The sequence below is a fragment of the Loktanella salsilacus genome (assembly GCF_900114485.1).
Classification (GTDB): Bacteria; Pseudomonadota; Alphaproteobacteria; order Rhodobacterales; family Rhodobacteraceae; genus Loktanella; species Loktanella salsilacus.
The window spans coordinates 226,972-280,372 of the sequence record NZ_FOTF01000002.1 but is presented as its reverse complement, the minus strand read 5'-3'; the positions used below and the strand labels follow the sequence as shown (position 1 = coordinate 280,372).

The following is a 53,401-nucleotide window of genomic DNA, read 5'->3' as shown; positions in this document are numbered from 1 at the left end:
AACGGCTTCACATAGATTGGCGGGATTAGGCGCACGTCGTGGCCCAACTTCTCAAATTCCCGACCCCAGCCATGCGCCGTTGCACAAGCCTCCATGGCGATCAGGCATTTAGGCTGCTGCGCCACGAACGCGAGAAACTGACCTCGTGAAAGCTTCTTACGAAACGCGACCGAACCGTCTTGGTGTGCACCGTGCAGCTGGAAAACGCGCTTTGCCAGATCGACACCGATAATAGTAACTTCGGACATGGATACTCCTTCCTTCTGTGATGGTTTCAACACTCATCATAGTGGCACATTGCGATGCCGTCGGGAGGGGGCATCCAAGCCATCAACAAAGCCCCTGCGGACACTCAATTTATTTTCGTGCTTGACGGCATGGATCTCGAATTTTGGTACTCAAACTGGTCTTGGTTCATATAAAATGCGATGAGCGCCAGCAGACTCACGACAGGAGAACTTATGCGAAGCAGTCTTGCCTACGCAAACGCCTTAATGACAGCATCAAAATTCACTTTAACAGACCTGTCATGGTGCGAAACTTCTGGAATCTCACGGTCGATCTCTAGCAATTCGTATACTGCCATCTGCGCGGCGCGTATCGAGTACTCGACCGTAAACACAACGTCATTGGGCACCTCAACAAACTGGCTGATGAAAGCCAGATTTCTGGAGTTCTTTGGAACAGGAAGCGGTCGGTCAGCAAGCGCCCGAGGCATAAACATACTGGTGATATAAGGCATACGGCACGGAATACAGTTTGCTGCCGCGAAGGTTTCAGCATAGTCGAAATTAAGATGGCCGCACAACTCTCGAAGGATTTCCTCGCCCGTACATTCCGACATTGGTTTCGCAATGAAATTGCCAATACGGTCTGGATGCAGAGCATAACCCCAAAGTATCTGAACACCTTCTGGTTGATTCATGAAGTGCGGCTGATGATACAGAACAACCGACATAAGCCAGTTTGAATCCTTGAACGTAACTAACCCACCGGTGCCGGCCTCATTACCGGTAAATGCCTGCATCTGATCAAACAAAGCTGTGTCCTTGAGAGTAGCGGTGAACGAGTGCCAATAAGATTCAGGGATGCTGCTGTTGAATGGTGCTGGATTCCCGAATTCCGGGCGACCATCGGCTAATTTTTCCCATAGGTTCCAGCCTCCGCTGTCGGCCTTTGTTAGGTGTTTTGGTGCTGATGTCATGGACCCAACGCTTGACGCATCGGTCATGGAACCATTCTGAAAGAAGACCAAATCGTCTTCACCGACACTTATAGAGTTCTCGCGTCCGGCGTGGTTGAATTTGATCCCGACAACGGTGTGCTTTTCTGCATTTGGCAAAAACTCGAAGTCAGTCACCATGGTATCGTTTTGGAAATGGACGCCTTCGGCTTCGAGCCATTTCATTAGCGGCCGCACAAGAGAATCGAACTGGTTATAGATCGTGCGCTTAACGCCAGCGAGTGTTTCAATGCGAGAGAACTCTTTCATGAAACGGTGTAAGTAGCGTTTAAATTCGACCGCGCTGTGCCAAGGCTGAAAGGCAAAGGTGGTTTGCCACATGTACCAAAAATTATTGCTAAAGAATTCCTGTGACAGCCAGTCGGTTATGACGCTTGTTCCAAGCGTTTCTTCACTTGCCTCTGTCAACTTAAGGAGTTCCAGCCGGTCTTGCATGGTGAACCCCATGGTGGAAACATCGACGATGGCTCGATTTCGATCTACCAGCCGTGCCTGGGAATGGGCTTTGACACGCGTATTGAAGGCAATAATCTCGTCATAAACCGATTGGCTGGAATCGCTGGTGGACGGAATGGTTTTATAAAGATCCCAAGTACATTCATAATTGTCGGTGGTCAGCATGCGACCACCACGCATGGAGTACCCGTCTTCTGCGTTTCCGGCTGCATCCAGCGCTCCACCCCAAACGGGCATGGCTTCAAATATGGTGATGTTCTTGCCCGGCACACCTCCGTCGCGGATCATAAATGCCGCTGCGGCCAAAGAGCCAATACCACCGCCTACCAAATAGGATTTTCTATTTTGAGTTGAAGTTGTCATATCAATTTCCTTAATTTCTGTTTCGCAATCCGTCCCGAAAATGGCGGCCGCGAGGGCTTTTTCTGATATCTTGATTTAAATGTCAGGCTGCGAGTTCTTTAAACGCGCTGGCACCAAAAACCTTACTCACTGCAATTGGCACTATCACGAGTGTCCAGCCGGAGATTATAATGCTGATACCTGCTAGAGTGCCAAGCGACCAAAGCGCCGCAGACGGAAGCTGCCACCACAGCATTAGCCCCAATGCCACAGATACAACCCCGTCAAATAGAACCCAGCCCCAACCGGCATGAGGTCGCATCTGCAATGAAAATAGCGTTTTTATTGTACCTTCGGCCAGAAAAGCTACCGCAACGATGACTGTCAGTGCCAAAAATGCCTTCCAATGGACGCATGAGCAGATACAGCCCTCCGGCCAGCCATAGTGCGGCGATTAGCAAGCCGAGGATGATACCGCCCCATTTGGGATAGCTGAACGCGCTCACGCTTTGCGCGATACTCGCAACTATCAGCATCACACCCACGATCCAGACAACGCTGAGAGAGCTAATGAGCGGGAACGCAATGGCAGCAACACCGGCAAGTATCATCACGATGCCGACGGCAATAATCCGGTTGCGGCCTTGCCTGACAGTCGATGCAAACGGTGACTGATCGTAAGAACTCATGGCGTTCTCCGTTGAATAAGGATTGGTTTGGATTGTGTCGTGACAGCAACGCAGAGCACGCTGACCGTAACCGCTGACACCAACATCTATGTCACCCGATCGGTGAGCAGTCGTTGAGGTGGATCAATGTTGCCTGACGTCAGCGTTTATTGGGCCAAATAGGGCTATTTGATAAAAGAGCGGTTCTGGCTCATCGTCACCACTGAAGCGTGGAAGATATCGCCGACAACAGGCACACGCAGAAGCCTTGGCGAAAAGGTCGCTTGAGCCGCTGCTGGTTTTGCGGACACGACCGATTCATGGGTCCTAACCCTAGTCTGGCAGCACCGTCGAGACCATGGATATCGTGGTCCGATCAATGTCGTGGCGTGTCTTCGAGGGGCAGCATCGGGCACAAGGCCTACTCTTCGAAGCGCTTCCCCTCGTCGCTAAGATATCCCGGACTGCAGCGAACAGGTTGATGCAGATCAGTGTGCGTGTTGATCATTTCCGATTTGACGATGGTAGCCCGAAGGCGAAGTGGCGATGCCACTGCGTCCGGATGTGACGGTTCGATTCATTTCTAAACGAGGAAATCACCATGGATAATCCTGATATGCCACGGATAGACAACTCTCGCCTCAAGACCCATATCGATCTTATGGCTGAACAAGCCGTGGATGTGGCCCCTGACGCATCGTCCCAGCATTTGCACAATGGCTTGGATACGTCGCTGCCGCCAGCTGACCTGCACGGGAGCTATATCAATAACCGTCCGCTTCCGACCGAAGGCATTGCGGACCGCCATGCCTACATTGTCGGCAGTGGAATCGGTGGCCTGACCGCCGCCTTCTTCCTAATCCGTGACGGTCATATGCCCGGCAAAAATATCATCATTCTCGAATCCCAAAAGATCGAGGGCGGCGCGCTTGATGGGGCTGGCAATGCTGAGGATGGCTATGTCGTCCGTGGCGGTCGCGAGATGGAGCTGACCTACCAAAACTTCTGGGATGTATTCTCAGAAATACCGGCTTTGGAACTGCCCGCACCTTTCACGGTGCTCGACGAATTTCGGGTCGTGAATGATGCTGACAAGAATTGGTCGAAGGCCCGGCTTCTTGAAAAACAAGGCCAGATCGGGGATTTCTCGACCATGGGACTGAGCAAGTTGCAGCAACTTGAGCTGGTGCGGCTTTTCCTTGCCCGGAAGGAAGATCTAGACGACCTGACGGTTGAAGATTGGTTCAGTGAAGGTTTCCTGACAACCAACTTCTACACGTTCTGGCGCACCATGTTCGCCTTTCAAAACTGGCACTCGGTGCTGGAAATGAAGCTGTACATGCATCGGTTCCTGCATCTGATGGATGGGCTGAACGACATGACCGCGCTCGTTTTTCCAAAATACAATCAATATGATAGCTTTGTCGTGCCTTTGATGGCGTGGCTAAAAAACCGAGGGGTGACAATCCAATACGACACGGTCGTGTCTGACGTCGAAATGGTCAGCGACGGCGAAACCCGGACCACAACGGCAATTCAGTGCCATACGCACAGCGGAGAAAAGTCGATCGCGGTTGGTGCAAAGGATCTGGTCTTCGTGACCATCGGGTCAATCGTCGAGGACACGGCCTTTGGCGATAATGATACGGTTCCAAAGCTTAGAATAAACGAGCCGGACCAAGATGTTGGCGCAAGCTGGCGTTTGTGGAAGGCCCTCGCCCTGAAATCGGCCGCCTTTGGACGGCCAGATAAATTCTGTGGCGATGTGCCGATGTCAACTTGGGAATCTGCCACGCTTACCTGCAAGCCATCACCACTGACGGACAAGTTGAAGGAACTGTCGGTCAACGATCCCTATTCCGGAAAAACGGTCACAGGGGGCATCGTCACCATCACCGACTCCGCCTGGTTGATGAGCTTCACGATCAACCGCCAGCCGCATTTTTTGGATCAGCCAGAGGATGTCATCGTTCCCTGGGTCTATGCGTTGCTGATGGATAAGCCGGGCGACTACGTCAAAAAGCCGATGCCGGATTGCACCGGCAGTGAAATACTGACCGAACTGTGTTTTCACCTTGGCATTCTTGATCAGATCGACGAGGTGATCGCGGCAACCAAGGTGCGCACCGCGCTGATGCCCTATATTACCGCACAGTTCATGCCCCGCGCCCGCGGCGATCGCCCATGGGCAGTTCCGAAGGGGTCCACAAACTTGGCATGTCTCGGTCAGTTTGTGGAAACCCATAATGATGTGGTTTTCACGCTGGAAAGTTCAGTTCGCACTGCGCGCATCGGCGTCTACAGCCTGCTTGGTCTTAAGAAGCAGGTGCCCGACATCTATCCGGGGCAGTATGATATCCGCCGTCTGTTAAGGGCAACGCGAACGCTGAACAACGACGAGGCTTTTTTGGGTGAGGGGCTTCTGCGCCATCTTCTAGGTGGCACCTACCTTGAAAACGTCCTGCCTCTTGGCCCGGATGAAGAGGCTACCGATCTGCGCAAACCTGGGCTGTTCGAAGAGCAGTTGAGTGCGCTGCAGGGTGCCGTCACAGAAAACCACACGCTGGACGCCGCAAAGACCTGGGTGCAGGGCGTGATCGACGCCCTACGCAAACCTAGGTGATGCTGTGATGACCGCGGCCTCAATAGGTGACGACCTGCGAAAAAATATGAATGTCAGCGGATCACCGGGTGTCGGCTTTTCCATGTGGGGCGATCAGGCGCAAACTTATCTGTCCGGCCAGTCTGTGCCGAAGCTGAGCCGCGTTTCTCGAGCGTGCTGGTGGCCCCACAAACCGACACCCTTGGGCTTCGACTTCCATCATGGCTGGGCAGTCAATACCGACACCCTCAGTCAACATGAGACACGTAGATCGCGGACATTCAGATTGGGTAGGTCGGCAGAGCAGACCGACCGGCTATTTTATATCTCTGCACGAATGATGTCGTGTGGGACAATGAAAAGGAGACGAACATGTATTCGAACATTATGATCCCGGTGGATCTTCGGCACACTGACCATCTGGACAAAGCCCTTTCGGTGGCCGCTGACATTGCAAAACTGTATGGAGCAAAACTGCATATTGTCGGCGTCGTCCAAGCAGCTCCGAGTGAGGTCGCGCGCACCCCCGCACAATATGCTGAAAAGCTTGCGGCCTATGCTGCGGATCGTTCTCAGAAGTTTGGGGTCATATTTAAACCACATGCCGAAATCGGTCACGACCCGTCAATCGACCTTGACGACGTATTGAAACGCGCTGCGAATGCAATCGGCATCGATTTGATTGTTATGGCAAGCCATGTTCCTGGAGTTGCCGAGCACTTTTTTGCGTCGAACGCTGGTCGTCTCGCATCGCACGCGACGGTGTCCGTATTCGTAGTGCGCTAACACGAGGCATGACGCGGTCGCGCGGATCAAGGATTTAACTTAATCCCAAATGGTTAGGGCTCGAACCGGACCTGTGGCTATGTAAATGTGTCCAGCCAGCGTGTCGCCGGTTGGGCTTTACGCCGGCCAAATCTACGTAACTGAACATGGAAAATAGCCCCCAAATATCTGTCCTTTATAATGCCAACTGCCCGGTCTGTAACGTCGAGATTAAACATTACGCCCATTATGGAGGCGAGCACAGCCTGCCGATCCGGTTTGATGATCTGAACACAGATGTGCGGGACAAGTGGGGGTTGGATGCCGATACGGCGGCCCGGCGTCTTTACGTGCTGCACGACGGAACGCTGACATCGGGCATACCGGCGTTTTTGGTCCTGTGGTCGCAGATGCCACGATATCAGCGGCTGGCGCGCGTCGTTAGCGTGCCCGGCATCAAGCAGACCGCGTGCGTCGTCTATGACTTCATTCTGGCCCCGGTCATTTACCGTTGGCACCTGCGGCGTTTGCGCAAGCAGACCGCCCGCACGACCAATTGAGGCTGGAGGACCCCTTGCCGAACGACAACAACAGCGGCACCTCAGTGCCGACGGGACGCGCGGCGCGGCTGTTTCGCTTTAGTGGCATAGCGTCGGGCATTGCGGGCATCGTAGCGGCGGGCGGCCTGCGGGCGCTGGCTGGTGGCAAGCGGCCCGCATCAGCATCCGCATGAGCCCAAGCGGCTCAACAGGATGCGGTTGTTCAGGATGTATCAGACCGCGATGCTCTAGATCGAGAAACATCTCTGACTTTAGATCAACCACCCGGTATCCCAGGCGTCTTTCCAAAACCTGAATGACCCCCCAAACGCCTTCCTTTGCGCGATGCTCTTTGCGCGGCCCGGCAGGCAGCATAGCCTCGTCTAAAATCGGCCAACGCGGTTAAGGCTTTGTAGCGAACGCCGAGGTCCGGAAGCGATCGGAGCGGTGCACCAGTTCCGTCATGTGATGGGACGCATGAATTGTCAGGAGGTGCTGTGTCGCGCCGGCCCGCGGCGCAATGTAGTCCCCCATATCAAGTGCAAGTTGACGCTGTTGATCGGAACCCTCTGCCAAAACGGCGATCATCAGATTCTCGAGCGCAATTACTCGCATGCGCAGATGAACAAGTTCGGCATTGGTCAAGTCGGGAACCTCAGAGTTCGTCTCGAAGGCCGTTTTGGTCATAGCACCGCCTTCATTTTCCCATCGCGACAACACCCGTTGACGCACTTCGGTTGTATCGGTGGTCAGGTCAGGGTTCGACATCAGGATCTCCTCTTGGCCGTGCTGAAAGGGGTTTGGATGCAGATCACCGATAGCCAATACCTTTCACGAAATCGATCATCTGAGTTTCCTCATATTCGGCGTCACCTAAAAGGGACCGGAGAATGATCCGGGCGGTGAGCACGCCGATAGGCCGGTTGTCCGCATCCACCGCCGGGATATTCTTGAGATGTCGCTGCTTCATCAGTTCGGACACGACTTTTAATTGATCGGCCCCCCGACACAGTGCCACATCGCATGTCATCACGGTCGCGACGGGGCACATGCAGGTCGCGCCCTGGCAGGTGCTAATCTGCCTCACGACATCCGTTTTCGTGACAACACCTCGCAAGATACCGTCACCGTCGCACACGACCACAAGGTCGGTGTGTGCGCTCAAAAGCTTGGCCGCTTCGATCAGTTTGGCGTCATCACGGATGGTGACGAGCTGCTCCGATGCCGCCTGCAACAATCCCTCGATCAGCATGTCTTTTTCTCCCAATGACCACGCGCGGTGTCGTCGCCGCAAACTGCTGAAGTGCTTCGGTGTGCCACTCTCATGACGGGCGCACAAACATGCGTTCGGCGTTGCCGTCGGGAGCGATCTCGCCGCGGATGGCACGATACGCATGCCATGTGGCGTGTCCCAAAAGTGGAAAGATCAGGATCAAACCCAGGAATCCCGTCAGCATTGATAGCAGGAACAACACGAGGACAATGGCCCCCCACGCCAGCATGACAGGCAGGTTGCTCCACACCATCGCCATACTGGTCCCCAAAGCGGACATGGCATCGGTCCGTTCGGTCAGCAGCATCGGTACCGCAAAGACGCTGATGGCAAAGGAGAATGCCGCAAAGAGTGCACCGACAGCGCTGCCCACGAACAGGACAGCCCAGCCGGTTGGTGTCATGAACAGCATCGGCACGATATGATCCGTTCCGGGAAATGGCACGATGCCAAAGAACAATGCCCAGATCAGAACCGCCGCGCGCATCCAGAGGAGAAATAGACACAGCAGCAGGACGCCCATGAACAAGGCCTGATAGCCTGACCGTGGTTTGACGAAGATCATTTCGACGTAACTGGTCGTCGCATCCATCTCGAGACGGCGGCTTTTCTCATAGAGACCGTTCGCGATCAACGGACCGATGACCATGAATCCGGCAAGAGCGGGAAGTAGCACATAGCCGTAGTTAAAGCGAAACAACGCCCACACGATAAGTGCTGATATGGCAAAGATCCCGAAGCCGTAGAGCAGACTTGGCAAAGGGTTATGCCACAGGTCGGACCACCCGGCCCGAAGCCAGTCAAACGCCATGCGCCAAGGCAGCTCCCGCGCACGCCGGTTCTCCCGTGGCAGCGGTGGCACGATCTTTGGAATGCCGTCGTCGGCATGTGGATTATCGGGCGGCGGCGGCGCGTTTTTATCTTGGGTGTGATCGCTCAACATGATGGTTTCGCCGCGCTATAGACCACGACGCCTTCCTTTGCGGGTTGCAGAACACAATCGGGCTTCGACGCGAATGACACCGCGATCAGATGCGCGTTGGCCCCGATAAACAGGAGCATCACGGCAGCGGTCGCTGCGATTGCAAACAGGCGCGGGCCCGTCCAGAAGCGCTCTTGTTTGTCCTGGAGCGGGCGGATGATGTCCGTCATTTTGGTGCCGCCTGACCCAGATGTTGCAGGTAAACGGCGAGAATCTTACGCTCCGTCAGGGATAAGCGATCCTCCCAGGAGGGCATCCAGCCTTGCCGCCCACTCCAAATGGTTTCGTACATTGCCTTGTCGTCGCCACCATAGATCCAGAACGCGTCGGTCAGATTTGGTGCGCCGAGATCTGTATTGCCGTCGCCATTTTCTCCGTGACAAGCCGCGCAGTTGTTCGCGAAAATCTCTCCTCCCGCAGCGATACGATCCGCAGGTGCGGCGGCACCAGACAAGGATTGGACGTAGTCGACGACGAGCCGGATATCATCACGTGGCAGGATGCCGTCCCGACCAAAAGCCAGCATCTGCGCATAGCGCGTGTCGAGGTGGGTCGAATTAATGCCGACGCGCAGCGTCTCCATGATCGTATCGGTGTCACCCCCCCAAAGCCAGGCAGTGTCGATGAGGCTGGGAAACCCAGGACCACCGGCCGCATCGGTTCCATGACAGCCGGCGCAGTTATCGCCGAAAATCTGGTGCGCGGTCCCCGTCACCCGGGCCATCAATTCAGGGTCTTTCAGGATGTCAGCTGTGGGATGCGCCGCGATGCGGTCTGCCCAGTCGGCACGGGTCATATTGGCAAGCTCGATGTCCTGTTTGACCACGTCGCGCTGATCGAAACCAAGAAGGCCTTTTGTATAGGTCGTGACCAGCGGCCACGTCGGTAGCAATATCCACATGAGCAGTGCGAACAGATGTGTCACGATGATGAAGAACCACACGATGCGGGGCACTCGGGTGTTCAGTTCCGTGATTCCGTCCCATTCATGTCCGGTGGTCTGGTGCCCGGTGAGGGGGTCGCGATCCTTTACCGACATGCCTTGTCCTCCGCCTTGGTCGACGTGGGCTGTGCGGGTCCGTCCTCATCGTCGAGAATACTGTTGGCAGCCTTGTCAAACCGCCCACCTAGCGAGGGCCAAAAGGCATAGGCCGTGATCGCGACCGACAGGCCAAGCAGCCAGAACAAGCCAAACGACTTGGACAGTGCGACATACCATTCGTGGGTCATATCCATCGCCTATTCCTCCGCCATCGGCTGGGTGTTCTGCGCCACATCGGTCAGATTCCCAAGGATCTGAAGATACGCGACCAGTGCGTCCATTTCCGTTAGGCGATCGTTTTGCCCGTCAAAGGCGCGCACTGCGGTCGCCTCACCATACCGGTCCAGCACACCGCTCGCGCGGTCCCCATCGGGCCGCGCCTGCCCCAGAGCATCGTTGGCCGCGTTGGCGATCATGTCATCGGTGTAGGGCACGCCCACCATACGCAGCGCATCGAGCCTGCCCGGCAGGTCGTCGGTGCGCAGCGGTGTCTCCAGTAGAAAAGCGTATTGTGGCATCACAGATTGAGGCACTAAATCGCGCGGGTTGATCAGATGACGCACCTGCCAGTCATCGGAATACTTGTCCCCAACCCGCGCGAGGTCTGGCCCCGTCCGCTTTGATCCCCATAGCATTGGGTGGTCATATTTTGATTCCACAGCCAGCGAATAGGGACCGTAGCGTTCCACTTCGTCGCGCAGCGTGCGGATCATCTGGGAATGGCAGGCATAGCAACCCTCCCGGATGTAGATATCCCGCCCAGCCTGCTCCAGCGGCGTGTAGACCCGCATGTCGGCCACGTCTTCAACCGTGTCGTCGATGGTGAACAGCGGCGCAATTTCGACAAATCCACCGACACCGGCGGCGAGGATAATGCCTGCCGTCAGCGCCATCGAATGCCGTTCCATCTTGTAATGGGTCTTTGCCTGAAACTCGAAAACTCGCGCGAACGGCTTGAGAAGGGTTTTCAACATGAGCTTACTCCGCCGCCGGCACTGCCGGCTCCATTGCTTCCGAGGTCGTCGGGTAGTCGATCGCCGGAGTGTGATGTGGCACGCGCCGGATTGTCATGACGACGTTCCAGAAGCAGATGCAGGCGCCCGTAAAGAACAGCAGCCCGCCAAAGGCTCGCGCGATATAGTAAGGATGCATCGCAATCAGCGTATCAACGAAGGAAAAGCGCAATGTGCCGCTCTCGGTATATGTGCGCCACATCAGGCCTTGGGTGATGCCGCTGTTCCACATCGCAAAGACGTAGATAACCGTCCCCGACAGGGCCAACCAGAAGTGCCACTCGACTGCTTTCCAAGAATACATTGTCTCGCGCCGCCACAGCACGGGCGTTAGCGCATAGATCGATCCGAACGTAATCATGGCGACCCACCCCATCGCACCGGAGTGAACATGACCGACAGTCCAGTCGGTATAGTGCGACAGGGCGTTGACCGGGCGGATCGCCATGAACGAGCCTTCGAACGTCGACAACCCGTAGAACACGGCAGCAACCATCATGAAGCGCAATGTGGCGTCGTCGCGGACCTTGTGCCACGCCCCGTTGAGGGTCATCAGCGCATTGCCCGCCGACGCCCAGCTCGGTACCAGCAACATGACCGAAAACGTGACACCCAGCGTTTGCACCCACTGCGGCAGTGCTGTGTAATGCAGGTGGTGCGATCCGACCCAGATATAGAAGAATACGATGCCCCAGAACGACAGGATCGATAAACGGTAGGAATAGATTGGCCGCCCTGCCCGCTTTGGCAGAAAATAATACAGCATGCCGAGAAAGCCGGTGGTCAGAAAGAAGGCGACCGCGTTGTGCCCATACCACCATTGGACCATCGCATCTTGCACACCCGAGAAGGCCGAATAACTTTTGGCACCGGAGAAGGACGCCGGGATCGCCAAATTGTTGACGACGTGCAAGATTGCCACGACCAGGATGAACGACAGGTAATACCAGTTGGCGACGTAGATGTGCGGCTCATTCCGGCGGGCGAGTGTGCGGATGTAGAGCACGAAGTAAACCACCCATACGATCACCAACCAGAGGTCGGCATACCATTCCGGCTCTGCGTATTCTTTGGATTGGGTGATGCCGATCAGATAGCCGCTGGCGGCGACAACGCAGAACAGGTTGAACCCCAGTAGCACGAACCAAGGCGACACCTGGTCCGGCATCCGTGCACGACTGGTGCGCTGCATGATGTGAAAGGATGTGGCAATCAGGGCATTGCCGCCAAAGCCGAAGATCACACCGGACGTATGCACCGGGCGGATGCGACCAAAGCTGGACCAGGCTGCATCAAACCGCAAATCCGGCCAGGCCAACTGCGACGCGACCCACACGCCCATACCCATCGCGACAACCGCCCAGAACAGTGCAAGTAGGATCCCGATCTTCGTGGGATCGTCGTAATAGGATACGCTGCGGTCCTCGACAGGCTCGGCATCATAAAGCTTCTGGCCCACGATAAAAAACAGCACGCCGCAAAACAGCAGGACAATCCAGCCATGTGCGCCCATGGGATCGTTGCGACCCACGGCCGCCATCGTAAGGCCGATCAGCACACCCGCACCCGTGATCAGCATGGCCCTCGCGCGTTCGGTGCTGGTAAGGTTGGACATCATAGCGCGGTCTCCTTGATCGTGTTGGACTGGCGTGCAGATGCAGCCGGAAGCGGGTGGTCATCATCGAAGAGGATCCGTTCAGCGTCGCCTGACAGGTCGTCGTACTGATTGCTGCGCAATGACCAAAAGAAGACGCCTAACCCGACGGCCCCCATGCCCAGCGTGATCGGGATCAGGAAAGCAAGAATGGTCATGCTGGCACCTCTGACCCGCCGACCCGGGAGACAGGCGTCTGGCCCGGCTTTGCGGCGCGGTTCAGCCGGAGAGCATTGCCAATCACAAGAAGCGACGAGGCCGACATCGCGATTGCGGCGATCAGCGGAGTCACCAGACCGGCCATGGCCAGTGGGATCGCAATGCAGTTGTAGGCGATGGCCAGTGCAAAGTTCTGCCGCACGATCCGCGAAGTGTCGCGGGCCATGCGCCAAGCGGCTGGCACAGCATCAAGCCCATCACGCAGGAAAATGAAATCTGCTGCCGTCCGTCCTGCATCCGACGCACTGGAGGGTGCCATGGACACATGCGCCGCCGCCAGCGCCGCCGCATCGTTCAATCCGTCACCGACCATCAGGGCACGAAAGCCATTATTGCGCATGGCATTGAGCGCCGCGATCTTATCGGCGGGTGTTTTACCCGACTTCACGTCGGCGATGTCCAGTTGGTTCGCGATGCTGTTTGCCCGCGCCGCGATGTCGCCAGAAAGCATGGCAACGGGAATGCCTGCTGCGGCAAATGACTTGATCGCATCAACTGCACCGGGGCGCAGTGCCTCTGTCAGGTCGAATGACATCGCAGGTCCATCCGCAAAGGCGAAGACGGGACTTGCTCGGCCTTTAGCGTGCACACTGATGTCTGCGACCCAGTCTGCACGGCCTAGCCGCACGGCACGTCCGCCAATGCAACCAGCCACGCCGAACCCCGGCACTTCGATTGCATCGTCCAGTTGACAGGGCAGTTCAGCGATACTCAAAGCAATCGCACGTGCGGCAGGATGGACCGACTTTAGAGCCAAAGCCTTGGCTGCGGTGCGAAGCGCGGGATCATCCGGGCCGAAACCGACCGCTGACGTGCCCATGGTCAGCGTGCCCGTCTTGTCGAAAACCACGCAGTCGATATCAGCCAGCCGCTCCAGCGCGGATCCATCTTTCATCAGAATCCCCATGCGCATCAAGCGTCCGGAGGCCACGACATGCGCCACAGGCACAGCCAGACCCAGCGCACAGGGGCAGGTGATAATCAGAACACTGATCGCAACAAAGGCCGAGGTGTGCCAGTCGCCTGTGGCAAGGACCCAGCCGATAAATGTTACCAGTGCCAGCAGATGCACGACCGGCGCATAGAGCCGCGCGGCGCGATCGGCGATCCGCACATAAGTCCCACGACCGGTCTCGGCATCTGACTGCATCCGTATCATCTGGGCAAGGAATGACTCGTCAGCAGACCGCAGGACTTCCGCCTCGACGGCACCGGTCAGGTTCAGCGTTCCGGCATCCAGCGTATCGCCGAAGCCACCCGGCACCGGCATCGCTTCGCCAGTCACAAGTGACCGGTCCAGATCCGTGAAGCCCGAGGTGATCCGCACATCGACCGGCACACGCTCATCCCGGCCAATCGTTATGATCGCACCGGGGGCAATGGAGCTCAGCGGCACATATGTCGGAGTCCCATCGGATTGGCGCAGCATCGCGCCGCGTGGTGACAATCGTGCGAGCCCGGAGACCGCACTGCGCGCACGTTCCCGCATTAGGTGATCGAGATAGCGGCCCGACAGAAGGAAGAAGAGCAAGGTCACGGCGGCGTCGAAAAAGGCCTGCTCGCCGCCCCGCATTGTCTCAACCAGGCTCAACGCCAAAGCCAACACGACAGCAACAGCGATCGGCACATCCATGTTGAGCCGCCGCACCCGTAAGGCCTGAAATGCGGAGCGGAAGAACGGTTGACCGGCATAGACCACGACAGGGATGGCGATCAGTGCAGAAATCAGGTGAAACGTGTCTCGCGTCTCACCAGCAGCACCTGACCAGACGGCGACTGACAATATCATGATGTTCATCGCCCCGAACCCGGCAACGGCGATCGCACGCAAAAGGCCGCGGCCTATGTTGTCGGTATTGTCCTCTTCCAATTGCGCCACGTCCGCAGGTATTGCCGGATATCCAAGCAGGGCGAGCGCAGAGATAACTGCATTGGGATCTGTGTCTGCGTTGGCGAAGGTCACAACCGCCTGCTTCAGGGTCAGGTTAACCCTTGCGGATGCGACATCCGGGCGTGCATTCAGGGCACGTTCAATCGTGGCGACGCACCCCCCGCATCGCAGGTCCGGGATCGACAGCACGCACTGCCCCCGACCATTGGACAGCATCCGCACAGCGGTACGGGCCTCGGCTTCCCGCCATGCATGCGAAGACGACTGAAAAATGTCATCGCTGCTTGTCCGCGGATGTGTTCCGATCCCTGACACCCCGTCCACCCCTGGTTACTCTTTAGTTGATCCCAAGTTTTACACGGAGGATCAGGGCACAGGTTGATATGGATCAGTGATCTCAGGCATTTTTTGCAGTAGGCTTCAGGATGGTACGGCACCGCGCGGCTTAAGACGTGTCTGCCGCAACAGGTCGACCTCTAAAGTGAATTCGAAACATTGGCTAATACCCTGCCATCACGCGTCGTGGTAAGGGCTGCTACGATGTAGGCGCAAACACTTCATGACACTTTGCATCAGTGCCATCAAATGGAATAGTAGTTAATCTTCACGGTCCTTTTGGCGCACACCCGGAAATGCCCCCACTGAAGTGGTCCACCTTTTGGGATAGAATTATCCCGTTTTCAGGAAGACGACGAGATGGCTGGCAAGCGAAAGAAGCCCGAGGGTATCGTGCTTGTTGAGTTATGTGAGAATTTGACCCAATTTTTCGAAACGTCGTGAGCCACCAGCTGTCATTAATTCCGTCGCCTTTTCATGAGATTATCATAAGCCAGACAGGTCAACGCTATTTGGAAAAAAAGGTCAATTCGAACCGGAAATCAACACCACATAAGCTCGTCGTTACAGCTGTCGAATGAAAACTCGTCACCATCGCGAATGCGCGCCGCAAATCACGACTGAATTGGGCTTATCCAGCAGCTTGTAGATACAGTTGCTAGTAGCCAGAACCGTCCCAATCTGGAACCGTTCCAGAAATACTGGAATGCACGGCATCACATCATCTCGCTTAGATCAATACCATCGCCCGCTTCGTCTTCGCTCAAGCCCTTCGATACATCCTTCCGAAGCAATTCCTCCATCTTGACGCCTAGCCCCGAAGAAATGCGCAGTAAACTCGTGATACGGATGTCACGCTTACCGTTTTCAATCTCTGAAAGTGCAGGCTTCGATAGCCCGCATTTGACTGATAAGTCAGCTAAAGTGAGCTTGAGAAAATTACGCTGCTTCCGGATGGCGAGACCAAGATCGTTCAGCATTTGCTGTTCGCGTTTCGTTTGAACAGCCGTGGCAATGTTACCTTTTAGGTTAACTTACCTCGCCGATAGCACAAAAAAGCCAACCTTGTTGCGAAATAAGGTAACTTTCAACACGAAGTATCAAGATTTCAACTATAGTTACCGAATATGTTGATTTCCGCGTCAGATTGCCCCAGTTTTTCATCTGGTCCTGATCCCTTTGAAACCACATAATAACATGAAAAGTTGGCAGATTTTGTTAGTGGCCGTGGATCACGATGTTTCAGAAAACTGGGTCAATCTGACGCGGAAATCAACAAACACGGCCTAGAACGCGAGCATTGCAATTTACTTCAAAAACAAGCGTAAAAATCGAAAAACATGCCAAAGCACTACGAGCAGGTGATTCGTTTTCAAGCGCCAAAATTGCAAAATTTCCATCCTTGCGAAAATTGGAAGCTATTTAGAGTCTGCGATTTTATCTCATGGCAATCACTTTTAATCATTTCAATTCATAAAATCACACATTGCAATTCATTTTTATTCATTATTATTCATACATCATAATTGATTATTATTTATACATTGTAAATCATGATTAGGCAAACAATTCATTTACAAAAGATTTCAATTGACCGATGGACCGAATCGGAACCACACTACGACAGCGTCGATTGTTCATTAAGGAGCACAAGGGAGAGATAAGGAATATTACCGAAACTGAGGCTAAACTCAATCAACCATCACTTGTTTATCTAAGAAATTCTCTAGCAAAATATCAATTGCATTCGGAGATATGGAAAATGATTATTTACTCATACCGCGCTAATTTTCGTAGAAGCACTTAGTATTTCGCAATAGCCTAAACCAACTAGGAGACGGAAAATTCTTAAAGCGATTATTTACACTAGAGTTTCTAGAAACGTGAAAATAAATAAGAATCCGGCTTGCAATCCCAAGAAGATATTTGCCGTGAACACACCAAAAAAACGGCCTAGAGGTTGCAAAAATATTTAAAGAAACATTTGCTAGAGGAAGCTCTAAAAGAAAAGAAATCGTAAGCCTTCCGAAGTTTTTTAAAAGCAAAACTCAGGGTTTCGAAAACCCAAAGTAACACCAATTTTCAGTGCTCTAAATGCCTCTGAAGAGGGTGATCAGTGTTTGGCGGATCAACGTGCGTTGAGTTCGAACACCCGATATGTGCTGTTTCCAAATAATCCAGATGTGCCAGTTTCCACCGATAGCATAATTTTGTTCAATTTTTCAATAACTTATATTTCTATCTATCCTATCAGCATCCCTCGCGCATCAACCGAGATATTTTAACCGAAAGCTAAGGAGAGTTGGAACATGAAGCCCGAATTGAACCATGGCAAAGTCATCGACTTTGTCGAAGCAAGGAACCTTACGCAACTGAGCCGGAGGCGGCTGGAGATCGACCTCGAAAGGTACCAAACTTACATCGACGACAATGAACTTTCCGAAGAGGAAAAGGCAGACTTTGTGAATGCGCTCTGGACCGTGATCGTGGCGTTTGTCGATCTTGGGTATGGCGTTCATCCTGTGCAGTCAGAATGCGCTCAGTTAATCAGACTCCCTTCGGCACAGCCGCGTCAAGGCAGCAGGAAAACGAAAATGGGAGGTTCTACTGATGTATGACAAACGCCCCCAGCAGCGAACAAAGTGCGTCATCTATTGCCGCGTTTCATCAATCAAGCAGACGATGGATGGCGCAGGTCTGTCTAGCCAAGAACGGAGTTGCCGAGACTACGCCCAGCAATGCGGCATGGTGGTTGAGGAGGTCTTTACCGACGTGATTTCAGGCGCGAGCTCGAACCGCCCTGGTATGAATCTGCTCTTGGCCTTTCTAAACAGTATCGATGCCCGCGATTACATGGTCATTGTCGACGACGTCTCGCGCTTCGCACGCGATGTCGGCGCTCACACCGAACTTCGGAACAAAATTATGACGGCAGGGGCGGCCATTGACAGCCCCAAGACAAAGTTCGGTGTGGATGCGGAAACCCGCTTTCTGGAGATGCTTTGGGCATTATTGGCGTCCCGCGACCGCGAAAAGAATGCGGAACTATCCGTGACTCGGACAATCTCGCGACTCAAAAATGGGTTTTGGACATTCTCCGCTCCGCTTGGCTATCAATACAGCAAGGCTCCCGGCGGCGGAAAGCTTTTGGTTCGCAAGGAACCAGAGGCATCGATCATTCAGGAGGCTTTGGAGGGTTTCGCTTCTGGCCGTTTTCAAAACCAAGCGGAAGTGAAACGATTTCTGGACGCCAATCCAGAGTTTCCGCGAGCTAGGGGTGTTAAGGAGGTCAAGTTCGACAAAGTGACAGGGATACTCACTCGGTTAGTATATTCGGGTTATCTCGAAAAGCCAGAGTGGGACGTACCTCTTACAAAAGCGCAACATGAACCGTTGATCGCTTATGAAACGTATTTGATAAATCAAAGCCGTCTGAAAGGAAAGAAGGTAGCGCCTGCGCGAAAAAACATCGACCGCGATTTTATTCTGCGCGGCTTTCTAACCTGCGACGAATGTGGGTACAGCTTAACTGCTGGCTGGTCGAGGAGTGGAACTGGTAAACTGTATCCCTACTATCACTGCCATCATAAAGGTTGCAGCCAATGTAAAAAGTCCATTGGCAGGGACAAACTGGAAGCTGAATTCGAGCAGATGTTGAGGGGTCTCACACCAACTACTAAGACCTTCGAACTTGCAGGGCAAATGTTTCGAGATGCATGGGATCGCTATCGTTCGAACTCGAAAGACGAAGCTGCGAGACATCGAACCCGGCTAAAACAAATCGATACTGAAGTGGCCTCAATGATCGAGAGGGCAGCTCGAACTCATCACAACGAAACCGCTCAAGCTTACGAAGCAAGGATCGTCGAGTTGCGCTCGGAGACTACCGTTCTCGAGGAAAAATTGGCTTTGCAGCGCATCCCAGAAGGAAATTTCGATAATATGTTCGAACTCTCCATGCAATTCCTAGCAAGCCCTTGGGAAGTATGGGGAAAAGCGTCCTACGAACTGAAGAGAACTGTCATGCGGCTGGTGTTTGCAGCCCCAATAAATGTATCGCGTGAAACAGGACTTCGAACCGCAGAAACCACCTTACCGTTCAAGGCGTTACAGTTTCTCTCTACGTCTGGAAGTCAAATGGTGCACCCGACTGGATTCGAACCAGTGACCTCTGCCTTCGGAGGGCAGCGCTCTATCCAGCTGAGCTACGGGTGCATACAAGCGCGTCTATAGCGTTGCGGCGACGAGGCCGCAACGCCAAAAGCCATCAGGCGAACAGATCGTGGCACAGTTCCAGCGCATCGACCAGCGCGTCGACTTCGGCCGTTGTGTTATAGACGCCAAAGGATGCGCGGCAGGTCGCCGTCAGCCCAAGGTGGTCCATCAACGGCATGGCGCAGTGCGATCCGGCGCGGACGGCCACGCCCTTTTTATCCAGCACGGTCGAGATGTCGTGTGCATGCGCAGGCCCATCCAGCGTAAAGCTGAAAATTGCGCCCTTATCAGGTGCATTGCCCTGCACCTGCAGCCAATTCAGGCCTGCAAGCCGCGTCTGCGCATAGTCGCGCAGCCCGGCCTCGTGCGCGGCGATGTTGTCCATCCCGACATCCATCATCCAGTCCAGAGCGACGCCCAGACCGATGGTCTGAACGATTCCCGGCGTGCCCGCCTCGAACTTCATCGGCGCGTCGTTATAGGTGACCATATCGCGGCCAACCTCGCGGATCATATCGCCGCCGCCCAGAAACGGACGCATCTCGCTCATGCGGTCAGGGTGCACATAGATCGCCCCAGACCCGCTTGGGCCATACAGCTTGTGCCCAGTGATCGCATAGAAATCACAGCCCATGTCCTGCACGTCGACGGGCATATGCACCGCCGCCTGCGATCCGTCGACCAACACGGGCACACCTTTTTCATGCGCGCCAGCACAGATCGCCTTGGTATCGACCAGCGTGCCCAGCACATTCGACATCTGTGTGATCGCGACCAGTTTCGTCTTTGGCCCAATCGCATCAATCACCGCCTGCGGATCAAGCGAGCCATCAGCGGCGCAATCCACCCACTTCAGCACAACCCCCTGCCGTTCGCGCAGAAAGTGCCAAGGCACGATATTCGCATGGTGTTCCAAAATGCTTAACACGATCTCGTCGCCCGCCTGCAAACGCGGCGCGGCCCAGCCGTAGGACACCATATTGATGCCTTCGGTGGTGCCAGAGTTCAGAATGATATCATCCTCGGACTTTGCATTTAAAAAGCGTGCAATCTTGCCGCGCACGCCCTCGTAGTGGTCGGTCGCAACATTAGAAAGGTAGTGTAAGCCGCGGTGAACATTGGCATATTCATGCTCGTACATATGCGTCATGGCGTCGATCACCGCGCGCGGCTTTTGCGCGGACGCGCCATTGTCCAGATACACCAACGGCTTGCCGTTCACTTCCCGGGACAGAATAGGAAATTGGGCGCGAATTGCGTCAACGTCGAACATCTAAAGGGTGCCTCCTTGCAGGGTCACGCCGATCAGGGACAGCAACAGCGCCAGCCCGAATAAAATACCAACGACCCCGATAACAACGGTCGCCAGCGCTTTGAAAAGGTTGTCAAAACCGTGCAGCACGTTGACCAGATGCAAAAGCGAAAACACAAGCCACGCAAGCCCGGCCAATGTAACAATCCCCGCAAGCGGAGGAAACAGCAGCAGTGTCGCAGTCTGGGCCACTTGGATCAGCAGCGCCATCGATTGCCACCAGATCACAAGCAGCAATGCCGCGCTAAAACGCCCGGTCCCGCCCAGCATGCGCCCGGTCAGTTGCAGCGCAAAGACCATCATCAGCAAGGACGCGCCAAGGATCACCGTCAGCGCAAAAGGCGTGGCGCGCAGCAATTCGGCGTCTGCGGGGGACAAATACAGCCCGAGTTCCAGCATCAGCACCGACAGCACTGTCACTAGCGCGACCATGCTAAACAGCGCATCTCGGCTTAAACCGATGGATATCAGCGCCTGCGCGACGCCAGCCGGGTCACGCAAAGACCGCCCGATCCATTGGCCAATCCACTGTCCCGACGTCATTGCTCTGCCTCATAAAGTGACAGCGCCCAGATCCAGCCAAAGGCCAAAACCCAAGCCGCGCCGATCACATGCGTGCCGGCCACCTGCCCCAAAAATCCAGCCATCAGGCCGTAAAGCAGCAGCAAGGGCACGGATGCCAGCAGCGACCAGAACAGCGCCAGACGCGCGGTGTAATGCGTGCCGCGCCCGCGAAACGCCTTTGCAATCAGATGGCTGACAGCCGCCAGCGCATAGAACGCCAGCGGCCAGACGGTGATCCAGGCGAATAGCTCGTAGGTCATCATCTGCATCAGCTCTCGCGGCTCTGCGCCGGGGGCAAGGTCGAAGCCCGCCGCCGCCCGCGTCAGCCGCGGCCATTGCGCAACGAACACCAGCAGACAGAACACGATCAGATAGGCCAAGGCCCGGTCTTCACGCTTTCCCTTTGCCAGCAAGCCGCGCATCACGATGCGCGGCCCGCGCCACGTGCGGATGATGTCAGATGTGACGGCCATCAGCTTTGGTGGCGATCCAGCCAACCGGCCAGCCGATCCCGCAGATCATCACCAAGAGATTCGTCGTCAATCTCTTGCAGCGCCTCGGCCAAGAACGACAGCGTCAGCAGCGTCGTCGCCGTCTTATGCGGCACACCGCGTGACCGCAGATAGAACAGCGCATCCTCGTCGATCGCACCGGATGTGGACCCGTGCGAACAGGCCACGTCATCGGCATAAATCTCAAGCTCTGGCTTGGCGAGGAACTGGCTATCGCCGTCCAGCAGCAGCGACTGGCTGATCTGATAGCCGTCGGTTTTCTGCGCGCCATGCTTCACAAGGATCTTGCCCTGAAACACGCCAACCGCACCGTTGCGCAGGACTTTCTTAAAGACCTGACGCGACTCGCAGCCGACCGCATCGTGGGTGATGAAGACGGTGTCGTCGTGGTGGAAACCCTCGCCGTCACCGACGCAGGCACCCGCCACGTGCGCCGTCGCATCGTCGCCGACGATGTCCATGATGCAGTCGTTGCGGGTCAGCGCGCCGTTTATCGACAGGGTGAAGGACTTGAACGTCGATCCGGTCCCGATGCGCGTAAAGGTGTGCGTGTTCATCCGGCGGCCCGTATCACGGCCCTGCGCACGCACATGGTGGAACGTGGCGCCATCAGCGACATCGACTTCCATGTTCGACATGAACCGTGCAGCCCCAGCGCCGCTTTCCAGCAGCGTAAAGGTCGCGCCTGCGTCCAGCTTTACCACGTGATGCAGCGCCACATCTGCACCCGCATCTTTGCGATCATAGCGGACATGAACCGCACGGGCCGCGTCGCCGGTGACGTGGATCAGCAAGCCGTCCGTCGCCATGGCCGTGGTCAGCGCCGCCAGCGGACGCTCGACCGGGGATTGGCCGCGCGCTTCCAGTGTGCCCAGCAGATCGCCAGCCCAAGTGATATCCTGCGCCTGCGCCAGCCGCGTGATGGTCACGCCAGCAGCTTCCAGATCGTCCGAGGCATCTGCATCGAACGCGCCGTCCACAAAGACCGCCATCAGCGCATCCGCGCCAGCAAATTCGCGGTCCGAGGCATCTGCCAGATCAGCCGAGATGACAGCGGTATCCGTCAGCGTTGTCGGATCGGAAAACTTCCAATATTCATCGCGCCGCGCGGGCAAGCCCATCGCGGACACCCGGGCCAAGGCCGCTTTGCGCGCCTTTGTCAGCCAAGCCGGCCCGTCCGGCAGCGTCACCGCTGCCAAACGCGCGTCGGTCGCGTCCTGTTTGCGTTGCGGCAGGGCCATTAAGCGTCCTCCGCCAGCAAATCGGCGTAACCGTTGTTTTCAACTTCAAGCGCCAGCTCTGGGCCGCCGGACTTGATGATACGGCCATTCGACATGATGTGCACGACGTCTGGTTTGATATGGTCCAGCAGACGCTGGTAGTGGGTGATCACAAGGAAAGACCGCCCTTCGGACCGCAGCGCGTTCACACCGTCAGCCACCAGCTTCATCGCGTCCACGTCAAGACCCGAGTCGGTCTCGTCTAGGATGCACATCTTTGGCTCTAGCATCGCCATCTGCAGGATCTCGTTGCGCTTTTTCTCGCCGCCGGAAAAGCCAACGTTCACAGGACGCTTCAGCATCTCGGCGTCGATCTTCAGGTCCTTCGCCTTTGCGCGGACTTCCTTCAGGAAATCACCTGCCGACAGCTCTTCTTCGCCGCGCGCTTTGCGCTGTGCGTTCACAGCTGTGCGCAGGAACGTCATGTTGCCAACACCCGGAATTTCCACCGGATACTGGAACGCAAGGAACAGACCCGCCGCAGCACGCTCTTCCGGCTCCATCGCCAGCAGATCAACGCCGTTCAGCGTCGCCGTGCCGCCGGTGACGGTGTAGCCATCCTTGCCGGACAGCACATAAGACATCGTCGATTTGCCAGAGCCGTTCGGCCCCATGATCGCATGCACTTCGCCTGCAGGGACAGTCAGATCGACGCCCTTCAGGATCGACTTGTCTTCATCTTCCAGATCGACCTTCAGGCCTTTAATTTCCAGCATATTCTTCTCCTTCACGGTCCCGCAGGACCCGTCTTTTCCGCGCCCCTGAGGGCAAATTTATCCGACAGAACCTTCAAGCGAGATCGCCACCAGCGCCTGTGCTTCCATCGCGAATTCCATCGGCAGCGCTTGCAGCACTTCCTTGCAGAACCCGTTCACAACCAGCGCGACGGCCTCTTCCTCGTCCATCCCGCGCGAGCGGCAGTAGAACAGCTGCTCGTCATCGACCTTGGACGTGGTCGCCTCGTGCTCCACACGGCTCGAGTTGTTCTTCACCTCGATATACGGCACCGTATGCGCGCCGCACTCAGATCCGATCAAAAGGCTATCGCACTGCGTATAGTTGCGCGATTCCTTCGCCTTAGGGTGCATCGACACAAGGCCGCGGTACGTGTTCTGCGCCTTGCCAGCAGAGATACCCTTGGACACAATCCGCGACTTCGTGCGCTTGCCCAGGTGGATCATCTTGGTGCCGGTATCGGCCTGCTGCATGTTGTTCGCGATGGCGATGGAGTAGAATTCACCTTGTGAATCGTTGCCCCGCAGAATGCAGCTTGGATACTTCCACGTCACAGCAGAGCCTGTCTCGACCTGCGTCCACATGATCTTGGACCGATCACCACGGCAATCGGCACGCTTTGTGACGAAGTTATAAATGCCGCCCTTGCCTTCTGCGTCGCCGGGGTACCAGTTCTGCACCGTGGAGTATTTCACCTCGGCATCTTCCTCGATGATGATCTCGACCACAGCCGCGTGCAGCTGGGCGACATCACGCTTGGGCGCTGTGCACCCTTCAAGGTAGGACACATAGGACCCCTTGTCGGCGATGATCAGCGTGCGTTCAAACTGGCCGGTGTTTTCCGCGTTGATCCGGAAATAGGTGCTCAGCTCCATCGGGCAGCGCACACCGGGCGGGATGTAAACAAACGAGCCATCGGAAAACACAGCCGAGTTCAGCGTCGCATAGAAGTTGTCCGTCACCGGCACGACCGTGCCAAGATACTTCTTCACCAGTTCCGGATGCTCGCGGATCGCTTCAGAGATCGAGCAGAAGATCACGCCAGCCTTCATCAGTTCCTTCTGGAACGTCGTGCCGACGGACACCGAGTCGAACACCGCGTCCACAGCAACCTTGCGGCCCTCGTCCGGCACAGCGCCTTCGACACCGGCCAAGATCGCCTGCTCGGACAGCGGAATACCCAGTTTCTTATAGGTTTCCAGCAGCTTAGGATCGACCTCGTCCAGCGACTTGGGCTTCACTTCCATGCTTTTGGGGCGGGCGTAGTAATACAGATCCTGAAAATCGATATCCGCAACCTTCAGCATCGCCCAGTTCGGCACGGTCATGCCTTCCCAGCGCGCAAACGCGTCCAGACGCCACTGCGTCATCCACTCGGGCTCTTCGTTCTTGCCGGAAATCAGTTTGACGATATCGGTGTTCAGGCCCTTGGGGGCATAGTCCATCTCGATTTCGTCGTCGTTCCAGCCGTACTTATAAGCACCCGACAGCTGAGCGACCGCATCCACGGTCTCTTGATCTACGCCTTCTTTGACGTCCACATCCATTGCAGCCATTTTACTCACCTCTCTTGCAGCTCACGCCGCCATCATCCGTTTGGCCCGTGCGCACCATGCCTCAGCAAAGCGCAGAACCTCGTCTTCCGTCGTCTCGATTCCCAGCGATACGCGCAACGCGCAGCTCGCCTGATCGACATCGTATCCCAGCGCCGTCAACACGGGCGACGCCCGCACCTTACCGCTGCTACAGGCAGAGCCTGCCGATACGGCAAACCCCGCCAAATCCATGGCCATCACCTGCGTCTCGCCGCGCCAACCGGGGCAGATCATGCAGGTGGTGTTCGGCAGCCGGTGCACATCATTCCCGACAAAAATAGTATGCGGAGCCTGAGCCGCAACCGCCTTTTCTAGAATATTTCTAAGTTCCGCAACCCGGTCCCAGCGCCCCTGCGCCAGATCATCCTGCGCCGCGACTGCGGCAGCGGCAAAACCGGCAACCCCGATGATATTCTCGGTCCCAGACCGCCGCCCCATTTCTTGACCGCCACCGCGCAATTGCGCTGGTAGATCAAAGCCTTGCGGCATGATTACCGCACCAACGCCCTTGGGGCCACCAAACTTATGCGCCGATAAGAACACAAGTGCGACACCCGCCCAAGCATAGGAAAACGCCACCCGGCCAAAGCCTTGGGTAATATCGCTCACCGCCAGCCCCTCTGGCAGTTTCTGCACAATCCCCGTCTCGGAATTGGCAAGCTGCACCACAGACTGCGCCGGATCGCCGACCTGAACCTGCCCGCCGCTTACGGGCAAATCACAGGTTGCCCAAGCGCGCACCGCTTCATGTTCCAGATCAGACCCATGCAGACCGCGCCCGGCCAGCGCCAAAGCAGACGCCTCGGTCGCGCCAGACACAAACACAACATCCGCCTGCCCGGCCCCGACGGCCTCGGCCACCTGCGCCCGGCACCGCTCTAACAAGGATCGCGCCGCCCGGCCTTCGGCATGCACGGAACTGGGATTGCCGACGACATCCATCGCCGCAATCATCGCCTCCCGCGCCGCGCTGCGCAAAGGCGTCGTCGCATTATGATCCAGATACACGCGGCTCATGGTTTCATCTTGCTGAAAATACTCCGGGGACGGCGCGCCAGCGCCGGGGGCAGAGCCCCCTCTTCGACACGCCGTCGCAGAACGCCATTTGTGCCTTTGCCCAAATTACGCATCCCCCACCTCGTCCACGACCTCGAACAGCGCAGGCACTGCCGGACACGGGGCCATGGCGTTGCCCACAACATCGCTCAGCCGCGTCTGGTGCAGGAACACATATACATGCGCGCTCAGGCCCTCCCACAGGCGGTTGGTCAGCGACTGCGCCCGCGATCCAGAGGCCCCGCCAGAGGCGCCAGCGCCCTTGTGCATCGCACTGACCGTCTCATCGACCGCGCCCAGAATATCGGCGACGCGAATGTCCGATGCGGCCCGCGCAAGGCGATAGCCGCCGCCCGGCCCGCGCACCGATTCCACGAGCCCCTCACGCCGCAGCTTCACGAACAGCTGCTCTAGGTAGGGCAGACTGATGTCCTGCCGCTTGGCGATCTCGGTCAGGCTGACCAGGGTGCCACTGGGTTGCAGCGCCAGATCGGCCAGCGCGACCATGGCATATCGCCCCTTCGTGCTCAGTTTCATCTTAACGCCTCCCGGTTCCGCTCAAACCCATAGCTGCTCAAACCCATAACTGCATAAACCCAGAACTGCATAAACATTGACGAAACGCCCCCGCCTGATTAGGTCACCCTCAATCCGGCCGCGCGGGACACCTCGTGCGGATTTAGAATCTTTCTAAGGTGCCTGAGCGTTTTCGTCAAGAATACGAACGCCGCCCGCGCACCGCAGCAGTTGGAACGCCCATGCCCGAAGTCATCTTCCCCGGTCCAGAAGGCCGCCTTGAAGGCCGTTATCACCCGCAAAAGGACCGTGATGCGCCGATCGCTATCGTGCTGCACCCGCATCCGCAGTTCGGCGGGACGATGAACAACAAGGTTGTCTACAACCTGCATTACGCCTTTTATAACATGGGCTTCACTGTGCTGCGGTTTAACTTCCGCGGCGTCGGACGCTCTCAGGGTGAATACGATCAAGGCATTGGCGAACTCTCTGACGCCGCCTCCGCGCTCGATTATCTGCAGTCGATGAACAACAACGCCAAGCATTGCTGGGTCGCTGGTTTTTCTTTTGGCGCGTGGATTGGCATGCAGCTTTTGATGCGCCGCCCGGAAATCACAGGCTTCATTTCCGTCAGCCCGCCGGCGAATATGTATGACTTCAGCTTCCTTGCGCCCTGCCCGGCGTCCGGCCTGATCATCAACGGCGCCGCCGACCGCGTCGCGCCGCCGGCCGATACGGTGACCTTGGTCAACAAACTGCACGACCAAAAAGGCATCACCATTACCCACGAAGAAGTCCCCGGCGCGGGTCACTTCTTTGAGGATCCGCACATGGACCCGATGATCGGTTCGGTCAAAAGCTATGTGCGTCGTCGCCTGACAGAAAACACCCGTTAAGCGCATGTCATATACCGATGATGTCGCCCTCGATCTGGCCAAACTGGCACTTGATGACGCCGCCCGCTCTGGCGACGAGAAAATCGTCGACCAAATCGGAGAGATCTTGGGCGCATCGTCCCAGACCTTGCAGGAAAGTTATCTGATGTTCGTGCGTGTGCGCCGGGCAGAGGCGCGGGCGCGGGCCTTGCTCGATTCGCGCAAGGACAAAACGGCTGAATAACCCCTCGCGCGGTGCGGTAAACGCGCCGCGCTGTGCGGTTAAGTTCAAATACTGTAAGGCATGGGAAATATTACTCAATATGTCCATGCGAAACATTTACGAATTGAAATGTATCTCATGCCTGCTTCCCACGACCGCCTGACCCGCCAACTCGCTTTTCTGTCAGAGGTCGATCAGCTGAAATCCGTCGTCCGCGCCAACGCGCTGATGGACGGATCACGCCGGGAAAACGCGGCAGAACATTCGTGGCACCTTGCGCTTTGGGGCCTTGTCTTTGACGCCCCCGCCGCGACCATCAACATGGCCTTGCTGCATGACATCGTCGAGGTGGACGCGGGCGATCACCCGATCCACATTCCCCAAGACCACGCCGCGATTGCCATCAAGGAACGCGCCGCCGCAGATCGCCTCTATGCGATCCTACCCGATGACCAAAACGCCCTGTTCCGCGCCCATTGGGAAACGTTCGAGGATGCCGCGACCGAGGCGGCCCAGCAGGCCCGCACGCTCGATATGGCGCAGCCCCTCATGCAGGAACTGCTGAACATCTCGCAGACCGAAGTCGACCGCGACATCATTCGCGCCTTGCTGGCCACGGGGCGTCCATCCGCCCTCGCCGATGACTGGCCGGCGCTTTATGCCTACGCCCTTGGCCTGCTGGACCGCACCAATCCGCGCCTTGATGCGGAAACCGCTGCCCGCCTGCGGTTTCTGGCAGAGGCGGATAGGTTGAAAACCGAACTACGCGCCACGACCCTGTTCGACGGCTCGCGCCGCGAAAACAGCGCAGAACACAGCTGGCACCTTGCGCTTTACGCCCTTACGCTGGCCGAACACGCCGTGCGCCCGGTGGATGTGGACCGCGTCATTGCCATGCTGCTGATCCACGATCTGGTGGAAATCGACGCAGGCGATCTGCCGATCCACACCGCCGCCAGCGACCAAGGCGCGAAAGAAGCGGAAGAGCACGCCGCCGCCATCCGTCTATTCGGCCTGCTGCCACAGGCCCAAGGCGCGGCCCTGCACGCGCTGTGGCACGAATTCGAGGCGGCCGAGACAGACGACGCGATTTTCGCCAAGGCGCTTGACCGGGTGCAGCCCGTCATGGCGAACCTTGCGACGGGCGGCGGCACTTGGCCGACCTACAACGTCACGCCTGCGCAATTGCAAACCCGTGTCGGCGTCAAAGTCCAACGCGGCGCGCCTGCGGTCTGGTCCGCGCTCGAGGCGCAGATCGACGCGTGGTTCACGGCGGACCAAAACGCGTAAACCACACTTGGCACATTCCGGTGATCGCGGCTGTCAGGCGCTAATCCGCGCTGGCACGCAAGATACCCGCCTGCCATAACCGCGCGATTGCAAGGTAAAGGCAGACAGATGCGCCCGTTTTCAACCTATGGCAGCCGCCACCCCTTTGCCGCCGCGATCACCGTGCTGGCCCTGACGATGGGCTGGTTCATCCTGCCTTTGCTGCTGCGCGGTCCGGTGGATGTCACCAATGGGACCGGCGTCGTCGATATGACGAATCTGCTGCCCTTTATCGTGAACGAAGCCATCTTGGTGCTCGCACTGTGCCTGATCGTGGGTTTGCTGCGTTGGGGGCACGCGACTGGCCTGTCGGGTCCAGTTGATCCGGCGGGCATGCGCCTTGCGCTGTTTATCCTGACGCCGCCGGTGTCGATTGTGGCGGTCACATGGTTGGGTTTTGTGTCGCTGGAAGGCGGGGATGTCATGCGGTCCTCGCTCTGGCCCATCGCCACCCTCGCCTTGATGGTCGGCCTGTTCGAGGAGCTGTTGTTTCGCGGTGTCCTGCTGCACGGCCTGCGGGCTAAGTTCAACGCAGGCTGGGCGATTTTTGCCTCTGGCGTGATTTTTGGTCTGTTCCACGGCGTCAACGCCCTTGCCGGGCAGGATTTGACCGTCACCGCAATCCAGATTGCAGGCGCTGGGGGGCTGGGTCTGTTCTTTGGTGCGGTCACGGTGCAAGCCCGTAGCGTCTGGCCAGCGGTGGCCTTGCATGCCTTGTGGGATGCCTTTGCCTTGTCTGCGCCGGTCGCTTTTGACCTGCTGCCGCAGTCCGATACCATGGCGGCACCGCAGCCCGGTTTGCCCGCGCTGATTATGCCTGCACTACTCAGCCTTGCGGCATGGATTATCCATCGCCGTTGGTGTAAGCGGATGGCGCGCGCAGCTTCAAACCAATTTGACAGTAATTGACACTGGACAGACAAGGTCAAGGGGCATAGGGCGACAAGCTGACTTATTCCGGACCCATACCCCATGATCGATACACTCGCCCGCGCCCTTGCAGATAAGGGCTATGATGCCCTCACACCCGTGCAGGAGGCCGTGACGGATCCCGATCTGGATGGTCAGGACCTGCTGGTCAGTGCCCAGACCGGTTCTGGCAAAACCGTCGGCTTTGGCCTTGCCATCGGTAAAACGATTCTTGCCGAAGACGGCACATTCGGCCCCGCTGGCCGCCCTCTTGCCCTGATCGTTGCCCCAACGCGCGAACTGGCCTTGCAGGTAAAGCGCGAATTGTCGTGGCTGTATGCTGGCACCGGCGCCGTTCTGGCGTCCTGCGTTGGCGGTATGGATGTGCGCGACGAACGCCGCAGCCTTGATCGCGGCGCGCATATCGTTGTCGCAACGCCCGGCCGCCTTGTCGACCACGTCAAGCGCAGCAATATCGACCTGTCCGACATCCGCGCCATCGTCTTGGACGAAGCGGACGAGATGCTGGATCTGGGCTTTAAAGAAGACCTAGAGTTCATTCTTGGCGAAGCCCCGCCCGAGCGCCGCACGCTGATGTTCTCGGCCACGGTGCCTGCAACCATCGTCAAGCTGGCGAAATCCTATCAGCGCGATGCTGTCCGCGTCACCACGGTGACGAAAGAAGGCCAGCACGCCGATATCGAATACCGCGCCCTGAGCGTCGCGCAGCATGACGGCGACAACGCCATCATCAACGTGCTGCGGTTCTACGATGCGCCCAACGCCATCGTTTTCGCCAACACCCGCGCCATGGTCACACGCCTGACCACCCGCCTCAGCAACCGTGGATTTTCCGTGGTCGCCCTGTCCGGCGAGCTGTCTCAGCAGGAACGGTCCCACGCGCTGCAAGCCATGCGCGATGGCCGCGCAAAGGTTTGCGTAGCCACCGACGTTGCTGCCCGCGGTATCGACTTGCCGAACCTAGAGCTGGTGATCCACGCCGAACTGCCGACCAATGCCGAAATCCTGCTGCACCGCTCTGGCCGGACCGGCCGGGCTGGTCGCAAGGGTATCTCTGCCATGATCGTGACGCCGAAAATGCGGCGCCGGGCAGAAAACCTGCTGACATGGGGCAAGCTGCAAGCGACCTGGGCGATGGCGCCAAGCGCAGATGAAATCCTGCGCAAGGATGAAGAGCGTCTGCTGAATGACGAAATCTGGGGCGAAACCTTTACCGAGGACGAAAAGGCATTCGCGAGCCGTCTGCTGGAACTGCATGAGCCAGCACAGATCGCTGCCGCCTATCTACGTGTGTATCAAGGCAAGCAGTCCGCGCCAGAAGACCTGAGCGCCGTCAACGCCCCTGCGCCCCGCGATGGCAGCGACAAGGCCCCGCGCGAGCGTAAGGAAACCTTTGGCCCGTCCAAGTGGTTCCGCGTTGATGTGGGCCGTGACCAAAAGGCCGAGGCCCGTTGGTTGCTGCCGATGCTGTGCAAAGCCGGCGACATCACCAAGAAAGAAATCGGCGCGATCCGCATCCAAGCGGACGAGACCTTTGTCGAGATCGCCGAAGGTGCCTCTGCCGCGTTCATCAAGGCTGTTGGCCCGGACATGGTGCTAGAGAATCAGGCCAAGCTAAGCATCGTTGACGGTGTGCCGCAGATCAGCGATCGCGGCCCGCGTCCCGATAAAAAGGCGTATACGCCGCGTGACAATGATGCGCCCCGCGCACCGCGTCCGCCCCGCGCCCGCGACACCAGCCCGCCGCCGCCCAGCCGTCAGGATGACGTGGCCGCCATCGCGCCAAACCGCGATGATAGCGCCAAGGCGCGCAAGCCGCGTGCCAAGCCAGAGCGCAAGGATCACGGCGATGCGCTGGTCGATCTGAACAAGCCACGCGGCGCAAAGCCTGTGTGGAAGGGCAAGTCCGACGACGCGCGCCCTGCCCGCGCGCCCTACCGCGCTGATGGCGACGCCAAGCCTGCCTATAAGGGCAAGTCTGACGGTGCCCCCGGCGGCAAGCCGGCGTGGAAAGACAAGGGCGACAAGCCTGCGTACAAAGGCAAATCGGACGGCAAGCCCGGCGAAAAGCCCGCGTGGAAAGGCAAGTCCGAAGGCGCAGGCGATAAGCCCGCGTGGAAGGGCAAGTCCGAGGGCAAGCCTGCGTGGAAAAAGCCTGACGGTGCCCCTGCAAAGCCAAAGGCCAGCGCATCGGACACATCCAAGCGGTTCGTACCACCGGGCGGCAAACCTGCTGGTAAGCCCGCTGGTAAGTTCGGCGGCAAAGGCAAGCCCGGCGGAAAAGCGCCGTTCAAGCGCTAAGCCACGAAAGGGTGAGTTTCGGATTGGTTAACAATGCCTTAATTCCGCCCCAATTCGGCCCTGACATAAACATGATCCGGGCCGAAATTGACTTCATCGCCCAATAAGAGGCGATGGGTCGGGAAACGAAAAGAACGTCGGCAACAATTTAGGACCACCTTCATGGCCAGCCAGCATTCCGCCCAATCAGAGGCAGAGCAACAACAGCAGCAGGGCGGAAACTCCGTCCCGTCGCAGCAAACCGGCACCCCAGTGGCGCCGCAGTTTGAGCAGCAGCAGGCAAACACACCGATTATTCGGGACTTTGCCAGCATCTAAATACATAGAACCGGATCGCCGCGGGAATTTCCCTCGACGGTCCGGGTTTCTTTGGTGATAGTGGTGAGTATGACCGCCATATCGACAATCAAAAATCTTGGCCCCGCGATGGAAACTGCATTGATTGATGCAGGCATCCCTGACGCGGAAACCCTGCGCGATCTTGGCGCGGACGCAGCCTATGCCAAGCTGCTGGAAAATGGGCAACGCCCACATTTTATTGGATATTACGTGTTGCACATGGCGCTTCAGGGGCGACCTTGGAACGACTGTCAGGGCGCTGAAAAAGACGCGTTGCGTGTCAGCTTTGACGCTCTTTGCGCCAAATATGTCGATCAGGCCCGCACAGAGCTTGAGGCGTTCATGAACCGGATTGGCGTGCGTAAATAGTAAGGTCGGAACATTGCGCGGGGCTTGCGCATTAACTTGGTGAATAATCAAGGAGGCCCATCATGGACCTGGTCCGCATCATCCTATCCGTTCTAATCCCGCCGCTTGGCGTTTTCCTCAAGGTCGGCTTTGGCAAGCATTTCTGGCTGAACATCATTCTGACATTACTGGGCTACATCCCCGGTCTGGTCCACGCGATCTGGATCATTGCCCGCACTGAACCGGTGTCGGCATGAACGATCATCACACACGCCTAGAACGCCTAGAAAAGATGGCGCACCGCATGGATACGGCGATCCGGGTGCCGATTATTGGCCTGCGCATCGGTTACGATTCGATCATTGGCCTGATCCCCGGCGTCGGCGATATCCTGACGCTGGCCCCGTCCGCTTGGATCATCATCGAGGCAAAGCGCATGGGCGCATCGCCGCATGTGATCGGGCGGATGGCGGCGAATACGGCGATCGATACGCTGGTCGGCATGATCCCTATCTTGGGCGATCTGTTCGACGCGACGTTCAAATCCAACCGCCGCAATGTCGCGATCCTACGCGAACATCTGGAACGCAAAGGGGCCGTCCCAGCAGGACAGCCCCAATACGCCTGAGTAATCAGGCAAAGATGACGAAAAGGCGGGCGCTGTGCCCGCCTTTTGCGTTTTAGCCAACCAGTTCAAGACCGGAGAAGAAGAATGCGATTTCTTCCGCAGCGGTTTCTGGCGCGTCGGAGCCGTGGACGGAGTTTTCGCCGATGGACAGAGCGAATTCCTTACGGATCGTGCCGGCAGCGGCGTCTGCTGGGTTCGTTGCGCCCATGACGTCACGGTTCTTCTGGATTGCGTTCTCGCCTTCCAGAACCTGCACAACGATCGGCTCGGAAATCATGAACTCGCACAGTTCGCCAAAGAAAGGACGCTCGGAGTGTACGCCGTAGAACTGCTGTGCCTGAGCCAGTGTCATCTGGATACGCTTGGATGCGACAACGCGCAGGCCAGCTTCTTCGAACTTGGCGACGATGGCGCCGGTCAGGTTACGCTTTGTGGCGTCGGGCTTGATGATCGAGAATGTGCGCTGGATAGCCATGATATGATTCTTTCGGTTGGTGGACGGGCGCGATGCGCCCGGCGTGAAAACTGGCGCTGCCCTAACATGGGCGCGGCACGGTGAAAAGCGGCGATGCTTGCCTTTCCGCAGCACACGTTTAGGTGGTGGCCTGCATAAAAATCAATCACGAGGGGTAAGGCGATGAATCTGGTCGTCGATTTTCTAAACAACGTGCTGTGGGGCTATGTGCTGGTCTATGGCCTATTGGCCGTAGGCCTGTTTTTCACGGTGCGACTGGGCTTCATCCAGTTCCGCCACTTCCCCGAGTATTTCCGCGTCATCATCGGATCGCGCGAGACATCAAGTGATGGAATCACCCCGCTGCAGGCGTTGACCATTTCGCTGGCCAGCCGGGTCGGCACCGGCAATCTGGCCGGGGTCGCTGTCGCGATCTATCTGGGCGGACCGGGCGCGATTTTCTGGATGTGGATGGTGGCGCTGGTCGGCATGGCGACGGCTTACGCCGAATCGACACTGGCGCAGCTGTATAAAGTCCGCAACGCCGACAGCCAGTATCGCGGCGGGCCTGCGTTCTACATGGCGAATGGCGTCGGGTCCAAAACGATGGGCTATGCCTTTTCCATCTGCCTGATCCTGTCCTTCGGCCTGATCTTTTCCGCTGTGCAAAGCAATTCGATATCAGAGGCGATGACGCAGGCCTTTGGCGTGCCGGGCATCGTGACGGGCCTTGTGATTGCGACGCTGGCGGGCATCGTGATCTTTGGCGGCATCCGGTCCATCGCCAATGTGGCAGAGAAAATCGTCCCCGCGATGGCAGGCATCTATCTGCTCGTCGCGATCTATGTGCTCGCGATCCACATCACCGAAGTGCCCGCCATGCTGGCGCTGATCGTGAAATCGGCCTTCGGGTTCGAACAGGCCGCTGGCGGCTTTACCGGCGGGATCATGGCCGCGCTGATGAACGGCGTGAAACGCGGTCTGTTCAGCAACGAGGCTGGCATGGGCTCTGCCCCGAACATCGCGGCGGCTGCGGTGCCGAGCCCGCATCACCCCTCCAGCCAAGGTCTGGTGCAGGGCTTGGGCGTGTTTATCGACACCTTGCTGATCTGCACGGCGACGGCGCTAATGATCCTGCTGTCTGGTGCGGTGGATTACGGCCCTGACGGCGCGCAAGGCATGGTCCTGACGCAGAACGCCCTGTCCGAACACATCGGCAGCGCAGGCCCGATCTTTATCGCCGTGGCGATTCTGTTCTTTGCCTTCACATCTATCATCGGCAACTATTCCTACTCGGAATCCGCGATGGAGTTTCTGGGCCTTGGCGGGCGCACACCCTTGCTGATCTTGAAAACGGCGGCGATGGGCATGGTGATTTGGGGTGCGGTGCAGCCTGTATCCGCCGTGTTCAATCTGGCAGATGCCAGCATGGCGGTGATGGCAACAATCAACCTTGTCGCCATCCTGATCCTGTCGGGCACGGTTAAGCGTCTGACAATAGACTACTTTGCCCAGAAAAAGGCCGGCAAGGTGCCGCTGTTCCGCATTAAGGAACACCCCGATATGGGCCACGGCATTGATCCGACGATCTGGAACCGCGACGTCGCAGCAGAACGGCAATAAACCCCGCTTTCCCATGGCCGCCGCCTCTGCTATGCGGCGGCCATGCTCAAAATCTCAGACATCACATATTCCGTCGAAGGCCGCACGCTGCTGGAAAACACCAGCGTCACCATTCCAACGGGTCACAAGGTTGGACTGGTCGGTCGCAATGGCACCGGCAAGACGACACTTTTCCGCATTATCCGTGGCGAGATGATCCTCGACACCGGCACCATTTCCCTGCCTCGCGGCTGGAAGATCGGTGGCGTCAGCCAAGAGGTGCCCGGTAACGAGGTGTCCTTGCTCGACACCGTGCTGCGCGCCGACGTAGAGCGCGAGGCGCTGCTGGCCGAGGCCGAAACCGCCACCGACCCGATGCGCATCGCAGACGTGCAAACGCGCCTTGCCGATATCGACGCTTGGAGCGCCGAAGGCCGCGCATCTACGATCCTCAAGGGTCTGGGCTTTACCGACGAAGAACAGCGCATGCCCTGCTCTGCCTTCTCTGGCGGCTGGCGGATGCGTGTGGCCTTGGCCGCCGTTCTGTTCTCCGAACCTGACCTGCTGCTGCTCGACGAGCCGACAAACTACCTCGACCTTGAGGGCGCGCTCTGGCTTGAAGCCTATATCGCCAAATACCCTCATACCGTACTGATCGTCAGCCACGACCGCGAATTGCTGAACCGTTCTGTCGGTGGCATCCTGCACCTCGAAAATAAGGGCCTGATCTACTACACGGGTACCTACGACATGTTTGCCCGCCAGCGCGCTGAAAAGATCGCGCTGCTGACATCGGCTGCGAAAAAGCAGGACGCAAAGCGCGAACACCTGCAAAAGTTCGTCGACCGGTTCAAGGCAAAGGCATCCAAGGCCAAGCAGGCCCAGTCCCGCGTGAAAGCGCTGGAAAAGATGGAGACGATCCGCGTCCCCGCTGACGCGGCCCGCACCGTCTTTACCTTCCCCGAACCAGAAGAGCTGTCGCCGCCCATCATCAGCGTCGAAGGCGGCGCTGTGGGTTACGGCAACACGATCGTGCTGCACGACCTGAACCTGCGCATTGACCAAGACGACCGCATCGCCTTGCTGGGCCGCAACGGCGAGGGTAAATCGACCCTGTCCAAGATGCTGTCGAACCGTCTGGAACTGGCGCGCGGCACCATGGTCACGTCCAACAAGTTGCGCATCGGCTTTTTCGCCCAGCACCAGGTGGACGAGCTGCGGATCGAAGAAACCCCGCTGGAACACCTGCTGCGTGAACGCGCCGAAGAAGGCCAAGCGAAGCTGCGCGCGCGCCTTGCAGGCTTTGGCCTTGGCGCTGACCAAGCCGATACCGCCGTAGGCCGCCTGTCGGGCGGTCAAAAGGCGCGTCTGTCGTTGCTGCTCGCCACCCTGCCCGCGCCGCACCTGCTGATCCTCGACGAGCCGACGAACCACCTTGATATCGAATCGCGCGAAGCCTTGGTCGACGCGCTGACCGCCTATTCCGGTGCCGTCATCCTTGTCAGCCACGACATGCACCTGCTGTCGATGGTCGCCGACCGGCTGTGGCTGGTCAAGGGCGGCAACGTCACACCCTATGACGACGACCTTGACGCCTATCGCCGCATGCTGCTGACGCCTGAAAAGCAACAGGAAAAAGCCAAGCCCGCTGCCCCGAAGGTCAAAAAAGCGACCCGAGAGGAAATCATGGCCCTCCGCTCTGACGCCCGCAAAGGCGAAGAACGGGTCAATAAGATCAACGAAATGCGCGACAAGCTGGCGAAAAAGCTCGCCGACCCAGCGCTCTACGATGACAGCCGCATTGGCGAACTGGCAACGTGGAACAAGAAATACGCTGAAGTCATGGAAGGCCTCGGCCGCGCCGAAGCCATGTGGATGGCGGCTCTTGAAAAGCTGGAAAAAGCCGAAAAAGGCTGACCCTTGGCCTAGCGCGGCACCCAGCCTCGTTTTTTCGAAAAATACGCCCGCCGGAGGCATCCACCCCTTGCCCCCGGCGACCCCTCTGCCTCAACATGCCCCCATATCACCTTGCAAGATAAACTCCCGCCGGAGGCAAACCAAAGGCCGCACCCATGACCGACTTGCCCGCCCTGATCGCCGCTTTTACGGCCATGTTCATCGTGATCGACCCGATCGGTCTGGCGCCGCTTTTCATCGCAATGACCCAAGGCATGACCCAAGCCCATCGCCGGGCGATTGGGGCCCGCGCCTGCCTTGTTGCGATTGGCCTGCTGCTGATGTTCGCCTTTTTCGGCGAGTCGCTTTTGGAATTTGTCGGCATCTCGATGCACGCCTTCCGGATCGCGGGCGGTGTGCTCTTGTTCATTACCGCGCTCGACATGCTGTTCGAAAGGCGTCAGGCGCGGCGTCAGGACAATGCGGATGACGCCATTGATCCCGCACACGATCCTTCAATCTTTCCCCTCGCGATCCCGCTGATCGCCGGGCCGGGTGCCATCGCTACGATCATCCTGCTGACAGGTCAGGCGGACGATGCCATGGGCTTTGGCGCGGTGCTGGGTGTGATGATGATTGTCATCGGCATGGTGTTCGCCATGTTTATGGCGGCCGGCCTGCTGGAAAAAATGCTTGGCAAAACCGGCATCAACGTTGTGACCCGCCTGCTGGGCATGTTGCTGGCGGCTCTGTCGGTGCAGTTCATACTGGACGGGCTCGAGGGTTTCGGTCTGGCAGGCTAACCCCTATATGCTAACGCATGAATACTGATCAAATCATCCAAATCAGCTATCTGACCCTGATGGGCGGCGCGATTGCAGCCAGCTATTTCGTCAGTCAACGGGGCCAGATGGGCAAAGTCGCGCAGCAAGCCAGCATCTGGGGCCTCATCTTTGTGGGCTTCATCGCAGCGGCAGGCCTGTGGGGCGATATTCGCGGCAGCGTTGCGCCGCAGCAAAGCATCACGGCAGGCGGTGCCATCACCTTGCCGCGCCAATCCGACGGTCATTTTTATGCGCGGCTGGATGTGAACGGGCAGCCGATCACGTTTATGGTCGACACCGGGGCCTCTCAGGTCGTTCTGACGCAGGATGATGCGCAGCAGGCCGGGATTGATACGGACGCGCTGCGCTATCTGGGACAGGCCAGCACCGCCAATGGCGTGGTGCGCACGGCGCAGGTCACGCTGGACCAAGTCACGCTGTCGGATGTGACACTGGCGGATGTGCCTGCGGTGGTGAACGAAGGGCAGATGGATGGCTCGCTTCTGGGGATGACCTATTTGCGCAATTTCAGTAACATCCAGATCAAAGACGATGCGCTGATTTTAACAAGGTGACACCATGCGACTGACCCTGATCCTGATGCTGGCCCTTGCGGGCTGCGCTGCGTCAAACCAACTGCCAGAAGACTTCGATCCGACCTACACGTTTTAACCCAGACGGATTGCGGCAGCCAAAGGCTTCACCTACCCAGCTTCGGCCTTTTTGATCCAGCGGCCGTCGTCTTGCGCCCAGTACTGCGCCGCAACCGCAGCGCCCGTCAGCGATTTCCACTGACCGCGCGCATGTTGTAGCGCGTCGCCGTCGTGACCGTCGAACATGATGCAGGCGCGCTGCGCGCTTGCGATCTCGGCCGGTGTCAGATCGGCCCCGTCCACGCTGATTACGCAGTCGAAACCGTCTGACGCAATATCCGCGCCCAGCAGGATCGGCTGGTCCGCGTCCTGCGTTCCAGCCAGCCCGTGGGCGCGAAAACTATCCTCTGGTCCGTTCCACAGCACCTTGTCCAGCCGGTCCAGCAGCGCCGGGCGGCGGCCCCGGACCAGCACACGCCAGCCCTGCGCGCGGGCCCGGTCAAGGATCTGCGGCAGGGCGTCTTCCAGCGGGCTGTCGGTCAGGTGGTAGAAATAGACGGCGCCCATTTAGCCCTCGAACTTGTCGGCGATCAGGCGGTTCAGCGCCATGACGCCCCAGCCTGTCGCGCCCTTGGGGGCCAATGCCGTTTCGGATTTGACGGACGCGACGCCAGCGATATCCAAATGGCACCAGGGCGTGTCCGGCTTGACAAAGCGCTGCAAGAATTGGCCAGCGGTGATCGATCCGGCATAGCGGCCGCCAGTGTTTTTCATGTCGGCGATGCTGCTGTCGATCAGCTTGTCATAGGCCGGGGCCAGCGGCATGCGCCACGCGCCCTCGCCCTCGGACCCAGCGGCCTTGAGGAACGCGCCCGCCAGATCGTCATTGTTGCTGAACACGCCTGCGTTTTCATGGCCCAAGGCCACCAGCATCGCGCCCGTCAGGGTGGCAAGGTTGATCATGCCGCAGGGCTTAAAGCGGTCCTGCGCGTACCACAGCACGTCGGCCAGCACGAGGCGGCCTTCGGCGTCGGTGTTGATGACTTCGATCGTGTCACCCTTCATCGACGTCAGCACATCGCCGGGGCGATACGCGGTCGAGGACGGCATGTTTTCCACAATGCCCACAAGGCCCACGACATTCGCCTTGGCCTTGCGCAGCGCCAGCGTGCGCATCACGCCCGCCACGACGCCAGCGCCGCCCATGTCCATGGTCATGTCTTCCATGCCCGCCGCGCCTTTGATGCTGATGCCGCCGGTGTCGAACACGACGCCCTTGCCGACCAGCGCAAAGGGGGCATCGTCCCCGCCGCCGTTCCACTGCATCACGACAACCTTGGACGGGCTGGCAGAACCTTGGCCGACGGCCAGCAGCGCGCCCATGCCAAGCTTTTTCAGGTCATCCTCTTCGAGGATCTCAACGTCAAGGCCCAGGTCCTGCATCGCGGCAAGGCGTGCGGCAAAGTCGTCGGTGGTCAGCACGTTGGCCGGCTCGTTCGTCAGATCGCGGGTAAAGAACACGCCTTCGGCGATGGCCATGCCGGTTTTTGCGGCCTTTGCGGTGGCTTCGGGATCGTCCACCAGCAAGGTGATCGCGCCGGGTTCGGATTTGGTGCCGGATTTATGCGCGTTGAAGTCATAGCTGCGCAGCGCCAGACCCAGCGCGATATCTTCTGCGCGGGCGGTTTTGCCCAGCAGGACGGTCAGCGCGTCCTTGCCCTGCGCCTTGGCCAATTGGGCACCAATGCGGCGGGCGATGGTCTGGTCCGGTTTGGCGGGAGATTTTACAATGAGCACGGCATCAGCAGCCAAACCTGCGGGGAACGACAGGCGCATGACGTCGCCGTCTTTTGCCTTGGCAAAGGCGTCGCTCTCAGCGGCGCGGGTCAGCGCCTTGCGGGTCAGGGCGTTCACTTTGCGCGCGCCTCCGTCCATTTTACCATCTGGCGTGACCAGAACGGCCAGCAGACCGGTCAGTTCAGCGAAGGTATCAAGGTCTGCGGCGTCAAAGCGGATATCGGCGATCTGGGTCATGGGGGCCTCTTGGCTGTGGCAACTCGTTTGCCCCTAGCTAGCGGCCCTGCGCCGCAATGGCCAGTTTGCAGTTTCGGTGGACGCGGCCTTGGTCTAGTTTGCCGCAACCGCTGCGCAGGAAGTAATCCCCTTGGCCCGTTTCGACCGCTACATGATCAGCCAGCTGATGGTGACCTTTGGCTTCTTTAGCCTTGTGCTGGTGCTGATCTATTGGATCAACGCCGCTGTGCGTTTGTTTGACCAGCTGATTGCTGACGGTCAGGGCTTTGGCGTGATTATTGAACTGATCATGCTATCGCTGCCCAATGTGATCCGGCTGGCGCTGCCGCTGTCAGCCTTTGCCGCATCGGTCTATGTGACCAACCGCATGAGCCAAGATAGCGAGCTTGTCGTGGTGCAGGCGACGGGGTTCAGCCCGTGGCGCATGGCGCGGCCGGTGCTGTCGTTTGGATTGATCGTGGCGCTGCTGATGTCAGTGCTGATGCATATCTTGGTGCCGCTGTCGTCCACGATCCTGAACGAGCGGCAGGCCGAGATTGCCCAGAACATCACCGCCCGCATCCTGACCGAGGGCCAGTTCATCGAACCCACCGACGGGATCACCGTCTACATCCGCGCCATCACGCCAGAGGGCGAGTTGCAGGATGTGTTCCTGTCCGACCTGCGCGATCCGCAAAGCCAAGTCACCTATACCGCGCGGCGCGCCTACCTTGTGCGCAACGACGGCGATGCGCAGCTGGTGATGGTGGACGGTATGGCGCAAAACCTGCGCGGCCCCGATCAGCGGCTCTTCGTGACAGAGTTTGCGGATTTTTCCTATAATATCGGCAGCATGATGAACATCACACCGCGCACCAATCGCAATTCGCGCGAGGTGATGACCTGGGATCTACTGTCGCCCACCCCGGCCTTGGCAGCCGAGACAGGCCGCACAGAGGCGCAGCTGGTGACAGAGGCGCATGACCGGATTTCCCAATCCGTGCTGGGCACCGTGGCGGCGCTGCTGGGGTTTTCGGCGCTGATGATCGGCAGTTTCAGCCGCTTTGGTGTTTGGCCGCAGGTGATCTTTGCCATCGTGTTGATTATCGTGATCAAATCGCTTGAAACGACGGGTCTGAACATGGCGCGCACGTCGCCGCAGATGTGGTTTGCCAGTTATCTAGCCGTCGTCGCGGGTTTTGCGATGATCTGCACCTTGCTGTTCGTCGCATCCCGCCCCTATCTGTTCAAACGCAAACCTAAGCTGGGGGCTGCGGCATGATCCTTGATCGGTATTTCGCCCGGCGGTTCGCCTATATCTTTGGCGCGATCTTTGGGATTTTTGCGATTATCCTGACGTTTTTAGGACTGGCCGACAACCTGCGCCGCTATGGCGGGGATGCGGGCAGCTTTGGCGATATCCTAGATCTGGCGCTGCTTGATGCGCCCAGCGGTGTGTATCAAATCCTGCCGCTGATCATGATTATCGCCAGTATTTCGATGTTCCTTGGCCTTTCCCGGTCGTCAGAGCTGGTGGTCACACGCGCGGCGGGGCGGTCTGGCTTGCGGTTGCTGCTGGCCCCGCTGATCGTGTCGGTCCTGATTGGCGCGATCGGGGTTGCCGTGATGAACCCGGTTGTCGCGGCGACATCGCGGGCGTTTGAAAGCAAGGTTGCCACGCTGCGCGGCGGCGGATCGGTGCTGTCGCTGTCATCCTCTGGCCTATGGCTGCGGCAAGGCGATGACACCGGGCAGACGGTTATTCACGCGGCCCGCACCAACCTGTCGGGCACGACGCTGTGGGATGCGACGTTCCTGACCTTTGCCCCGGACGGCATGCCGCAATCGCGGATCAAGGCAGATATTGCCGTGCTCAATAACGGCGCATGGACGCTCAACGGGGTTAAGACATGGCCGTTCAACACGGCCGACACGCCAGAGGCGGCGGCGACGGTGTCCGCCACGGCCAGCATTTCGTCCAGCCTGACGGCGGATCAGATCCGCAATAACTTTGGCACGCCCAGCTCGATTTCGATCTGGGACCTGCCTGCCTTTATTCAGCGGCTGCAATCGGCAGGGTTTTCGGCGCAGCGCCATATCGTCTGGTTGCAGATGGAGCTGTCGCAGCCGCTGTTTCTGGGGGCGATGATGCTGATCGGTGCGGCCTTTACCATGCGTCCGCAGCGCGGCGGCAAGGTGGGCCTAAATGTGATGAGCGCGATCCTGCTGGCCTTTACGATCTATTTCATCCGCAACTTCGCTCAGATATTGGGTGAAAACGGCGATGTGCCGGCTGCGCTGGCCGCTTGGGCACCGCCGCTGGCGGCGGCAGGTGTTGCCTTGGGGATTTTGCTACAACGCGAGGACGGTTAATGCGGTTTTTCGGAACACTTGTGGCCGCACTGGCTTTGGCCCCGCAGATTGTGGCGGCCCAGATGGCGGCGACTTTGGTGGCCGACACGGTCGATATCGTGGAACGCAATCGCCTGATCGCCACCGGCAATATCGAGGTGCTGTATGAAGGCAACCGCCTGCAGGCCAGCCGCATCACCTATGACAAACCCAGCGACCGTTTACTGATCGAGGGGCCGATCCTGATCACCGGCGCGGATGGCGAAATCCTGACCGCCGATCAGGCCGACATCGATCCCAAGCTAGAAAACGGCGTCCTGCTGGGCGCGCGGCTGGTGCTGGACCAGCAGCTGCAACTGGCGGCGAACCAGATCGACCGGGCGGACGGGCGTTACAGCCAGCTTTACAAGGCGGCGGTGACATCCTGCCAAGTTTGCAGCGGAGAGGCCCCTTTGTGGGAAATTCGCGCCGAAAAGGTGCTGCATGACGAAGACGCGCAGCAGCTGTATTTCACCAATGCATCCTTTCGGATTAAGGGTCTGCCAATCCTCTACCTGCCCTATATGCGCCTGCCCGACCCGACGAACACACGGGCGACGGGCCTTTTGATCCCGCAGATCGTCACCAACGATTCGCTCGGGTTTGGGCTAAAGGTCCCCTATTACATTGCGCTGGCGGATGACCGCGATTTGCTGCTGACGCCGTTCCTTGCGACGGAAACCGCCACCCTTGGCCTGCGCTATCGGCAGGCCTTTGCGGCGGGCGATGTCACGATCACCACCTCGGTGTCAGAGGATAGCTTGAACGACGACAGCGATCTGCGCGGCTACTTGTACGCGACAGGCGACATTGACGTCGGCGGCGGTGTGAAGCTGCAATTCGACATCCAGACCGCCTCTGACAGCTCATACCTGAGCGATTATAGCATCAGCGACACGGACCGGCTGTCCAGCATTTTGGCGCTGACCAAGGTGACGGATGATTTCGCGGCCTCTGCCAGTCTGTCCTATTACCAGACCCTGCGCGATGACGAAGAAAACGCCAGCCTGCCGCCTTTGGTCGGTGAAAGCGCCTTTGTCCGGCGCTATTATCCCGCGATTGGCGGCACGGTCACGCTGGGCGGCAGCGTCGACACGCTGCTGCGCTATGGCGAGGCGATCGGTGATGCGGGGCGCGATATGACCCGCACCGGCGTCACGGCCAGTTGGTCCAAGGACTGGCTGTCATCGACCGGCGTCCTGCTGACGACCACGGGCGCGCTAGAGGCTGATGTCTGGCAACTGAATGACGCCGTCGACTATGACCCAACGCTGGCGCGGCTGGTGCCCTATGTGCAGGCCGAACTGCGCTATCCGCTGGTGCGCAGCAATGGCAAGACGCGGCATGTGCTGGAGCCGGTGGCTGCGCTGACCTATTCCCACCCCGTCGGCGATCTGCCCCCGAACGAGGATAGCGCCCGCCCGGAACTGGACGAAGGCAACCTGCTGTCGCTGACGCAATTCAGCGGCCAAGACGCGGCAGAGGCATCGACCAAGCTGGCCCTGGGGCTAACGTGGACGCGCAGCGGGTCAGAGGGCGTGACATCGCAGCTGGGCTTTGGCCGCATTCTGCGCAGCGATACCAACCGCGCCTTTACCCTGACCTCTGGTCAGCGCAATGCGGCCTCTGACTGGCTGGTCGCGGCTCAAATTGCACTGCCGCGCGGGCTGACCTTTGACGCGCGCGGCTTGTTGCAGGACGATGGCACGACCACGCTGGCCACGGCGCGGGTGTTCTGGAACCGGCCAGACGTGCAGCTGGCGGGCGGCTATATCTGGCAGGCCGCCGATAACAATATCGACAGACCGGTGGTGTCCGAATACAGCCTAGAGGGCGCGGTTGACGTGTCTGATACGTGGAATCTGGGCTTTGACGCGCGATATGACGTCGCCCGCGACAGTCCGGTCAGCGCCGGGATCGACCTAGGGTGGAGCAACGAATGCGTCACCGTCTCGCTTTCGGTCTCGCGCAGCTATGCGTCTTCCACTACGGTAGAGCCGACGACGGATTACGGGCTGTCGGTGGAATTGCAGGGCTTTTCGGCCAATGGCATGCCCCAAGTGACGCCCGCCACCTGCCAGAACTAGTACTGCCAGAACTGATCACGACGATAGGACCCCGACCCGATGCGCCTGACCACTCTTTTGACCGCCCTCATGCTGCCGCTGCTGGCCGCGCCCGCCGCCGCACAAGGCCAATTCTCGCCTGCGATTACGGTGAACAACACCGCCATCAGCGGCTACGAACTGGACCAGCGCGCCAAGCTGCTGACCCTGTTCCGCACGCCGGGGAATGCGAACGATCTGGCGCGCGAGCAGCTGATCGAGGAAGCGCTTAAGCAAGAAGAGATGGACCGCGCCGGTATCCGGATCACCGCCGAACAACTGGCGATTGAGGTTGAAGCCTTTGCCAGCCGGGCCGATCTGTCGCAGGCGCAGTTCACCGGCATTTTGGCGCAAAACGGTGTGGCCGCGTCCACGCTGGAACAGTTCGTCAAGATCGGTGTGACGTGGCGCGACTTTATCCGCCTACGGTATGCATCGCAGGCGCAGGTGTCCGACGCGGACATCGCCCGCAGCCTAAGCCAGCAAGGCGGGACCGGCGATGCGCTAGAGGTTCTGCTGACCGAGATCATTATTCCCGCCCCGCCGCCCCGCGCGGCGCAGGCCAATGCGATTGCCAGCGGCATCGCTGAAACGCGCTCGCAAGCCACATTCGAGGCAGCGGCGCGTCAGTATTCCGCCTTGCCCAGCCGCAACAACGGTGGCCGGTTGAACTGGTTGCCGCTGTCGAACTATCCGCCCGCGCTGCAAGGCCTGATCTCTGGTCTGTCGGTGGGTGAAGTCACAGCGCCGATCCAGATCCCGAATGGTGTCGCCCTGTTCCAGATGCGCGGTATCCGCGAGGTGCCGCAGGCGCGTCCGCAGCCGACCAGCATCGATTATGCGGCGATGCAATTCGCCGATCTGGCCGCAGCGCAGACCGCCAAGCTGTCGGTTGATACCTGCGACGACCTTTATGGTCTGGCCAAGGGTCAGCCTGCCGACGCGCTGCTGCGGGATGATGTTGCGCCTACGCAGATCTCTCAGGGGATTGCGTTGGAATTGGCAAAGCTGGACCGGGACGAAGTGTCTGTGACAGCGACGGGTGGCGGCGCTGGGGCGCAGCTGGTCATGCTGTGCGGTCGCACCTACGGCGACGGGCTGACTGATCCTGATGCACTGCGCGCCAGCCTGCAAAGCCAGCGGCTAGAGCAGTTTGCCCAGGCCTTGCTGGCAGAGCTGCGTGCGGCGGCCCTGATCCGCTCGTGACCGCAGTTGCCGCGCCCGGCGCACCGATTGTCATCAGCTGCGGCGAACCTGCCGGAATTGGACCAGAGGTCGCAGCGGATGCATGGCGCGTTTTGGGCGGCGACATGGCCCTGCTGTGGATCGGTGATCCGCGTCATTTGCCCAGCGGTACGCCATATCGCGAAGTGACGGATGCAGCGCAGGCCCATGGGCCCTGCCCTGATGCTTTGCCCGTTTTGGCACGCGACTTTGGCGCGCCGCGCGTGCCCGGCACGCCGAACCCCGCGCATGCCCAAGGCGTGATTGATGCAATTGCCGATGGCGTAGGTCTGGTGATGGCGGGCGCGGCGCGGGCGATCTGCACGGCCCCGATTTCCAAGGCGGCGCTGATCGACGGCGCTGATTTCGCCTACCCCGGACATACAGAGTTTCTGGCGGCCCTTGCGGGGGATGTGCCTGTCGTGATGATGCTGGCCTGCACCGAATTGCGCGTTGTGCCTGCGACGATCCACATCCCGCTGAAAGACGTCGCCGCTGCGCTGACGCCCGCCGTGCTGCGCGATACGCTGCGGATCACCCGCGACGCGCTGATGCGTGATTTCGGCGTCACAGCGCCCCGGATCGCTGTCGCGGGCCTGAACCCGCACGCGGGCGAAGACGGCAAGATGGGCACGGAAGAGCGCGAGATGATCGCGCCGCTGCTGGACGCGCTCCGCGCCGAGGGGTTTGATTTGGCTGGCCCCTTGCCCGGCGACACCATGTTCCACGCCGCCGCCCGCGCAGGTTACGACGCAGCGGTCTGCATGTATCACGATCAGGCGTTGATCCCGATCAAGACGATTGATTTTGCGGGCGGTGTGAACGTCACGCTGGGCCTGCCGTTTGTGCGGACGTCGCCGGATCATGGCACGGCTTATGGGATTGCGGGTCAGGGCGTGGCGGATGCGACGTCAATGATTGCGGCGCTGCGGATGGCGCGTGATATGGCAGATGCCCGGATGGGCGCAGCTGCCGGAGCCTCCGGCGGGAGTATTTAAAGCAAGATGATGACGATATGAGCCAGATCGATAACCTACCGCCATTGCGGAGCGTAATTGAAACGCATGGGATCGCAGCGAAGAAATCGCTGGGGCAGAACTTTTTACTGGATTTGAACCTGACCGCCAAGATTGCGCGGATGGCAGGGGATTTGAAGGGGTCTGATATCCTTGAAATCGGCCCTGGCCCCGGCGGGTTGACCCGCGGGTTGCTGGCCGAAGGCGCGCGGCGCGTCTTGGCGATCGAGAAAGACGAGCGCTGTATTGCGGCGCTGGAGGAGATTGCAGCGGTCTATCCGGGGCAGCTCGAGGTCGTGAACGGCGATGCGCTAGAGATTGACGTGACGGGGCGGTTGGAGGCCCCGATCCGCATCGCGGCGAACCTGCCCTATAATATCGGCACAGAACTGTTGGTGCGGTGGCTGTCGCCGCCGACCTGGCCGCCGTTTTGGACCAGTCTGACACTGATGTTCCAGCGCGAGGTTGCACAGCGGATTGTGGCGATGCCGGGCGACAAGGCTTACGGGCGCCTTGCGCTGCTGGCCCATTGGCGCACGGATGCGCGGATCGTGATGGACCTGCCGCCAGAGGCGTTTTCGCCCCCGCCTAAGGTCAGCTCTGCCGTTGTGCATTTGACCGCCCTGCCTGCGCCCCGTTATCCGGCCGATCCGGTGATGCTGAACCGGGTTGTGGCAACGGCGTTTAACCAGCGGCGCAAGATGTTGCGTTCCGCGCTGAAGCCGATGGGCGGCGATGTCGAAGGGCATTTGACGGCCGTTGGCATCGCGCCGACTGCGCGTGCGGAAGAGATTGGGCTAGAGCAGTTTTGCGCGCTGAGCCGGAGCTTTAGCGAGGCCTGATTGGGGGATGGGTGTTTGGGGCGCTCTGGGTTTTTGATACGGGCGTTGCATGGGGGCTCTGCCCGTCGCCGGCTGGTTCTTGAACCAGTGGCGCACCAACCGGCAACCCCCGAGGTATTTTTGACCAGAAGAAAGCGGACCCGAAGACGCAGAAAAGGGCGCGGCACTATGATGTGCCTGCGCCCTTTGTCATTTGTATAGATGGAGCGGTTTACTCGGCGCTGTCGCTTGACGGGGCAGCGGCGGGTGCGTCGGTGCTTGCCTCTGGCTTGGGACGCGGTTTGCGCGGGGCGCGGGGTTTGCGCGCGCGGGGCGCGGGTGCGTCGCCGTCAGTTGATGCGGCTGGCGCGACCTCTGCAGCGGGGGCCGCTTGTGGGCGGGGCTGCGGTTGCGGCTGCGCTTCGGGGGTGTCGACAAGACCGCTGTCATCAGAATCAGGCTGGGCGTCGCTGCCGCCAGAGGCCTCTTCTTGTGCGCGCAGGCGTTCATTGCGTTCGCGGTCACGCTCTGATTGGCGCTGGCGGTTCAGCTCTTCTTGTTCGGTGCGTTCGCGGTCACGTTCGGCCTGACGCTGGCGATTCTGCTCTTCTTGCTCTTCGCGCAGGCGATCAACTTCGCGCTGTGCCTCGGCCAGCATCCGCAGATAATGTTCGGCGTGTTGCGCGTGGTTTTCCGCGTTCACACGGTCGTTCGACAGCTGCGCATCGCGGTGCAACTGGTTGTATTTTTCAATGATCTGCTGAGGCGTGCCGCGCACCTTGCCTTCGGGGCCGGAGCTGTCGAATACCCGATTGATGATGCTACCGCCGGTCGGGCGATTGTTGTTGCGGTTCTTATTGCCCCGCGACCGTGACTTCGATGATCTCATGAATGAACTTCCGTCAAGCCCTTGGCTTTGTTGCGCTTGTTCCCGATGCGACCACGCCGTGTGCGCGGTGGGGACCCAAGCGGTGTCTGGCGGCAAAACCGGAGCGAGCGCTGAAGCACTCTGCGCGCCGGTAGAGCTGAAATTGCACGTTGGCGGCCTTTACGCAAGATAAAAACGCGAAATGGTGGGTCAAAGCAACGCGCTGCGCGGTTTTTGTCCAGCAACGACACGGTCGCGGCCGTCAAAGTCTGGGGTGACGGTAATCGTTTCGAAACCGATGCGGGTGAACATGTCTGCAACGGCGGGTCCTTGAGTCGGACCAATTTCGACAATCAGCCAACCGCCTTGGACCAGATGCGCCGGGGCTTTGCTGGTGATTTGGCGGTAGGCGGCCAGCCCGTCGCCTTCGTCGGTCAGGGCCAAGCGGGGTTCGTATAGGCCGACACCGGGATCAAGGACGGCGTATTCGTCCAGCGTGATATAAGGAGGGTTGGACACGATCAGATCAAAGGCGGCGGTGCTGGCAGGCAGCGCATCCAGCCAGCTGCCCGCGTGGAACTGGACGTGATCGCCAAGGCGCAGGGCGGCGGCATTGCGCATTGCGACAGCCAACGCGGCGCGGGACAGGTCAGTGCCGATACCAAAGGCCGTCGGTCCGCGTTCTGCTAGCAATGTCAGCAGGATACAGCCCGAACCTGTGCCAAGATCAAGCAGGCGCTGCCACGGGCGCGCGAGGGCGGCCTGTATCAGGATTTCGGTTTCCGGCCGGGGGTCTAGAACGTCTGGCGTCACCTCAAACGTGCGGCCATAGAATTGGCGGGTGCCGGTCAGGTGGGACACGGGCACGCGGCGGGCGCGTTGGTCGATGATCTGGGTGTAAAGCTGGGCCAGCCCGGGGGCGACCGGGTCCTGCGCGATCAAGGTGATGCGGCTGGCGTCGATGCCAAGGACATGCGCCGCAAGGCGGCGGGCATCGCGGGGGGCACCCTCGATTCCCGCGGCGGTCAGCGTTTGGGCGGCCTGCCGCAGCAGGTCGGACCAGATCACGCGCCCATCTCTGCCAGAAGTTGCGCCTGCGCGTCGGATTGCAGCGCATCAATGATGGCGTCCAGATCGCCCTGCATCACCTGCCCCAGCGCGTAGAGCGTCAGGTTGATGCGGTGATCCGTCAGGCGCCCCTGGGGGAAGTTGTAGGTACGAATGCGTTCTGATCGGTCGCCCGTGCCGATCTGCGCCTTGCGGTCGGCAGACCGTTCGCCGTCAACGCGCTGGCGTTCGAGGTCAAACAGCCGGGTGCGCAGCACGTTCATCGCGATTTCGCGGTTCCGGTGTTGGGATTTCTCGGCGCTGACGACGATGATTCCCGTCGGGATATGGGTGATACGCACAGCCGAATCGGTGGTGTTGACGTGCTGGCCGCCTGCCCCGCTGGCGCGCATCGTGTCGATGCGGATGTCAGTGGATGCGATCTGGACGTCGACCTCTTCTGCCTCTGGCAGCACGGCGACGGTGGCGGCAGAGGTGTGGATGCGCCCGCCCGATTCTGTTTCAGGCACGCGCTGCACACGGTGGACGCCGGATTCGTATTTCATCCGGGCAAAAACGCCGTCGCCAGCGATGCGGGCGGTGACTTCTTTGATCCCGCCAAGCTCTGTATCGCTTTGGTCGAGGATTTCGAACTTCCAGCCCTGATTTTCCGAATAGCGCTGATACATGCGCAACAGGTCAGCGGCGAAAAGCGATGCTTCGTCGCCGCCCGTGCCGGGGCGAATTTCCAGCAGCGCGGGGCGTGCGTCGGCGGCATCTTTGGGCAGAAGGGCCAGTTGCACGGCCTTTTCCGACACGGCAAGCTGGTCACGCAGGCCGGGCAGTTCCTCTTCGGCCATGCGGCGCATTTCGGGATCTTTAAGCAGATATTCGGTGTCGTCGATCTGCTGCACAAGGTCCTGATAGGCACGCAGCGTGCCGACCACGGGGGTCAAGTCGCTGTATTCCTTGGCCAAGGCAGCAATATCTGCCCCGGCAATGTCGCCGGACATCTTCGCCTCCAGGAACTGGAAGCGGTCAATGATTTGGGCCATGCGGTCTGCGGGTATCATGCGGATCAGGTGGCAGGCTGCGCCGCGCCCGTCAAGAGGGCTGACGGGTCAAGAGGCCGGCACGACCAGCGGGCCAAGCTGGGTCAGCCAGCCTTCGACGCGTTCGCGGTTCACGCCAAGGTCGGATTTGCCAAAGCGGGACTCGCCGCGGATTACCAAAAGCGGGCCGCCTTCGCTGTCGATCACGGTTGCGGTGGTGTAATCGGGATAGCCCATCAGGGCCGAGCGGGTTTCATAGGTCACAAGACCTTCGGCGACAGAGCCTGCGATGATCTGTGTCCGCTCTGTTTTCAAGGCGACGGTGTTCACTGCCTGCAGAATGTCGGTCGGTGGCGCTGTGATCTGGCGGGCGGCCTTAAAGCTGTTCGATGTTGCGGTATCGCCCGCCTCTGTCGCGATTGGCGCAACGGCGAATCGTGCAAGGTCCGTTGGCGACAGGCGGACATAGGCGGCGCCCGCGATGGCCAGGACGCAGGCCCCAAGCAACAGTTTCTTAAACATATTAGTATCCTTTGGTTCAGGCACATATGGGGGCGCGCCCCGGCCAGACAACCGGGACGCGGACGCAAGACTGCGGCAGGCCTAAAGCGGTAGCGCTTTTTCGATCAGGCGGGCAAAGAAGGTCGCCCCATAAGCCGTTGTTTCGTCGTTATAATTGTACTTTGGATGATGCAGCCCGGCACTGTCGCCATTGCCGATGAACAGATAGGCACCGGGGCGCGCCTCTAACATGTAGGAAAAATCCTCTGCCCCCATGTCGCGGGATACGGTGGCGTCACAGCTTGTGATGTCCGCCGCGACGCTGGCGGCAAAGGCGGTGCAATCCGGGTCGTTGATCGTCGCCGGATCGCCGTTGCCATAGTCCAGCGTCGCGGTGACGCCAAAGCTGGCGGCCTGCCCGTCCACGATGGCCTGCAGTCGGCTCATGACCATTTGCTGCACCGCAGGATCAAAGGTGCGCACAGTGCCGTTGATCATGGCCGTGTCCGGGATCACGTTAAAGACTGAGCCTGCGTGGATTTGCGTGACCGAGATCACCAGATCGTCCAGCGCATAATGATTGCGGCTGACGATGGTCTGGATCGCCTGCACCATACTGACGGCGGCGGTGATGGGATCGACGGTGTCTTGCGGGAATGCACCGTGGCCGCCTTTGCCATTGATCTTAATCGTAAATTCATCAACGGCCGCCATGATCGGACCGGGCGTGGTGTAAAATTCGCCGACCGGGGTGCCGGGGGCGTTGTGCAGGGCGTAGACCTCGGCGATGTCGAAGGTATCAAAGATGCCTTCCTCACGCATGACTTTCGCGCCAGATCCGTTCTCTTCGGCGGGCTGAAAAATCAGGGCGACGCGGCCCGCAAAATTGCGCGTCTCGGTCAGGTATTTCGCCGCCCCCAGCAGCATGGTTGTGTGACCGTCGTGGCCGCAGGCGTGCATCGCGCCGGGGTTGGTGCTGGCGTAATCAAGGCCGGTTTCCTCGGGCATCGGCAGCGCATCCATATCGGCGCGCAAGCCAATGGTGCGGCCCGGTTTCTGGCCGTTGATGATCGCGACAATACCCGTGGTGGCGATGCCTGTGTGAATCTCGTCCACGCCGATTTCGCGCAAGCGGTCCGCGACAAAGGCAGAGGTTTCGTGCAGGGCAAATTGCACTTCGGGGATCGTGTGCAGATGGCGGCGCCATTCCG

General features: G+C 58.9%; 53 protein-coding genes, 1 tRNA gene and 4 pseudogenes (1 of these 58 cut by a window edge). 25 read left to right on the top strand and 33 right to left on the bottom strand.

Translation table 11 applies throughout. From position 1 onward, the window contains the following. The 4 genes and pseudogenes from BM131_RS02855 to BM131_RS02845 form a co-directional block, all read right to left on the bottom strand. Positions 1-248 (bottom strand): annotated as a pseudogene (locus tag BM131_RS02855) (IS110 family transposase); the annotation flags it as partial. A gap of 230 nt (positions 249-478) precedes the next feature. Beyond that, positions 479-2,062, bottom strand: coding sequence for an oleate hydratase (locus BM131_RS02850; protein ID WP_090185310.1), 1,584 nt, complete (start codon positions 2,060-2,062; stop codon positions 479-481). Between the two features lie 82 nt (positions 2,063-2,144). Continuing rightward, on the bottom strand, positions 2,145-2,435 hold the full coding sequence (locus BM131_RS20750) for a hypothetical protein (protein WP_425434297.1): 291 nt from the start codon (positions 2,433-2,435) through the stop codon (positions 2,145-2,147). Further along, positions 2,326-2,730 carry an HdeD family acid-resistance protein gene (locus tag BM131_RS02845; RefSeq protein WP_090185307.1) on the bottom strand — a complete coding sequence of 135 codons (405 nt, stop codon included), beginning with the start codon at positions 2,728-2,730 and terminating at the stop codon, positions 2,326-2,328. The genes BM131_RS20750 and BM131_RS02845 overlap by 110 nt, the downstream gene beginning before the upstream one ends. A gap of 580 nt (positions 2,731-3,310) precedes the next feature. On the opposite strand from BM131_RS02845, the gene BM131_RS02840 reads away from it, so the two are divergent. The 4 genes from BM131_RS02840 (at position 3,311) to BM131_RS20470 (ending at position 6,809) form a co-directional block, all read left to right on the top strand. Beyond that, positions 3,311-5,332 carry an oleate hydratase gene (locus BM131_RS02840; protein WP_217646835.1) on the top strand — a complete coding sequence of 674 codons (2,022 nt, stop codon included), beginning with the start codon at positions 3,311-3,313 and terminating at the stop codon, positions 5,330-5,332. Positions 5,333-5,683: 351 nt separating this feature from the next. Further along, the gene (locus tag BM131_RS02835; protein WP_090185302.1) at positions 5,684-6,097 is read left to right on the top strand and encodes a universal stress protein; all 414 of its coding nucleotides are present in this window, start codon (positions 5,684-5,686) and stop codon (positions 6,095-6,097) included. A 146-nt stretch (positions 6,098-6,243) separates the two neighbouring features. Further along, entirely contained in the window at positions 6,244-6,636 is a 393-nt protein-coding gene (locus BM131_RS02830; protein ID WP_090185299.1) for a thiol-disulfide oxidoreductase DCC family protein, read from the top strand. Positions 6,637-6,650: 14 nt separating this feature from the next. Then, positions 6,651-6,809 (top strand): hypothetical protein, encoded by a 159-nt coding sequence (locus tag BM131_RS20470; RefSeq protein ID WP_245754112.1) that lies wholly within the window; start codon positions 6,651-6,653, stop codon positions 6,807-6,809. 49 nt (positions 6,810-6,858) lie between these two features. On the opposite strand, the pseudogene BM131_RS20650 reads toward BM131_RS20470, so the two are convergent. The 12 genes and pseudogenes from BM131_RS20650 to BM131_RS02770 all read right to left on the bottom strand — a co-directional run. Then, positions 6,859-6,990: pseudogene (locus BM131_RS20650) on the bottom strand (TehB-like domain-containing protein); the annotation flags it as partial. A gap of 27 nt (positions 6,991-7,017) precedes the next feature. Continuing rightward, complete coding sequence (locus BM131_RS02820) at positions 7,018-7,383, bottom strand: hypothetical protein (protein WP_175499135.1); 366 nt, start codon at positions 7,381-7,383, stop codon at positions 7,018-7,020. A 43-nt stretch (positions 7,384-7,426) separates the two neighbouring features. Continuing rightward, positions 7,427-7,867 carry a CBS domain-containing protein gene (locus tag BM131_RS02815; RefSeq protein WP_090185294.1) on the bottom strand — a complete coding sequence of 147 codons (441 nt, stop codon included), beginning with the start codon at positions 7,865-7,867 and terminating at the stop codon, positions 7,427-7,429. A gap of 70 nt (positions 7,868-7,937) precedes the next feature. Continuing rightward, positions 7,938-8,831, bottom strand: a complete 894-nt coding sequence (locus BM131_RS02810) for a DUF2189 domain-containing protein (RefSeq protein WP_090185292.1) — start codon at positions 8,829-8,831, stop codon at positions 7,938-7,940. After that, on the bottom strand, positions 8,825-9,040 hold the full coding sequence (locus BM131_RS02805; protein WP_090185288.1) for a hypothetical protein: 216 nt from the start codon (positions 9,038-9,040) through the stop codon (positions 8,825-8,827). The genes BM131_RS02810 and BM131_RS02805 overlap by 7 nt, the downstream gene beginning before the upstream one ends. Next, positions 9,037-9,909, bottom strand: a complete 873-nt coding sequence (ccoP, locus tag BM131_RS02800) for a cytochrome-c oxidase, cbb3-type subunit III (RefSeq protein ID WP_090185287.1) — start codon at positions 9,907-9,909, stop codon at positions 9,037-9,039. Before ccoP ends, BM131_RS02805 begins: the two co-directional genes overlap by 4 nt. Beyond that, positions 9,900-10,106, bottom strand: a complete 207-nt coding sequence (locus BM131_RS02795; RefSeq protein ID WP_090185284.1) for a cbb3-type cytochrome c oxidase subunit 3 — start codon at positions 10,104-10,106, stop codon at positions 9,900-9,902. The genes ccoP and BM131_RS02795 overlap by 10 nt, the downstream gene beginning before the upstream one ends. A 3-nt stretch (positions 10,107-10,109) precedes the next feature. Then, entirely contained in the window at positions 10,110-10,886 is a 777-nt protein-coding gene (gene ccoO, locus BM131_RS02790) for a cytochrome-c oxidase, cbb3-type subunit II (protein ID WP_090185282.1), read from the bottom strand. Positions 10,887-10,890: 4 nt separating this feature from the next. After that, positions 10,891-12,540: a cytochrome-c oxidase, cbb3-type subunit I gene (gene ccoN / locus BM131_RS02785; RefSeq protein WP_090185375.1), complete on the bottom strand. Its 1,650-nt coding sequence runs from the start codon at positions 12,538-12,540 to the stop codon at positions 10,891-10,893. A gap of 47 nt (positions 12,541-12,587) precedes the next feature. Next, positions 12,588-12,737 (bottom strand): annotated as a pseudogene (gene ccoS, locus BM131_RS02780) (cbb3-type cytochrome oxidase assembly protein CcoS); the annotation flags it as partial. Then, entirely contained in the window at positions 12,734-14,905 is a 2,172-nt protein-coding gene (locus tag BM131_RS02775) for a heavy metal translocating P-type ATPase (protein WP_245754117.1), read from the bottom strand. The gene BM131_RS02775 and the pseudogene ccoS, both read right to left, overlap by 4 nt. An 836-nt stretch (positions 14,906-15,741) precedes the next feature. Further along, the gene (locus BM131_RS02770) at positions 15,742-16,005 is read right to left on the bottom strand and encodes a helix-turn-helix domain-containing protein (RefSeq protein WP_090185275.1); all 264 of its coding nucleotides are present in this window, start codon (positions 16,003-16,005) and stop codon (positions 15,742-15,744) included. Positions 16,006-17,334: 1,329 nt separating this feature from the next. Here BM131_RS02770 and BM131_RS02765 point away from each other — a divergent pair. Both BM131_RS02765 and BM131_RS20745 read left to right on the top strand, forming a co-directional pair. After that, entirely contained in the window at positions 17,335-17,643 is a 309-nt protein-coding gene (locus tag BM131_RS02765) for a hypothetical protein (RefSeq protein WP_090185272.1), read from the top strand. Then, positions 17,636-18,673, top strand: a pseudogene (locus BM131_RS20745) (recombinase family protein); the annotation flags it as partial. The gene BM131_RS02765 and the pseudogene BM131_RS20745, both read left to right, overlap by 8 nt. Before the next feature lie 490 nt (positions 18,674-19,163). Here BM131_RS20745 and BM131_RS02755 read toward each other — a convergent pair. The 9 genes from BM131_RS02755 to iscR form a co-directional block, all read right to left on the bottom strand. Beyond that, positions 19,164-19,240 (bottom strand) — tRNA-Arg (locus BM131_RS02755). A 52-nt stretch (positions 19,241-19,292) separates the two neighbouring features. Further along, positions 19,293-20,513 (bottom strand): cysteine desulfurase, encoded by a 1,221-nt coding sequence (locus BM131_RS02750; protein ID WP_090185269.1) that lies wholly within the window; start codon positions 20,511-20,513, stop codon positions 19,293-19,295. Continuing rightward, on the bottom strand, positions 20,514-21,095 hold the full coding sequence (locus BM131_RS02745; protein WP_090185266.1) for a YIP1 family protein: 582 nt from the start codon (positions 21,093-21,095) through the stop codon (positions 20,514-20,516). Next, entirely contained in the window at positions 21,092-21,613 is a 522-nt protein-coding gene (locus tag BM131_RS02740) for a hypothetical protein (protein ID WP_245754111.1), read from the bottom strand. Before BM131_RS02740 ends, BM131_RS02745 begins: the two co-directional genes overlap by 4 nt. After that, the gene (locus BM131_RS02735) at positions 21,589-22,869 is read right to left on the bottom strand and encodes a SufB/SufD family protein (RefSeq protein ID WP_090185261.1); all 1,281 of its coding nucleotides are present in this window, start codon (positions 22,867-22,869) and stop codon (positions 21,589-21,591) included. The genes BM131_RS02740 and BM131_RS02735 overlap by 25 nt, the downstream gene beginning before the upstream one ends. Continuing rightward, entirely contained in the window at positions 22,869-23,624 is a 756-nt protein-coding gene (sufC, locus tag BM131_RS02730; protein WP_090185259.1) for a Fe-S cluster assembly ATPase SufC, read from the bottom strand. Before sufC ends, BM131_RS02735 begins: the two co-directional genes overlap by 1 nt. Positions 23,625-23,681: 57 nt before the next feature. Continuing rightward, entirely contained in the window at positions 23,682-25,199 is a 1,518-nt protein-coding gene (sufB, locus tag BM131_RS02725; protein ID WP_090185256.1) for a Fe-S cluster assembly protein SufB, read from the bottom strand. 21 nt (positions 25,200-25,220) lie between these two features. Continuing rightward, positions 25,221-26,255: a cysteine desulfurase family protein gene (locus BM131_RS02720; protein ID WP_090185254.1), complete on the bottom strand. Its 1,035-nt coding sequence runs from the start codon at positions 26,253-26,255 to the stop codon at positions 25,221-25,223. A 105-nt stretch (positions 26,256-26,360) separates the two neighbouring features. Beyond that, positions 26,361-26,831, bottom strand: coding sequence for a Fe-S cluster assembly transcriptional regulator IscR (gene iscR / locus BM131_RS02715; protein ID WP_090185253.1), 471 nt, complete (start codon positions 26,829-26,831; stop codon positions 26,361-26,363). Positions 26,832-27,052: 221 nt separating this feature from the next. Between iscR and BM131_RS02710 the strand changes: the two genes are divergently transcribed. From BM131_RS02710 to BM131_RS02675, 9 genes are all read left to right on the top strand, one after another. Continuing rightward, the gene (locus BM131_RS02710; protein ID WP_090185250.1) at positions 27,053-27,706 is read left to right on the top strand and encodes an alpha/beta hydrolase; all 654 of its coding nucleotides are present in this window, start codon (positions 27,053-27,055) and stop codon (positions 27,704-27,706) included. Positions 27,707-27,710: 4 nt separating this feature from the next. Next, positions 27,711-27,929, top strand: coding sequence for a hypothetical protein (locus tag BM131_RS02705; RefSeq protein ID WP_090185248.1), 219 nt, complete (start codon positions 27,711-27,713; stop codon positions 27,927-27,929). Positions 27,930-28,046: 117 nt separating this feature from the next. Next, a complete protein-coding gene (locus BM131_RS02700) occupies positions 28,047-29,198 on the top strand; it encodes an HD domain-containing protein (protein WP_090185373.1) in 1,152 nt (383 codons plus the stop codon). A 108-nt stretch (positions 29,199-29,306) separates the two neighbouring features. After that, the gene (locus tag BM131_RS02695) at positions 29,307-30,146 is read left to right on the top strand and encodes a CPBP family intramembrane glutamic endopeptidase (RefSeq protein WP_090185246.1); all 840 of its coding nucleotides are present in this window, start codon (positions 29,307-29,309) and stop codon (positions 30,144-30,146) included. Positions 30,147-30,209: 63 nt separating this feature from the next. Next, entirely contained in the window at positions 30,210-32,468 is a 2,259-nt protein-coding gene (locus BM131_RS02690; RefSeq protein ID WP_090185243.1) for a DEAD/DEAH box helicase, read from the top strand. A 162-nt stretch (positions 32,469-32,630) separates the two neighbouring features. After that, the gene (locus BM131_RS20195) at positions 32,631-32,786 is read left to right on the top strand and encodes a hypothetical protein (RefSeq protein WP_175499133.1); all 156 of its coding nucleotides are present in this window, start codon (positions 32,631-32,633) and stop codon (positions 32,784-32,786) included. Between the two features lie 69 nt (positions 32,787-32,855). Further along, entirely contained in the window at positions 32,856-33,176 is a 321-nt protein-coding gene (locus BM131_RS02685; protein WP_090185241.1) for a TfoX/Sxy family protein, read from the top strand. A gap of 62 nt (positions 33,177-33,238) precedes the next feature. Continuing rightward, positions 33,239-33,412 carry a YqaE/Pmp3 family membrane protein gene (locus BM131_RS02680; RefSeq protein ID WP_090185229.1) on the top strand — a complete coding sequence of 58 codons (174 nt, stop codon included), beginning with the start codon at positions 33,239-33,241 and terminating at the stop codon, positions 33,410-33,412. Next, positions 33,409-33,783: a DUF4112 domain-containing protein gene (locus BM131_RS02675; RefSeq protein WP_090185226.1), complete on the top strand. Its 375-nt coding sequence runs from the start codon at positions 33,409-33,411 to the stop codon at positions 33,781-33,783. Before BM131_RS02680 ends, BM131_RS02675 begins: the two co-directional genes overlap by 4 nt. A gap of 52 nt (positions 33,784-33,835) precedes the next feature. Here BM131_RS02675 and ndk read toward each other — a convergent pair whose 3' ends face one another. Then, a complete protein-coding gene (gene ndk / locus BM131_RS02670) occupies positions 33,836-34,258 on the bottom strand; it encodes a nucleoside-diphosphate kinase (protein ID WP_090185224.1) in 423 nt (140 codons plus the stop codon). 162 nt (positions 34,259-34,420) lie between these two features. On the opposite strand from ndk, the gene BM131_RS02665 reads away from it, so the two are divergent. The 4 genes from BM131_RS02665 to BM131_RS02650 all read left to right on the top strand — a co-directional run bounded on the left by BM131_RS02665 (position 34,421) and on the right by BM131_RS02650 (position 39,134). Next, positions 34,421-35,860, top strand: a complete 1,440-nt coding sequence (locus BM131_RS02665; RefSeq protein WP_090185221.1) for an alanine/glycine:cation symporter family protein — start codon at positions 34,421-34,423, stop codon at positions 35,858-35,860. A 42-nt stretch (positions 35,861-35,902) separates the two neighbouring features. Continuing rightward, a complete protein-coding gene (locus BM131_RS02660) occupies positions 35,903-37,756 on the top strand; it encodes an ABC-F family ATP-binding cassette domain-containing protein (RefSeq protein WP_090185218.1) in 1,854 nt (617 codons plus the stop codon). Positions 37,757-37,911: 155 nt separating this feature from the next. Next, positions 37,912-38,538: a MarC family protein gene (locus tag BM131_RS02655; protein ID WP_090185215.1), complete on the top strand. Its 627-nt coding sequence runs from the start codon at positions 37,912-37,914 to the stop codon at positions 38,536-38,538. 17 nt (positions 38,539-38,555) lie between these two features. Further along, positions 38,556-39,134, top strand: a complete 579-nt coding sequence (locus BM131_RS02650) for a retropepsin-like aspartic protease family protein (RefSeq protein ID WP_090185213.1) — start codon at positions 38,556-38,558, stop codon at positions 39,132-39,134. 129 nt (positions 39,135-39,263) lie between these two features. Here BM131_RS02650 and BM131_RS02645 read toward each other — a convergent pair whose 3' ends face one another. After that, complete coding sequence (locus tag BM131_RS02645) at positions 39,264-39,719, bottom strand: DNA polymerase III subunit chi (RefSeq protein ID WP_090185209.1); 456 nt, start codon at positions 39,717-39,719, stop codon at positions 39,264-39,266. Further along, on the bottom strand, positions 39,720-41,186 hold the full coding sequence (locus BM131_RS02640) for a leucyl aminopeptidase (RefSeq protein ID WP_090185207.1): 1,467 nt from the start codon (positions 41,184-41,186) through the stop codon (positions 39,720-39,722). Between the two features lie 130 nt (positions 41,187-41,316). Between BM131_RS02640 and lptF the strand changes: the two genes are divergently transcribed. Genes lptF through rsmA form a run of 6 tightly spaced genes read left to right on the top strand, consistent with a single transcriptional unit; the run spans position 41,317 to position 48,743 of the window. Beyond that, entirely contained in the window at positions 41,317-42,447 is a 1,131-nt protein-coding gene (lptF, locus tag BM131_RS02635; protein WP_245754110.1) for an LPS export ABC transporter permease LptF, read from the top strand. After that, the gene (lptG, locus tag BM131_RS02630; RefSeq protein ID WP_090185204.1) at positions 42,444-43,538 is read left to right on the top strand and encodes an LPS export ABC transporter permease LptG; all 1,095 of its coding nucleotides are present in this window, start codon (positions 42,444-42,446) and stop codon (positions 43,536-43,538) included. The genes lptF and lptG overlap by 4 nt, the downstream gene beginning before the upstream one ends. Then, positions 43,538-45,643, top strand: coding sequence for an LPS-assembly protein LptD (locus tag BM131_RS02625; protein WP_090185201.1), 2,106 nt, complete (start codon positions 43,538-43,540; stop codon positions 45,641-45,643). The genes lptG and BM131_RS02625 overlap by 1 nt, the downstream gene beginning before the upstream one ends. A 39-nt stretch (positions 45,644-45,682) precedes the next feature. Beyond that, positions 45,683-46,867 carry a peptidylprolyl isomerase gene (locus BM131_RS02620; RefSeq protein ID WP_090185199.1) on the top strand — a complete coding sequence of 395 codons (1,185 nt, stop codon included), beginning with the start codon at positions 45,683-45,685 and terminating at the stop codon, positions 46,865-46,867. Beyond that, positions 46,864-47,883, top strand: a complete 1,020-nt coding sequence (gene pdxA / locus BM131_RS02615; protein WP_090185196.1) for a 4-hydroxythreonine-4-phosphate dehydrogenase PdxA — start codon at positions 46,864-46,866, stop codon at positions 47,881-47,883. The genes BM131_RS02620 and pdxA overlap by 4 nt, the downstream gene beginning before the upstream one ends. Before the next feature lie 17 nt (positions 47,884-47,900). Then, on the top strand, positions 47,901-48,743 hold the full coding sequence (rsmA, locus tag BM131_RS02610; protein ID WP_090185193.1) for a 16S rRNA (adenine(1518)-N(6)/adenine(1519)-N(6))-dimethyltransferase RsmA: 843 nt from the start codon (positions 47,901-47,903) through the stop codon (positions 48,741-48,743). Positions 48,744-48,954: 211 nt separating this feature from the next. On the opposite strand, the gene BM131_RS02605 is transcribed toward rsmA, so the two are convergent. The 5 genes from BM131_RS02605 to BM131_RS02585 form a co-directional block, all read right to left on the bottom strand. Further along, on the bottom strand, positions 48,955-49,611 hold the full coding sequence (locus BM131_RS02605) for a DUF4167 domain-containing protein (protein WP_090185192.1): 657 nt from the start codon (positions 49,609-49,611) through the stop codon (positions 48,955-48,957). Positions 49,612-49,800: 189 nt separating this feature from the next. Beyond that, on the bottom strand, positions 49,801-50,658 hold the full coding sequence (gene prmC / locus BM131_RS02600) for a peptide chain release factor N(5)-glutamine methyltransferase (RefSeq protein WP_090185189.1): 858 nt from the start codon (positions 50,656-50,658) through the stop codon (positions 49,801-49,803). Beyond that, a complete protein-coding gene (gene prfA, locus BM131_RS02595) occupies positions 50,655-51,710 on the bottom strand; it encodes a peptide chain release factor 1 (RefSeq protein WP_090185188.1) in 1,056 nt (351 codons plus the stop codon). Before prfA ends, prmC begins: the two co-directional genes overlap by 4 nt. 48 nt (positions 51,711-51,758) lie before the next feature. Next, entirely contained in the window at positions 51,759-52,211 is a 453-nt protein-coding gene (locus BM131_RS02590) for a DUF1499 domain-containing protein (protein WP_090185185.1), read from the bottom strand. Positions 52,212-52,292: 81 nt separating this feature from the next. Then, positions 52,293-53,401 carry the 3' portion of a M20 aminoacylase family protein gene (locus BM131_RS02585; protein ID WP_090185183.1) on the bottom strand. Its footprint extends 43 nt past the window's final position, so the window shows 1,109 of its 1,152 coding nt (coding positions 44-1,152); its start codon lies off the right edge, out of view; it ends in the stop codon at positions 52,293-52,295.

Excerpts from the sequence above, each read along its gene's own strand:
- BM131_RS02850 (WP_090185310.1), bottom strand. The coding sequence starts at position 2,062 with ATGACAACTTCAACTCAAAATAGAAAATCCTATTTGGTAGGCGGTGGT.
- BM131_RS02845 (WP_090185307.1), bottom strand. The coding sequence starts at position 2,730 with ATGAGTTCTTACGATCAGTCACCGTTTGCATCGACTGTCAGGCAAGGC.
- BM131_RS02840 (WP_217646835.1), top strand. The coding sequence starts at position 3,311 with ATGGATAATCCTGATATGCCACGGATAGACAACTCTCGCCTCAAGACC.
- BM131_RS02835 (WP_090185302.1), top strand. The coding sequence starts at position 5,684 with ATGTATTCGAACATTATGATCCCGGTGGATCTTCGGCACACTGACCAT.
- BM131_RS02830 (WP_090185299.1), top strand. The coding sequence starts at position 6,244 with ATGGAAAATAGCCCCCAAATATCTGTCCTTTATAATGCCAACTGCCCG.
- BM131_RS02820 (WP_175499135.1), bottom strand. The coding sequence starts at position 7,383 with ATGTCGAACCCTGACCTGACCACCGATACAACCGAAGTGCGTCAACGG.
- BM131_RS02815 (WP_090185294.1), bottom strand. The coding sequence starts at position 7,867 with ATGCTGATCGAGGGATTGTTGCAGGCGGCATCGGAGCAGCTCGTCACC.
- BM131_RS02810 (WP_090185292.1), bottom strand. The coding sequence starts at position 8,831 with ATGTTGAGCGATCACACCCAAGATAAAAACGCGCCGCCGCCGCCCGAT.
- BM131_RS02805 (WP_090185288.1), bottom strand. The coding sequence starts at position 9,040 with ATGACGGACATCATCCGCCCGCTCCAGGACAAACAAGAGCGCTTCTGG.
- ccoP (WP_090185287.1), bottom strand. The coding sequence starts at position 9,909 with ATGTCGGTAAAGGATCGCGACCCCCTCACCGGGCACCAGACCACCGGA.
- BM131_RS02795 (WP_090185284.1), bottom strand. The coding sequence starts at position 10,106 with ATGGATATGACCCACGAATGGTATGTCGCACTGTCCAAGTCGTTTGGC.
- ccoO (WP_090185282.1), bottom strand. The coding sequence starts at position 10,886 with ATGTTGAAAACCCTTCTCAAGCCGTTCGCGCGAGTTTTCGAGTTTCAG.
- ccoN (WP_090185375.1), bottom strand. The coding sequence starts at position 12,540 with ATGTCCAACCTTACCAGCACCGAACGCGCGAGGGCCATGCTGATCACG.
- BM131_RS02775 (WP_245754117.1), bottom strand. The coding sequence starts at position 14,905 with ATGCTGTCCAATGGTCGGGGGCAGTGCGTGCTGTCGATCCCGGACCTG.
- BM131_RS02770 (WP_090185275.1), bottom strand. The coding sequence starts at position 16,005 with ATGCTGAACGATCTTGGTCTCGCCATCCGGAAGCAGCGTAATTTTCTC.
- BM131_RS02765 (WP_090185272.1), top strand. The coding sequence starts at position 17,335 with ATGAAGCCCGAATTGAACCATGGCAAAGTCATCGACTTTGTCGAAGCA.
- BM131_RS02750 (WP_090185269.1), bottom strand. The coding sequence starts at position 20,513 with ATGTTCGACGTTGACGCAATTCGCGCCCAATTTCCTATTCTGTCCCGG.
- BM131_RS02745 (WP_090185266.1), bottom strand. The coding sequence starts at position 21,095 with ATGACGTCGGGACAGTGGATTGGCCAATGGATCGGGCGGTCTTTGCGT.
- BM131_RS02735 (WP_090185261.1), bottom strand. The coding sequence starts at position 22,869 with ATGGCCCTGCCGCAACGCAAACAGGACGCGACCGACGCGCGTTTGGCA.
- sufC (WP_090185259.1), bottom strand. The coding sequence starts at position 23,624 with ATGCTGGAAATTAAAGGCCTGAAGGTCGATCTGGAAGATGAAGACAAG.
- sufB (WP_090185256.1), bottom strand. The coding sequence starts at position 25,199 with ATGGCTGCAATGGATGTGGACGTCAAAGAAGGCGTAGATCAAGAGACC.
- BM131_RS02720 (WP_090185254.1), bottom strand. The coding sequence starts at position 26,255 with ATGAGCCGCGTGTATCTGGATCATAATGCGACGACGCCTTTGCGCAGC.
- iscR (WP_090185253.1), bottom strand. The coding sequence starts at position 26,831 with ATGAAACTGAGCACGAAGGGGCGATATGCCATGGTCGCGCTGGCCGAT.
- BM131_RS02710 (WP_090185250.1), top strand. The coding sequence starts at position 27,053 with ATGCCCGAAGTCATCTTCCCCGGTCCAGAAGGCCGCCTTGAAGGCCGT.
- BM131_RS02705 (WP_090185248.1), top strand. The coding sequence starts at position 27,711 with ATGTCATATACCGATGATGTCGCCCTCGATCTGGCCAAACTGGCACTT.
- BM131_RS02700 (WP_090185373.1), top strand. The coding sequence starts at position 28,047 with ATGCCTGCTTCCCACGACCGCCTGACCCGCCAACTCGCTTTTCTGTCA.
- BM131_RS02695 (WP_090185246.1), top strand. The coding sequence starts at position 29,307 with ATGCGCCCGTTTTCAACCTATGGCAGCCGCCACCCCTTTGCCGCCGCG.
- BM131_RS02690 (WP_090185243.1), top strand. The coding sequence starts at position 30,210 with ATGATCGATACACTCGCCCGCGCCCTTGCAGATAAGGGCTATGATGCC.
- BM131_RS20195 (WP_175499133.1), top strand. The coding sequence starts at position 32,631 with ATGGCCAGCCAGCATTCCGCCCAATCAGAGGCAGAGCAACAACAGCAG.
- BM131_RS02685 (WP_090185241.1), top strand. The coding sequence starts at position 32,856 with ATGACCGCCATATCGACAATCAAAAATCTTGGCCCCGCGATGGAAACT.
- BM131_RS02680 (WP_090185229.1), top strand. The coding sequence starts at position 33,239 with ATGGACCTGGTCCGCATCATCCTATCCGTTCTAATCCCGCCGCTTGGC.
- BM131_RS02675 (WP_090185226.1), top strand. The coding sequence starts at position 33,409 with ATGAACGATCATCACACACGCCTAGAACGCCTAGAAAAGATGGCGCAC.
- ndk (WP_090185224.1), bottom strand. The coding sequence starts at position 34,258 with ATGGCTATCCAGCGCACATTCTCGATCATCAAGCCCGACGCCACAAAG.
- BM131_RS02665 (WP_090185221.1), top strand. The coding sequence starts at position 34,421 with ATGAATCTGGTCGTCGATTTTCTAAACAACGTGCTGTGGGGCTATGTG.
- BM131_RS02660 (WP_090185218.1), top strand. The coding sequence starts at position 35,903 with ATGCTCAAAATCTCAGACATCACATATTCCGTCGAAGGCCGCACGCTG.
- BM131_RS02655 (WP_090185215.1), top strand. The coding sequence starts at position 37,912 with ATGACCGACTTGCCCGCCCTGATCGCCGCTTTTACGGCCATGTTCATC.
- BM131_RS02650 (WP_090185213.1), top strand. The coding sequence starts at position 38,556 with ATGAATACTGATCAAATCATCCAAATCAGCTATCTGACCCTGATGGGC.
- BM131_RS02645 (WP_090185209.1), bottom strand. The coding sequence starts at position 39,719 with ATGGGCGCCGTCTATTTCTACCACCTGACCGACAGCCCGCTGGAAGAC.
- BM131_RS02640 (WP_090185207.1), bottom strand. The coding sequence starts at position 41,186 with ATGACCCAGATCGCCGATATCCGCTTTGACGCCGCAGACCTTGATACC.
- lptG (WP_090185204.1), top strand. The coding sequence starts at position 42,444 with ATGATCCTTGATCGGTATTTCGCCCGGCGGTTCGCCTATATCTTTGGC.
- BM131_RS02625 (WP_090185201.1), top strand. The coding sequence starts at position 43,538 with ATGCGGTTTTTCGGAACACTTGTGGCCGCACTGGCTTTGGCCCCGCAG.
- BM131_RS02620 (WP_090185199.1), top strand. The coding sequence starts at position 45,683 with ATGCGCCTGACCACTCTTTTGACCGCCCTCATGCTGCCGCTGCTGGCC.
- rsmA (WP_090185193.1), top strand. The coding sequence starts at position 47,901 with ATGAGCCAGATCGATAACCTACCGCCATTGCGGAGCGTAATTGAAACG.
- BM131_RS02605 (WP_090185192.1), bottom strand. The coding sequence starts at position 49,611 with ATGAGATCATCGAAGTCACGGTCGCGGGGCAATAAGAACCGCAACAAC.
- prfA (WP_090185188.1), bottom strand. The coding sequence starts at position 51,710 with ATGATACCCGCAGACCGCATGGCCCAAATCATTGACCGCTTCCAGTTC.
- BM131_RS02590 (WP_090185185.1), bottom strand. The coding sequence starts at position 52,211 with ATGTTTAAGAAACTGTTGCTTGGGGCCTGCGTCCTGGCCATCGCGGGC.